The following is a 57,671-nucleotide window of genomic DNA, read 5'->3' as shown; positions in this document are numbered from 1 at the left end:
CCAACATAGTTTAATCCAGTTTGATTAGCCACCTTGCGAAGATACTTTGCGTTTTCTGGGTGAATTTTCTTGCCATGGGAAAATATATCACCACCTCGACCAGTATTTACTGTATAACAAAGTCTGATTGTTTTTCCTTTGGGGATAATGCTATCCACAGTTAACTGTTGCTCTTTAAGGCAACTTTCATACTCTTCATCAATCACTAATGGACGATGGGTTATGTGTCTTTGGGTTTGGATTTTTTTCGCCCTTTCTTCATTAGTTAAATCAATTAGTTCAGCGATGGTGTGCTGTCCATCGCCAATCACTCTAGCTGGGAAGCGTTCAACCACACCAATGACTTTCCCTCGGAATAGTAAAACACGGTATTCCTTCAGGTCCGTGTGGAATTCTTCCACCTGCATAGCACCATAATATTGAAAACATTTAGCCAGGTATTCAGACAGCGTCTTTATGTCCCTGATATTGCATAAAACATCTTTTCCACGGCCTGTATCCCTAAGTGGTTTGACCACTAACGGAAAATTAAGTCCATGAATTAGCTCATCCAACGAGCAATGAATAAATTGCTCCTTACTAATACCAACCGCTTTAGGTACAGGAAAACGGGCTTGTTCAAGCGTTCTATTTAGTAAATATTTGTTTTTTGCCAAAAAACTGCTGCCAACATCATTGAAAGGGGTGATGGTCGCCATGAAATAATAATTTCTTTTGCCTAGATAAATCCTAACTACCTCAAGATCAGAGGAATAGACTGCGGGTAAATGAAGATCACGTGCATTTTTATAATAAAGGTCAAGATTCTCTTTAGCAACCATGCTGCTCTCACTAGGGTTTGCTTACAATTGATTTAAGACAAACATAATACCTTACCCTCCCGCCATGTTTTGATTTTTTTCTGAAACGTAAGAATGAGGACGGGATGCGAACTACTAGAGTTAAATTTGCAGCTATAAAAGCAATTGTCAACAATCCCTATTCCTTATTGAGATACGTTCGGCGCTCCTGCATCGTTTCGATACTGTTGAGAACTGTCTGATGGCAAATTTCCTGCATAATGGGTATAGTGTTTAGAGGACGACCAGTGTAGATCGCATAGGCAATAAGGAAACTATCTTGCCAAATTTTTTCATTCTTATGTGCCTTAGACCGCGCCCATAATGCTGTCCACAAAAAATGGAGAAGCCACTTCTGACGCCTTACCTCAAACTCTTGCTCGAACACCGCCTTCATTGCATCTTCTAAAGCACACACTTTTACGCCATTAACAAAACTACAGCAGCGGTTCACCAATTTATCCACATGCGCATTTTCTACATACCACGATTCAGTAAAACGCTTAGTTTTTGCCCAGGTTTTGGAGCGCTTAAACGATGATTGCATTACCTCAGGCGTAAAAGGGACAATTTGGACACTTAAATCTTCCATGATATATGGGATATCCAGTTCTTTAGGCTGGAAGTGCAATCCAAGGAATTCTTGGATTTCCAATAAATGCAGATCGGGCATTGCGTTTTGGAGGATAGTTAAATTTAAAAAGTGCCCAACTGCCATGGTTAAATAAGTTACATCAACCTCGCGCAATGTTACGCTGTCATCAAACGCTTCATCATAATATTTAACCACATCTTTTGCTTTAATTTCAGGGGTTATCCACGCGTCTTTGATTCCTAGATCTTGCTTGAATAATAAACCGCATAGCCTATTTATTTTATCCTTTTTAATATGAATAAAGATTCCTTGCGCCCCACTTCCATCCACTTCGCTTGCCTTAATTCTCATGGTAGGCTTTTCACTTTCAACACTAAAAACCACGCCTTTTTTACGCTGGATTTTGATCCAGCGATCAAACTGGGCGTGATAGCTTGCTGGATACCAAGTTTTAATGGTCTGCAGCCGTGAAAGGGAAATGGAACTTAAAGTAATTTTGTCAATCAAATATTCAAAAGTAGCAACTACAATTTCACGAATTTCTTGTTTAGGGTGTAACAAAGTCAATAGCGCAATATCTTGTCCCTCTTCAATACTATATAAATCAAGAATTAAATCAGTAAAAAAATCAGGCGGCATTGCGTAACTTTGAGCAAAGAAATTTTCGGCGATATCAAACACGGATAAGTCAGATAATTCCCCAATCATTTCCCGGATGGCATTTAAGTGATCAATTTCTTCTTCAGCTGATAAATCGTCTTCGCTACCCACTAAAGCCAAATAAGCGTTTTTTAATTCAGGGGATAATTCGACATGCACCTCGTAAAACGCATTTAAAATAGGTAACCAGAAACTTAAGCTCTGTTTACCCTGGGTAATGGCGTGGGCAATGTTAGCCATTAATTGGTTTAATGTTTTACCAGCGAGTTTATTGCCACCTTCTTGTGCAGATTGTAATTGCGCAACACAAATATCCAGAGCGAATACACACGCTGAGTAATAAGCGCGTTCACTGTCCGCTTCGTCATCGCTTATCCCAGCAATTAATTCCACAAGGCGCAAAGCAAGATCAGGTTCCTGTAAAAAGGGGGTGTAATGGTGTGGTTCAGGTTCGGCATTTTGCTCGATTAAGTCAGCCATACTCTCGATCCACTGCTTCAAGCTTGTAAGATCAGCAGTCATTTTTTATCAAATACCCTTGGCCTACCTTTTTCATCGATAGCAACGAAAACAAAAGTCCCTTCAGTTACTTGATATTGCTCTCCACTATCTGAGCGCATTGCCCAAACTTCTACGGCAATGGTCATAGAAGTTTTACCGGACTTTATTAGCTCAACATAGCAACTCACCACATCACCAACATGGACGGGCCTTAAAAAGCTCATACTGTGAATAGAGACAGTCGCAGCACGGCCACGGGATATTCTTTTGGCCAATACCCCTGCGGCTAGATCCATTTGCGAAACCAGCCAACCACCAAAAATATCACCATTTGCGTTGGTATCAGCCGGCATTGCCAATGTTTGGATTGTTACTTCGCCACGCGGATTTGTACTCATCATGAGCCACGCTGCTTCAATTTAGCCAGTGCATCTGCCATAGCAGTATTAAATACTGTTTTCTTTGCCGAAAACGGCTTTTTATTTTGTTCGGATTTCTTATCCGTCTCTTTTTTCTTTACGGCTTGGGACTGTGCCTTTTTCGCCGATTGAGGCTGTTGTTTCGCAATTTTTTTCTGCACTACCGGAGCTTTTTCTTCTGTCAGCCTCATGCTTAATCCAATGCGGCGTCGCTCCTTATCCACTTCAACAACTTTAACCGTAACAATATCCCCTGCTTTCACGATTGCATGGGGATCGCTAATAAAACGATTAGTCATGGCAGAAATATGGACTAAACCATCCTGATGAACACCAATGTCAACAAACGCACCAAAATTGGTGACGTTTGAAACCACACCTTCTAGAATCATCCCTTCGTGGAGATGGCTGATATCCTCGACACCCTCTTTAAAACTAGCAGTCTTAAACTCGGGTCGTGGATCGCGACCTGGCTTCTCGAGTTCACGTAACACGTCACGGATTGTAGGCAGGCCATATTCATCGCTCACATAGCGTTCCGCATTCACACTTTGCAAGAGCTCACGATTACCAATGATTTGACGAATCGCGACATGTTGATCAGCGAGTATCCTCTCTACGAGCGGATAAGCTTCAGGGTGAACAGCAGACGCATCCAGAGGGTTATCGCCATTCATGATACGCAGGAAACCGGCAGCTTGCTGGAATGTCTTTTCTCCCATGCGCGCCACATTTTTTAATTGCTCACGATTTGAAAAAGCACCATGCTCATCACGGTATTGGACTAGATTTTTAGCGAGAGTTTCATTTAGACCAGACACTCGTGTGAGGAGGGCAACAGAAGCCGTGTTGACATCGACTCCAACCGCATTCACACAATCCTCGACTACACCATCGAGACTTCGAGCTAAGCGAGCCTGATTAACATCATGTTGATATTGGCCGACACCAATTGATTTCGGTTCAATTTTTACCAATTCAGCCAAAGGATCTTGCAGACGCCTTGCAATTGAAACAGCCCCTCGCAATGTCACGTCCAAATCAGGGAATTCATTAGCAGCTAATTCTGAGGCAGAATACACGGAAGCTCCAGCCTCACTCACCATAACCTTAGTCAACTTGAGATCAGGGTACATTTTTATCAGATCAGAGACCAATCGTTCAGTCTCCCTCGAACCAGTTCCATTACCTATACTGAATAGACTAACTTGGTGTTTGGCAGCTAGTTTAGCAAGTTCAGCAATCGCTTGGTGCCATTCATTCTGAGGTGCAAAAGGGAATACCGTTGTATAATCGAGCAATTTGCCGGTCGCATCAACGACAACGACTTTTACACCTGTACGAATTCCTGGATCCAAACCAATAGTCACTTGTGGACCGGCAGGGGCAGCTAAAAGCAAATCGCGCAAATTGCGTGTGAATACATTGATGGCTTCTTCATCTGCCGACTCACGCAAGCGAGCAAACAATTCGAGCTCAAGTTTTGTGAATAACTTAACCTTCCAAGTCATACGCACGGTTTCAAGCAACCAGCAATCTGCAGGTCGATTTTCATTTGTAATCTTAAAATAAGAAGCAATTCGTTTTTCACCGTACTCTTGATCATCCAGACTCAATGCGAGCTGCAAAACGCTTTCACGCCGTCCGCGAAACAAGGCTAGGGCCCGATGGGAAGGAATTTTTTTTATGGCTTCAGCATAGTCAAAATAATCAGCAAATTTATTACCGGCTCCCTTTTTATCATTGTTACCAGTTGATTTGAGTACACCATGATTCCACAGGTATTCACGCAGCTCATTGATAAGCTCTGCGTCCTCGGCAAAAAGCTCCATGAGAATTTGGCGTGCACCTTCGAGTGCAGCTTTAGAATCTTCAATACCAACCTCAGCATTAATATATTGCTGTGCATGGGTTTCCGGATCTTGGCTTGGATCTTGCCATAACATTTGAGCCAGTGGTTCCAACCCTGCTTCTCGGGCAATCTGCGCTTTGGTGCGGCGTTTTGGTTTATAGGGAAGGTATAAGTCTTCTAAACGAGTTTTACTATCAGCTGCTAGGATAGCTTTTTCAAGTTCCGGTGTTAATTTTTCTTGCTCGCGAATTGATTGCAATACTACAGCCCTACGCTCATCCAATTCCCGTATATAGTGCAACCGCTCAGCCAAGAATCTTAGTTGTGTATCGTCAAGCCCCCCAGTCGCCTCTTTACGGTAGCGGGCAATAAAAGGGATAGTAGCCCCCTCATCCAATAAGGTTATCGCTGTTTCCACCTGCGAAACCTTGACTTTAAGCTCCTGCGCAATAACTGTTGCTGCTTGTATCTCTTGAGCCATTCACATCCCCGTAAAACAAGTAAAAAAACCTGGTTATTATATACCCAAGATACTTCAAAATGCTATTTTTAAGCCCTCGCATTCAGGCAAAATCATATCTTAGGGATATAAAGAAAAATTAGAGCCTTTCCCGCCTAGGCGGGAATCCATTTCAGCCAGCAGCCCTGATAAGTGATCTTTATTCAACGGTCACAGACTTAGCTAAATTCCTTGGTTGATCCACATCAGTTCCTTTGGCAACAGCAACATGATAGGCCAATAGCTGCAATGGGATCGTATAAATGATTGGAGCTATCCATTGACCACAAGTAGGAACATGAATCATATGCGCACCATTCGGCGGCCAAGCTTTTGAATCATCAACAAAAACAATTAATTGGCCGCCGCGTGCACTCACTTCATGCAAATTTGATTTTAACTTGTCGAGGAGTTCATCATTGGGTGCAATTGCGATAACCGGCATTTTTTTATCGACTAAAGCAAGGGGGCCGTGCTTTAGTTCACCGGCTGGATAGGCCTCTGCATGAATATAGGAAATTTCTTTTAATTTTAATGCACCCTCTAAAGCCACAGGATACTGCACGCCTCGACCTAAAAAGAGCGCATGTTCTTTATTCACAAAGGTGGCTGCTAACGACTTAATTTCCTCGCTCATTTTTAAAACGCGCTCACAGCAAGCAGGTAATTCTTGTAACTGAGCCAAAACCTTTTCAGCGCGTTTGTCTTTACAAAGAGCCACTGCGAGCATAAGGAAAGCAGCAAGTTGGGTCGTAAACGCTTTTGTTGACGCAACCCCAATTTCAACCCCTGCACGGGTTAAAAATACACAATCTGCTTCCCGGACTAATGTACTGGTAGCCACATTACAAATCGCTAAACTAGCGAGATAATTCTTCTCTTTGGCTTTACGCAGGGCCGCGAGTGTATCTGCAGTCTCTCCTGATTGCGAGACAGTAATAAACAGCGTGTTATCAATAACAACCACGTCACGGTAGCGATATTCGCTGGCAATTTCCACAAAAGTGGGTAGGCCGGTCAATGATTCGAGCCAATACCGAGCAACTAAACCTGCGTGATAACTGGTACCGCATGCAACAATGTGGATCTGCTTTACTTGATTAAAAATAGAGGCAGCACGCTCACCAAAACTGGAGCGAAGTACCTCTTGGCTCTTGATCCGCCCTTCTAAGGTATCCGCCAGTACCTTACCTTGTTCGTAAATTTCTTTTAGCATGAAATGACGGTAAGGCCCTTTGCCTATGTCTTGGCTGTCGTTGTTAAGGGGATAAATTTTGCGTTCTACAGGTTGCCGCGCTGCATCGAACACGCGAATTTTTTTATTGTCAAGAAGTACACTATCGCCTTCCTCAAGGTAAAGGACGGATTGAGCGAATGATCGTAACGCTAGGGCATCTGAAGCAATGAATTGCTCATCGATTCCTAATCCAACAACTAAAGGGCTCCCTTTGCGCACAGCTACAATTTCCTGCAGCCGTTGTTGGTGAATCACCCCCAACGCAAAAGCACCATGCATTTCAAGCGCAGCATCTTGCACGGCACGTAACAAATCTTCATGCTGCTGATAATAGTAATGAATAAGATGAGCGGCAACTTCTGTATCGGTCTCGGAAGTAAACGTATAACCTGCCTGCTCTAATTTCAGGCGTAAGGCATCATGATTCTCAATAATACCATTATGAACTACAGCAATTTCGTTATGTGACATGTGTGGATGTGCGTTCTCTTCACATGGTTTTCCATGCGTAGCCCAACGGGTATGGGCAATGCCAACCGTACCCGCAATAGCAGTTTCTCGCATTGCATCAGCTAATGCTTGAACTTTACCCTGTATCCTAATGCGTTTTAAATGGCCTGTTGCATCAATGACTGCAATACCCGCCGAGTCGTAGCCTCGGTATTCCAGGCGTCTCAATCCTTCGAGTAAGATTTTAGAGATATCGCGTTGTGATGTTGCTCCTATGATCCCACACATGTTTACTCCTTTATATCACCTGATATTCACAGTGTAGAATACCGGTAATGAATTCGTAAAATTTGACAGATTATGCCACAACCAATAGAAACTAACACCCAATCAGAAAGGCAACAAACCTTAGCCCTGTTTTTTCATGATCCGCGCACGGTCACGCTGCCAATCCCTATCCTTAATTGTGTCCCGCTTATCGTGGGTTTTTTTACCCTTCGCTAAGGCGATTTTTGCTTTAACACGATTGTTCTTCCAATAAAGCGATAGCGGAACTAATGTGTAGCCTTGACGCTCTACACTCCCTATTAAATGGTTTAACTCGCGCCGATTAAGTAATAGCTTACGGGTTCGATTTGCATCTGGAAAAAGATGAGTCGCTGCAGTGGGCAACGGTTGAATTTGTGCCCCCAACAAAAAAGCCTCGCCATGCTTGATGATCACATGAGCATCGGATAAGTTTATTTTGCCTGCGCGCAAACTTTTTACTTCCCAACCCTCAAGAACTAAACCAGCCTCGTATTCATCTTCGATGAAATAGTCAAAGTGGGCCTTTTTATTGATGACAATGTTGGTATTTTGCTTATGCGTCATGACCACCCTGGAATCAATTTTTAAATCTAAAAGAGGGTAATTATACATGTAAGTTCCAGCATTGGCTAAATTCTCTATTTTCCTCTAGGATCACTCTATTAATCCTTAGGAGGCGACTATGAAACCTGGCGACCAAATCACTTCTCAAACCTTTAGCGCAACAAATAATTTGCAAGCTGATTTGAATGATTATAAAGGCAGGTGGTTAATCTTGTATTTTTACCCAAAGGATTCAACACCTGGATGTACTACTGAAGGTCAGGATTTTCGTGATGCTTACCAGCAAATTCAAAGACTTAATGCTGAGGTACTTGGCGTTTCCCGGGATAGTTTAAAATCGCACGAAAATTTTAAATGTAAACAGCAATTCCCTTTTGAATTAATCAGCGATCAAGAAGAGACGCTTTGCCAATTATTTGATGTCATTAAGATGAAATCAATGTATGGGAAGCAGGTGCGCGGAATTGAGCGCAGTACGTTTCTTATTGATCCAAAGGGTGTTTTGCGTCATGAATGGCGAAAGGTGAATGTTAAAGGACATGTGGCTGAGGTAATTCAGACCTTGAAAGATTTGCAGAAATAAAGGGCATAAAAGCACAGAATATTTAAGTCACCTTGGATTTCACTATTGCCTTTTTAGAATCATGAAATACTTCAAGGGAAGAAAAGCAGCTCAAACAAAGGGTTTTGCACACACTCGAGAAACCAAAAACTCAATTTACCCATTAATTCGATGAGTTCGATTGCTTACAATCCCTCGCCATGCTCGGGATGACATGGCGAGTCACTTTCCATTTTATTATCCGAATATCTGGCAGGAATAATGCTTGACGGAGTTTGCAGGCGTCATCACAATGATTAATTTGGCTTAAAGGTGAATGCATGGACAACAATAAAACAGGGGTTAAGCTTTTTGTACTGGATACTAATATCCTAATGCATGACCCTACTGCTATCTTTCGTTTTGAAGAGCACGATATTTATTTGCCAATGGTTGTCCTTGAGGAATTGGATGCCCACAAGACTGGACTTTCTGAAGTAGCCCGCAACGTGCGGCAAACCAACCGAATGCTGGTTGAATTAATGAGCAATGCAACCCATCAGGAAATTGTAGCGGGTTTACCCATCCCGAGTTTTTTAGCTTCTGAAAAAATAAAAAGTAGTGGCCGTTTGTTTTTTCAAACGGATGAATTTGAGCAGCTTCGTCCCACTTCTTTACCTGGGCATAAAGCGGATAACACCCTTCTTGCTACTGCGCTAGGGCTACAAAAAAAATACCCCGAGCGGCAAGTGATCATTATCTCCAAAGACATTAACTTGCGAATTAAAGCAGGTATCCTCGGCATTCCTGCGGAGGATTATTATAACGACAAAGTGTTAGATGATGTTAATCTCTTGCACAGCGGATTGCATCTTTTAGAGAATGATTTTTGGGATACGCATAGTAAAGACATGGAGGCCTGGAAAGAGAACGGTAAAACCTTCTACCGCATCAGTGGTCCATTGACCAACCAATGGAATTACAACGATTGCATTAGCACCCATGATAATCAATTCCAAGCCATTGTAAAGGAGATTGTCGAAGGCAGTGTTGTAGTACAACTGGCTCGCGATTATACCCACTCCAAACATTCTGTATGGGGCATTAATGCCCGTAATCGTGAACAAAATTTTGCGCTCAACCTCCTTCTTGATCCCGACATTGATTTTGTCACGCTCCAAGGTTCTGCAGGGACAGGTAAAACCCTTTTGACTATTGCTGCAGGATTAACACAGGTGTTGGATCAAAACCGTTATAGCGAAATTTTAATGACAAGAGTGACCATCCCTGTTGGTGAAGACATCGGTTTTCTACCGGGCACAGAAGAAGAGAAAATGACCCCTTGGATGGGTGCTTTAATGGATAATTTAGAAGTTCTCCATAGCTCACAAGAAGGAGGGAGCTTTGGTCGGGGAGCAACGCAAGACTTGTTGCAAAATAAAATTAAAATTCGCTCGTTAAATTTCATGCGCGGCCGAACTTTCTTAAACCGTTTTCTAATTATTGACGAAGCTCAGAATTTAACTTCCAAACAAATCAAAACGCTCGTTACGCGTGCTGGTCCTGGCAGCAAAATCATTTGCTTGGGCGACATAAAGCAAATTGACACACCTTACTTAACTGAAACAACCTCTGGTTTAACCTTTGCTGTGGATCGGTTTAAACATTGGCAACACAGCGCTCACATGACATTAACAAGGGGAGAACGCTCGCGATTGGCTTACTATGCTGCAGAGCATTTATAGTTAACTTATCTGGATGTTTTAGCTAATAACTATATAATACCTGCTCAATAACTGTGCTTTTTTAAAGAGGATCAACATGAACAACCATGCCATCACTTTCGATGATGTTTTGCTAGTTCCTGCTTATAATCATCATGAATCCAGGCGTGTAGTCGACATCAGCATGGCAGACCGGCTAGGTAAGCTTAAAGTTCAATTGCCCGTGATCAGTTCCAATATGGATACAATCACCGAGAGCAAAATGGCTAATTTCATGCATAGCAAAGGCGGTATCGGCGCTTTACACCGTTTTTTAAGCATCGAAGATAACATTAAGGAATTTAAACGCTGCATAGGCCAGGTCTTTGTCTCCGTTGGTTGTACCGATACAGAATTACAACGGGCAGAAGCACTTCGCGATGCCGGAGCAGATTTCTTTTGTGTGGATGTCGCTCACGGCCATGCAAAATACGTGGGTAAGACGTTAAAAAGTTTAAGAAAAATGCTCGGAAGCCGCTGTATTATGGCAGGAAATGTAGCCACTTATGCCGGTGCTGATTACCTTGCTTCTTGTGGCGCTGACATCATTAAAGCAGGCATTGGCGGGGGGTCGGTGTGTAGTACCCGCATCAAAACCGGGTTTGGAATCCCCATGCTGACTTGCATTCAAGATTGTGCCCGTTCCGATCGCTCAATTGTTGCGGATGGTGGTATTCGTACCTCCGGAGACATTGTTAAAGCACTCGCTTTTGGCGCTGATTTTGTCATGATTGGCGGGATGTTAGCGGGTACCGACCCCACCCCTGGCGAAGTGATTACTAAAGAAGATGGTCGCCAAGTCAAACGTTATCGAGGGATGGCATCACGCGAAGCACAAGAGGAATTTTTAGGGCAAATGCAAGAATGGAAAACAGCTGAAGGAGTGGCAACAGAGGTCTCTTACCGTGACACACAAGATGCAATTATTGCTGATATCATCGGTGGTTTGCGATCAGGTTTGACATACGCAGGGGCGGACACAATCAGCGAGCTACAGCGTAAATTGGATTATGTTATAGTTACGCAAGCTGGCCGATTGGAAAGTCTACCGCATAAGCTATTAGAAGGGAGATAAAGATTCTCGAACTAAAGGTTGAGTCTACCTTAGACTCCTCCTTTACTCTCCACCGCCCCCCATACTTGGCGCAGCTGAAGCACTGGCATCTGCAGTCGCTGTTTCTGTTGCCTCATTATTACTCTGGGCAGCCTGATCATAAGATGAATCATTCGCAGACTCTAAGCCCTCCATTGAATTTGTCTCTTCAGTGGAGTCTTCCAATTCAAAATCATCAGTATCCTCCTGAAACATCTCCTGAATCCCTTCGTATTCATTATCAGAAGATTCTTGGGTGTCAGGGGAGTCTTCTTGAAACATCTCCTGAATCCCCTCGTATTCATTATCAGAAGATTCTTGGCTGTCAGGGGAGTCTTCCTGAAACATCTCCTGAATCCCCTCATATTCATTATCAGAAGATTCTTGGCTGTCAGGGGAGTCTTCCTGAAACATCTCCTGAATCCCCTCGTATTCGTTATCAGAAGATTCTTGGCTCTCCTCAGTCTGCTCTTGGCTCCCCATTGTCTCCATCTTTCCAGAACTCATTTTCGGCTCTTTCTTAGTAGAACCGAGATTTAATGTCTGGGGATCTGGGCTTTTAAACGCATCATCTGTGTTATCTGATTTTGGAATAGCCTTTCGGTCATGTCCTTTCTTTTGTTCCGGTTCTTCTTTTTCATCCTTACCACTAATCTTTTCTTTAATTTTCTGGAAAGCCATTTTTCCTGCTGTATAAAAGATATTATCCATATCCTTTACAGCCTCATGCATTCTCATGAATGATTTGTACTGTGATACTGCCCAATCATCATTCTCACTAGCAGCATGCTCTGATTTTTTTTGCTGCTGTTGTTGCTGCTGGGGTTTGGGCTTAGGGCTTTCTTTTTTTGCCTTTTGTGGTTGTGCATCTTTTACCTGAGCTTGATTTGGCGCTGGCCCCTTCTGAGCCCCAGCACCCGGATTGGGTGCTGGATCTTTTTGCTTTTTATCACCGCCACCTTTTGAATCAACCATATGACCACCTTTATTACTGCATATTAATATAAAGATAGCACAATGAATGAGTGCTACTTTAATGAATTAAACGTTTTTCCTTTATTAAGCATTTAAATTATTATGATTTATGCTAGTCAATACTCATTAAAATACATACTAGACTATTGTTAATATTATGACTATTTTGTCTGCTTAGATCATTGTATTCTCATCATAGCAAACTAGCGACATTAGAAGTCGCCGATATGTTTTATTTACAGAAAATTTGCAAAATTTTTATTCAAAGGGAATTTATGAACATTGATGCTTTTCGTTGCATGCGCCAAGGTAAACAACTTTTTACTTTGAGCCAACAAGATGCTTTTCTTCTGGCCCCTATCGAACAGCGTAATGATAAAACTCATCGTGCTTTATTATTGCTCCATGGTTTTTCTTCTACGCCGGCTGTATTTCGTCTTTTACTGCCCTCCCTTGTCCTTTACTATGATGCAGTCCTATGTCCTGTTTTGGTAGGTCACGGCGAAAATCTTGATTCCTTTGCTAAAGTAAAAGCAAATGATTGGTTAGCGCAAACTGAAGAGACCTGTGAAATTTTACTCGACCAATTTGCCGAAGTAGATGTCATGGGGCTTTCATTGGGTGGGATTTTGGCTTGCCATTTAAGCGCAAAATTTAGCCTACATCATCTCTATTTATTAGCTCCCGCACTCGATTTACGCTTAGGCCTTAACCATGCGGTTAAGCTTGCAAAAACATTAAGCTGGCTTGGTTTCCGAAAAGTGCGTGCCGCAGCAGGTAATTTATACACTTCGGAAAATTGCGAAATTGCTTACAGGCAACTGCCACTTTCAACGATCATCGAAATGCTGACTTTAGTTCAGCAATTTCAATTCACTGTTCCCACCTGTCCAACTGATTTATTCCTTGGTTGTCATGACCTCGTCGTGTCTTCATGGCGAGTGGCCGATCGGTTTGCTGAGAAAGATCACATCAATATTCATTGGCTTCCTAATTCAGCGCACGTATTGCCTTTAGATGGGGATCAATCGATAATCCTTTCTTGTGTAAAACAAAATTCAGCAAGATAAGCAGCCGGGTAGGTGAAATGAGCTCTTGTTATTTCGAAAGACCGGCAATTAAGGGGATATCCCCTGGAGCTGAACTTGGGCTGTTATACCGAGTATAATCATTCAGATCGGGACGATTCCAATCGCGCATATCGAGTACGGAACCTGCATACGCCATAAAATCTGCTGCAGTCTGAGAAACTTTATAAAAATAGATATCACTGGCATCCGTAGCTAATGTGTGCTGATGTTTAGTCGCCGTTAAATCGGCGATGGAGCGATCATGTGTTTTGACAAAAGCACTTTTTGCGCGTAAATATCGGCCATTAAAATGGGCAGAATCCCATAACTCCACATCCAGTCTATCGACAACACCGGCTAACTGAATAAAAGACCGGCCTCGTTGGCAAACGGATAACACCGGGGCTTTTATCCAATACATGCTCAATAGAGCATCCCCTTCAAGATTTAATTTAGAAACATTAATGACACCAGCCAATTGGACTTTAGTTTTACCCGTGATATTCAATTGTAAATACTGAGTATGAATTCCACTAATCTGGATATTACCCCCACCACTGGCTTTTAGCTTACGCAGGACAATATAACCACCCAATGTAGTCTGGCCTGAATTATCGATATTTAAATCAAGAAGACTGGAATGGATATTACTCCCTCCGATAGTCCCTTCTCCTTTGTAAGTAAAAGAGTTTAGGAAATGAGCCCGAACTTCCGCGGTGACTTCACCATAGTGAGGATGGCCTTTAGGAATTTTAATGTTTAAACGACCATCCTTAACTTCAATCAAAACATCCACTAAATCTCGGGGATCGCCATGTAATATGACTTTTGGGTTTTTGTAGCCGGTATGCAAGCTCACATTGATTAACCCTTCGGCTCGAACTTGAGTAAAAGGCGGGACAACATATTCTTCTGTTCTTCCCTTTAATGTTGCAGGCAATATTTGTGGATGATGCGCACAGCTCGATAGCACTAGTACTAGAAGAAGCAATAAGAAACGCCGCATCAATTTAATCCACTTTATACGAATCCCTCTACATTAGATGAAGTTATTCCCATACGCAAGATTCACCTACGAAGTCGTTGTAAAATAGATAAAATATACTCTAATAGGGCTTAAATTAGACAATTATTGCAGTACAATGATCCTCCTTATTTGAATAGGTCAATCAGTTACTTTTGCAATCATCGAATACGTGGTGACTCAGTTATTGGAAAATTTTCGCTGGGAATCCACAGTTGGTGGACAAAAGGGATTAGAATTGATTTTCAACTTTTGCCCCTTGCGTCTCAACGAAATCGCGATTGCGGTCAGTCAATATCAGTATAGGGAATTACAATCATTAAAACGAGAAGGTAAACTAAGCAATTTTTTGATTAAACAATCAAGCGGATTTTTTAAGAGTATTAAGCTATGGTAATTTGGATTGATGGTGATGCCTGCCCAAAGGCAATTAAACAAATTTTATTTCGGGCCGCTGTAAAGCGACTTGTGAGGGTGATGATTGTTGCAAATCATTTTGCGACGATTCCTCCTTCACCTTTAATTAGGCGAGTGCAAGTAGAGTCAGGGTTTGACAAGGCAGATAAATATATAATCACCCACATAGAGCCCAAAGATTTAGTCATTACCACTGATATTGTTTTAGCCGATGAGGTTATTACAAAAGGCGCTCTTGCCCTTACTCCACGCGGCATGCTGTATACCCCTAACAATATTAAGCAAATTCTAACAATGCGGCATTTCAATGAATCACTAAGAGAAACGGGGCTCATTCGAGGAGGATTAGACACTTTAAGCGGAAAGGAAATTCAAAATTTTTCAAACCATTTAGATAGAATCATTACGTTATCGCAATCATAGTATCTATAATTGCCGTACTTCTTCCAGATCCTAATTTATTTCTAAAATACGTTCCAATAATCGTCGGCTTCGCTGATACAATCTTGCGTTTTTATTGCTCCAGGTTCCTGTTTTCACTGTAAAACCTATAGTGGCAATCGCTTTACTTAGAAGCAGACATGGCATCACTTTAAAATAATCAGGGACTTTACGAATGCTCTCGTAACCTTTAAGAAAGTTAATTTTAAGCTCTGGATTATTTGTCCATTCCCCAAGCTCAAGAGAGCAGAAATCCTCTTCGGCAAAACTCCCTCTGGCAGAAGACCAATCAATAATTCCCGATACTTTGCCTTTATTAACAAGGATATTGCCAGGCCGAAAATCTCGATGAGTGATACAAGGTCCATCAACAGAGCCCAACAAATGAACATGTTGATTATAAAAGTGGCAACATGAATTCAGTAATTTTCCTGGCATATTATTGCTGCACTCAGCAATACCTTCTTCAAATTTCAAAGTAAAATAAGACGTTGGGTTTAAACTTAAAAGATTAGATTGAGTTAGATTTCCATAACCTACGACTTTATTTGAATGAATTTTGGCAAGCAAAGCACCAATTTCAAACATTAACGCTCTTGTTAGATCAGTTTTTTTAGGCAAATTCCCAGGAAGATATTCCATTAAAATAGCCCCATAAGTGTCCTCGGTTTGATCTATCGTTTTGTATATATGCGGCACGGGTAATTTATTTACTAAATTATTTAAAAAATAAATTTCACACAAATAATCGGGGTAGCGTGGACATATCTTTAAAATATACTCTTTATGGTTTGCTTGATTTATTTTATAGACAATGGCGACAAGTGCATCCTTATGCTCAATTTTCAGAAAAGTCGCCTCCTGTAAATCAAATTTATCCTTATAAAATGCAATTGGATTATTCATATCAATTATTCGTTTGCTCTAAATAAGTCGACTGAGGGTATGGCGGGCTTTTTTCTAAAGTCGTGAAATAGTAGGTGCAATTTTACATCCTCTATGATTTATTAAAATCAGAAATCTTAATACTTGCCGGGCAAGCGTCATAACGCACGAATTCAGGGGCCTGTTGCACTAAGTTTTGCAACGATTCATTGGCTGGAATTAACGCAGGCAATTGGATGTAAAGATCAACGAGCAAATCCTTTTTGCAACGCAAATAAACTTTGCTCACAGTATTTTGACCAAATGATTGGCGAATCGCCTCTCTTAATTGGACGCGCAACACTGTAGCACCGACATGCTCATGCAAGAATTTCCCTAATGGTGTTGAATTTGCTTCTCGACTCAACCGGATTGCCAATGAAAAATAGTCATCTGGAGAAAGGGTTTGGCAACTTCCATGTTTACTCCACTCGTAGCGCTCAAGGCAACCGCCGTATGCATAACTCGGCATCATTTGACGTAAGTTACTGGCAACAATCGTACTTAAACGGACAGGTGGATAGTCACAATAATGAGTATGTATTCTCTCATTACAAAACCCATACTCTTGTCCACAAGTTTGCTGGTTTGGCCATAAACCATGTAATACCAGATGACTCGCTTGGAAGGAATTGGGCAGTGAATGCAAACACTCCGGTTTACTTTCTCGGTAACCACGCGTTTGACAAAAAGCGGGAAGCCAACTTAGAGCCAAGACATAAGAGTCAGCAAAACCTGGATTCGTTTGACATGACTTCTTGGCCATAGCCTGATAATCAAACACACCGCAATTGATCTCTACCCATCTTAATGGATTTTTAGTTATCGTATTGCTCCATTCTATTCTTATCCACTCAGGATTAGGATACCGATTGATTTCTTCAATAGGGTATTGTTGTCCTGGTTGAATGAATAAATTATCAGGATTGCTTTTTTTATTTTTAGAAACATAAGCCGGACACACTTTATTGACTTTGAAATGTCCTGTGACATTAATCGATGAGTGGCAAAAAAGAGGGAGCACAAGCAACAATAACGTGATCAATCTGGTCATTGGCTATCCTAGACAATGAAATTTGTCAGTCACTTTAATGTAAAAAAAAGCGATAACGCAAGCGAAGCAAAAGGGCTTTCTCACTTCGAAGAAGTCATCCCCTCTAGTAACCACACAGGTGTATTAATAGAGGGGAAGAAAGATGAGAGAAATAGAAAATTATATAGCAGTTACTTCTTCTGCTTGTAGACCTTTAGGTCCTTTGATCACTTTAAACTCTACCCGTTGACCTTCTTGTAATGTCTTACGATTAGCAGTGCTGTTGATTGAACGAAAATGAACAAACACATCGTCTTGACCATTGTCACGGCTGATAAAGCCATAACCTTTCTCATCATTAAACCACTTAACGTGGCCGGTTTCTATTGTACCAGACATTTCTACTTTCCAAGTTAAATTAAAAACACCTTGCGCTAGTTGTGATTCATGTAGAAGCATTTATTTTGCGACGACAAATTCGCTACTTTGAACTACAAAAGGAGGGACTTTCACGAAAAAAAATGTTTCGACTGAGAATACAAATAACACAAGTAACATAATTATATCCTAGTACTTACTAAATAGCGAGAAAACCTGATAAATATTTATCAATTTCTATCTCGGCAGCTTCGAAGCTCAATTACCGGCTGCGAAAAATCAGGAAATTCGGTTTGCAAGTGCATGGCCAACTCTAAAAGCAAACCGTCTTGACCTTTTGCTGCCACAAATTGGACTGAAAGGGGAATCCCATCATATGACATAACTGGCATAGTCATCGCTGGCAACCCAGCCTGATTAGACAAGGAGGTAAAAGGAGAGAATTCAGTATTTTTTTGCAGATAGTGCATAAAATCATCGTCTGTTGCTAAACTGCCGATTGGAAGGGGGAGCTGTGCCAAAGCGGGAGTTAAAATAAGATCGGCTTGAGCAAATAACTCATGGATTGGCCGCAACAATTGATACACTCGATTTTTTGCCATGATCAACTGCGAAGCGGTAATTTGCTTGCCTTGGAGCATAAACTCCCAAGTCACCGGCTCCAAGTCATCTTTTTTTACCTTACGCTTTAAAAATTCTTCTCCATTTTCTATTTCTGCACAGGTATTTGCGGCAATCATCAACATCACAGACTCACCAATAGCCTGCAAATCGAGATTTACTTTTCGCTCAACAATACGATGACCCAGTGATTTTAGTACCTCGATTGCTCGTCCCATTGCCTCTATGCAAGGTTTTGCTACTGGAACAGCTGGAAAAGCACCATCGAGCAACATAATAGTAAGCGGGTGTTGGTGTTGCCTCTGGGATAATCGGTTTAATAATTGCCCTGGCTTGCCATAAGGTGTCGTGAATAATTCAAATAACAACGCAGAATCGCGTACTGTACGGGTTATAACATGGCCAGTCGCTAACCCAGACCAAGCTTCACCGACTAAAGGACCAGTCGGAATTAAACCTGGTGTTGGTTTAAATCCAAACAAACCACAGCAGGCTGCAGGAATACGGATTGAGCCACCGCCATCATTTCCGGTAGCTAAAGGCGCTATCCCAGCGGCAACTGCTGCAGCAGAACCTCCAGAAGATCCACCAGGAGTTCGACTTAAATCATAAGGATTTCTGCAAGGTCCATGTAAAGCTGATTCAGTCACATAAGACAACCCCAACTCAGGAACATTTGTTTTTGCAAAAGGCAACATACCAAAGTCAAGCAAGCGTTCGATAAAATCACTCGTTACTGGCGAAACTGCTGAGGCATAAAAACGGGATCCCGCGGTGTAGGGTATCCCTTTAATCATAAATCCCAAATCTTTGATTAAGACTGGAACACCATAAAAAGGCTCATCCCCCCGCATCAGCTTAATCCGTTGATACGCCCATTCGCTGCAATCTGTGATCACTGCGTTGAGTGCGGGATTAACCTCATGCATACGCTGTATTGCACAATCGAGTGCTTCTGTCGGGCTTATCTGCTTAGTCTTTATTAGATCAGCTAAGTCATATGCGTCATACTTATAATATTCACTTAACAGCATGCCGCCCTCCAAAATTAAATGCGGTGAATAGGAGGCAAACTATTCGCTTTGTTTTTGCCCGCAGAACTAGGCTGGAAATTCGATACAGCTTGCCACAACAACTTGCCTTGCCATCCTTTATGAGCTTCCTCATTATACAAAGCTTCAGAGAGTGCTTTAATTTGCTCTTTTAATATGGGATCTTCGACCATCTTCTCTAAGTCGATTAAGTTTAATAGAGTAACGCCCGGCCAAAGCAAGCGCCCCCATTTAAGTATGGCATCGCGTGCCAATTTAGGGTTGTTACTCAAACATGCCTCTTGCAATTCCTTTAATACTTTAGTTTTACCTTGTTTAACAGAAGGTTCTTTGGGACGTTGCCAACGCCATGCAACCATTGTAAGTAACCATGCTAGAGCAAAGCCGGCAGCAACCCACCAAGCAAGATTGCTTTGTGACTTACTCTCCGGCTTTGTTTTTTCCAACACTTTGTTTTCATTGCGCGGGGAAGCAGTTGGTTGTGTAGCAGGGGGGGTCGCCGCCGGCTTTAAAAGAGATGGTTGCTTAGCCTGGCCTGCAGCAGGAAATACATTGAGGGTAAACCCTGGCAGGGAGCTTACCTCTTCTTTTCCGGTCACTGTATTAAACCAGGGCACGGTCACAGGTGGAATAGTGATTTTACCTGGTTTATTAAGCAAATAGGTGACTTTAACGGTTGAAGTTCCTACTAAATCTTGTTGCTGAAAGCTATTACTCACCGTTGGTTTTTCTGGATAAATGCTATATTGATCCGAGCTGCCAAAATTAATGGGTGGTAATAACTGTGCGGGAACAGCGACGGCCTGTAGCGTTACCGTGCGTTCCAGCGTACTGCCTTCAGGTAAGTTAATCGTATTTTTGTCATAACTTACACTCAGTGTAACCTTTTTTGCAGGAAACCAATTTTTACCTTGGAATTGAGCAGGAATAGGTTGCACTTTAAGCACAGTTGGTTGTGCTTGTACACTCACCCGTCTTGGGCCAGCAAGATCATAAACTAAGGCATTAAAAATTGGAGGTTTGATATTTAAATCGCCACTTTTTTGCGGAAAAATAGCAAATTGCTGCTCTTCTACTGCATAGAGTCGACCATTGTGAGTCACTTGGTAACGTCGGCCATCACCAAAAGGGACAAACAAAGCGTCCTCAACTTGCGGAGGTACATAGTTAGCATCCAGTAACCTGCTGCTATTAAACAACTTGACTGTGTAAATCACTTGCTGATTGACAAAAGGCTGGTTCGTATCCACTTCAGCGGTAAGCATGACATCTTGCTGCTGAGACTGTTGCGTGTTCCCTGAGTTTGTCGGTGTCGATTGGCTACTGTTGCTGTTAGGTGGTAGCTGAGTAATTTCAATGCTGAGGGGGGATGTTTTTTCCTGGCCAATACTCAAAGAAGGTATGGGTAATACCCCGCTGCGTTTTGGAGTTAATAGTATTGTCCACTCACTTACTGCGCGAACCTTACCACTGATGATGCTATAGCTGATGTTACTTTCCGTACCAACAATTGTAAAATCCTTTTGCAGAGGAGTCAGATCTGGCACTGTATTAATTTGGGTGCCTTCAATTCTTAAATGTAATGAAAAGTTCTCCCCCATTTGCACCTGTGGAGCCTCAAGCTGTAAGGTCACAATAGCAGAGGCTATACTGCTACAACATAACAAAAGTAAACTGAGTACTATTCGCTTCATTGATACCACCCGCCTTCTCTGCGTAGATGATCGCGCAAAAATTTTTCCCGCATTAATCCGCCTGGATCATCTGGAATTAACCGTAACCATTGCTCTTTGGCCTGTTGTTTTTCTAATTCTTCAGCTGATTGCGTATTGTTCATCCCTTCCTTTTGATCCCCTTGTTTTGCTTGTTGGTTTTGGCCCTGCTGGTTTTGACCTTGCTGGTCCTTGTTTTGTTGGTTTTGACTTTGCTGGTTTTGACCTTGCTGGTCCTTGTTTTGTTGGTTTTGACTTTGCTGGTTTTGGCCTTGCTGGTCCTTATTTTGTTGGTTTTGACTTTGCTGGTTTTGGCCTTGCTGGTCCTTATTTTGTTGGTTTTGACTTTGCTGGTTTTGGCCTTGCTGGTCCTTATTTTGTTGGTTTTGACTTTGCTGGTTTTGACCTTGCTGGTCCTTATTTTGTTGGTTTTGACTTTGCTGGTTTTGACCTTGCTGGTCCTTATTTTGTTGGTTTTGACTTTGCTGATCTTTATTTTGATTTTGCTTTTGATCCTGCTGATTTTGTTGGTTTTGATTTTGCTTCAACAAATCCTCTAACAACTTACGATTGAATAAGGCATCTTTATTGTTCGGATTAATTGCTAATGCTTGGCTATAAGCTTTAATTGCTTCTTTGTATTGGCCTAGATGAGCCAAGGCATTACCCTGGTTATAATAACCCTGCTCGCTCCGAAGTAATTGATACTCTTTTGCAGCTTGTTCGTAATCACCTGCGCGATAAGCCGCAGCAGCACGCCAATCGGCTTGCTGAAAAGTTGTCTCTGCTTGTTTAAATTGCCCTTTTTTCATCAAATGTTGTGCCTGTTGATCCTTGGTGGACCATAAGTCTACCCAGCTGAATGCATAGGTGTGACACGCAAAAATGGATAATAAAAAAAGCCAAAAAATTTTCATAGAGTTATCCTCTGCAGCCAACCTCGTCTAAAGACCGGCAGCAAAAAGATTAACGCTGGCAATAAAAACCAGCGGCCTTCGTCTCGCCATAAAGGCACATCATCATTCTCGCTCAAACTAAATTGCTTTTGCTTTCCCGACGCTGTTAACCACTGTTCAAGATCATCGGAAGTATCGGTAAAGTGAATGAGTTGACCTTGCCCCGCAAGAGCTAAATCTTCATACAAGGGACTTAATGTCTTATTAGCAATTATGGGCATGATTGAAGTATAAATTTGTTTAGCAGCAAGGTTTTTTGCCACAATCATAGCAGTTGGGTTTGGCGTTTCGCCGGTGAGCACCAATATCTGACCATGTTTATATCCCGCATTGCTTATTAATTGCCCTGCTTCTTCTAAAGCGGTATCCAGTTGCTGCCCTTCTACCGGCATAATGTCTGGGCTAAGTGAGGATAACAGCGAGTCGATCGTTTGCGCGTCGTCAGTCAGAGGTGAAACGACAAAAGGTTCGCTCGTATAAACCACTAAACCAAACTGCCCTACATCACGGCGTTTAAATAAATCATGCAACTTAAATTTAGCCCGAGTAAGGCGATCTGGAGTCAAATCATTATTAAGCATCGCGTTTGACATATCCAAAACCAGTACCCTAGGTTGAATTTGTTTAAAAGAGGGTACAGGTAATCGGGACCAAGTAGGACCAGCCAAGCTGACGCACATAAACAATCCACTTAAGAATAAGGTAAATAAGGCAAGATGCCGTTGTCCTTGTCCTTTTGCTTGTATTAAATGCTCAAGCAAATGTTTGTCACAAACTGCAGTCCAAGCTTCAGATTGAGTGCGTTGCCGCCATAAAGACCAGCACAATCCAAGCAGAGGTAAAATTGCGAGAAGCCACCAGGGGCGGAGAAAATGAAATTCACTCATAATGTGGAACCTCCCGACGAGAAATAACAGCCTTAAAATTTGCTTTTTCGCCGAGCCAATAGAGCAATAAGAGAAGCGCCAGCCCAAGAGGCCAAGGGTAATAATCATGTTGGGGACGGATTGTGGCCTGATCCTGGCTCACTGTCTCGAGTTGGTTAATGCTCTGGTAAATTTCCTGCAGGGATTGCATATCCGTTGCCCGGAAATAACGGCCACTCGTTATTTTAGCCATCTCTTGTAAAGTTTCCTCATCCAAATCTGATGAGGGATTGGGATTAAAAAAGATTCCCCCCGTAGCCCGAGGATCAGACTCCGCCCCTAAACCAATTGTATAGATTTTAATGTTATCGAGTTTCGCTAACTCAGCTGCTTTTAAAGGGGGCAGCATACCGGAATTATTTGCACCATCAGTCAGTAAAATAATGATCCGCCCTTTTGCTGGCACATCTTGAAGACGCTTCACTGCCAAACCAATTGCATCGCCGATGGAGGTCGTTTGACCGGCCAAACCCACCGTTGCATCCTCTAACCTCAATAACACATTTTGTCGGTCGTAAGTGAGTGGCGTTTGCAAATATGCACGGGTACCAAAAAGAATCAGACCTATGCGATCACCTGTTCGAGCTTGCACAAATTGCTCTGCGGCACGTTTGACTACAGCCAGGCGGCTGGCTGGCCGGCCATTTACCAACATGTCTGCCAACTCCATACTTCCGGATAAATCAAGCGCAAGCATAATATTACGACCTTCACGTGTTAAGGGCTGAGGTTCTCCAACCCAACGAGGGCCTGCAACAGCGAATACTAAAAGACACCAAATAATAACTAATAAGCTTATTTGGGCTTTCCCAATAAGCGCTGTTTTCTTGTTATCCATGGCAGAGAGCATGGCCTGATAAAAAGGAACCTTCAGCGCGGAAGGCAATCGCAGTACAGCACGAGGAACTAAAAGCCAAATTAATAAAGGGAGTGGCAAGGCTAATAAAACCCAAGGTGTTGCTAACTCAAACATGGTGCACCTCGTTGTTTTATCCATGCCTTTGCACAATGGAATAAGGGCTGTAAATCAATATCGGTTGCGGGTTGATAAGGAATTTCCAATAAGTAGTTGCGTAACTTATTAAATTCAATACCTTTTGACGTCTTGTTCAAAAACTCAAGCCAAGCCTCACCCTGCAGACTAGCTACCTCTTCTCTGGGAAAATAAACTAAAGCAACCCGGCGAAGTAATTCAGAGACTTTCATACTGCTCGCCTGGCTATCCTGTTCACGCCGATATTCTTGCTCATAGACTTCAAGCAATTGTAAAGCCTGACGCTTCGCTTGCCCATTGGCATAAGTGCGTCGGGCTAAATAAATTAAAAATACAATAAGGATTAAACATAAAAATAGCAAAAGATACCAACCTGGCGCCAAAGGCCACCAACCTATGGGAGCAGGGAGATGGATATCATGCAGTTTAGCCAATACCGCGCTTGACTCAGCCACGCGACCTCCTAGGAAAAGTCTGACGTACTATTTGAGGTAAACTCGTTTCTGCTGTTAATTGCACGTATTGTATTTGCAACCGCTTAAACTGGGTTTGTAAGTTGGCAATTCGTTCCTCACAAAAATTTTTATACGCGTTTGTCACGTCATCCATTGTGGTATCAAGTAAAAATTCTTGTTCTCCATCAGTAATCGCATAATACTGCGGTTTTGGAGGGGATAGTTCTAATGGATCACAAATATGGTAAACCAAGATATCATTATGGGAACGTAAACGGCTTAAATGTTGCTCGCTGTCAGGGTCAAGATTATAAAAATCGCTGATAAGAACCAAAATGCTTCCAGGGCGGGTCACACGGCGAACGCGCATTAGGACTTCGCTCAAGGGCTTAGATTTATCACTATTCAGTGTTCCGTCATTGGTGTATTGACTTAAAGAAGCTAATAAGGGCAATACCCCCGTTTCGCGACTACGTGGTGTAAATTCATTATGTTCTTTTGCTGAAAATAACAATCCGCCAACACGATCGCCTTGCTTTATTGCAGTCCAGGCGATCATGGCAGCTAAACGGGCAGCAATCACCGATTTAAATGCCAGGCGCGTACCGAAAAACATCGATGGATTGAAATCACTCAAAATGACAACAGGACGCTCTCTTTCCTCCTGGTAGAGTTTGACGTGCGGTCGGCCCGTGCGCGCTGTAACCCGCCATTCCATGTGGCGAATTTCATCACCCGCTTGATAGTTGCGCGCTTCAGCAAAGTCCATCCCCCGGCCACGCAACTTAGAAAGATGATTACCGGCGCGGACCGTATTACCGGCAGGCTTATAATTCACTCTCTGGGCATAACGCCGCAGAGCGATTAATTCATCAAGTTGGACAGTAACCCCTTCAGTCATGGCAAACCCTAAGGAACAGCAATTAATTTTAATAAGGAATTGATAAAATCGTCACTATCCACACCCTCAGCTTCAGCTTCAAAGCTTAACAGAATACGATGGCGTAGAACGTCATGAGCAATCACATGGATATCTTCTGGTGTCACATAATTGCGGCCAGCTAACCATGCATGGGCCCTGGCACAACGATCAAGGGCGATCGTAGCGCGAGGGCTTGCCCCAAATCGTAACCAACCCGCTAATTCATCACTATAAACAGCTGGTTTTCGTGTCGCAACAACCAATTGCACTAAATAATTTTCCAAAGCCTCGCTGGTATGAACCTGCAGCACTTGACGTCTTGCCTCAAACAGCGTTACCTGGCTTAAAGGTTTAATGGTTGCTGATTCTTTGCTTACCTCTCCTGCCGCTTCTCGTCTTGCCAAAGTTAAAATATCATGTTCAACCTGTGCGTCTGGGTAACTAATGCGCACATACATCAAAAATCGATCAAGCTGGGCTTCGGGTAAGGGATAAGTGCCTTCTTGCTCAATCGGGTTCTGAGTTGCCATGACTAAAAAAAGTTCCGGCAGAGGATAGGTCTTACCCCCGATTGTCACTTGCCGTTCCGCCATTGCTTCCAGTAAGGCAGATTGTACTTTCGCAGGGGCGCGATTAATTTCATCGGCAAGAATAAGGTGATGAAAAATAGGACCAGGCTGAAAAACAAAAGAACTGTTTTCTGGATGAAATACGTCTGTACCTGTCAAATCACCAGGCAATAAGTCTGGTGTGAATTGAATCCGATGAAAATCTCCTTCAATTACCGAAGATAATTCTTTGACGGCACGGGTTTTTGCAAGGCCTGGTGCACCTTCAACCAACAGATGGCCATCGGCGAGCAAAGCAATGAGCAGCCGAGAAATCAATCCATTTTGGCCAAGGATTCGGCTATTAAGATAATCGCTTAATTGCAAAAATTGCTGTTGAACTGTCTGCGTTGAACCAAGATCTAACTGCTCCATTAATCATACCTTGTGCAAAAAAATATTATCCTAGCGTGAAACCAGAGGAATGCCAAGCAACCGGACAATATCATCTTGAGCAATTATTGATGATAATCCTTCTGCAGTTCCAAAGGCATCAACTCTTGTAAGCGTTCATAAAGCCCAATGATTTCTGCGCAAAAAACTTGTAATTGTTGCCTGTCATCCCATAATTCATAGTCTATCCCTTTGCGAAACGCATATTGTCGAGATAATTTTTTTAATAATTGGATATCTTGGTTCGACAGTCCCAATTCCGGGCTTAAGGCAAGCAATTCAAGTAAATTTTTGTGTTGATTATTGGTCTTATAGTCATGTAGTAAATAAGCCTTCAGGGTCAATTCAAAAGCTAAATGCATAAGTGAGATAAAGGGGGTTAAAGTATCAACTACACCGCGGCCAGTAAGGATTATTTCCGCATTATCCAGCAATAAGTGCTCAGCACAATAAGCATGTTGGGTCGCAATTTTAATCAATTCTAAAGGAGTGAAATATTTTTTATCCATTGTTAACCTAAAAGTAAAAACAGCGGGGCATAGCGAAGATACTTCAAGATGCTAGATTTTAGGCGATAGGTTAAAAATAGCATTTTGAAGTATCTTGGGTATATGATACTACAATCTTGGCCTATTTCATCTTGTTCTTATTTAGTAAATGCAGTCTTTCCTCAATAGCCAATGGACCCTTGGTTCATTAACCCTCACTCATCGTCTTATTCAAGGACCGCTTGCTGGGTTCAGCTGCTCTCCCTTTCGGGAGCTATTTTACCAATTCACCCCCCCGGCATACTGTGTTTCGGAAATGATTTCAGCCCATGATGTTGTCCATAAACATACTCTGCATTCACGTTACTTGCATCGTACAAATAATGAAAAGGTGCTTTGCTATCAGATTGCCGGTACTGACCCTTTAATTATGGCACAAGCTGCAACCCGCCTTGAGGGAATAGGGGCTGATTTAATCGACATTAATTGCGGTTGTCCTAAAGGAAAAATCCGTAAGAAAGGGGCAGGTAGCGCTTTACTTGAAAAACCGCAACAGCTTGCGGAAATAGTCAATACAGTTCGCAAGGCGATTAAAATTCCCTTGACAGTTAAACTTCGCATATTGGGTAATCCTTCGGATTTCGAGCTTGCTAAGAGAGTTGCTGACGTCGGTGCAGACGCGTTAATTATCCATGGCAGACGTTGGGATGACGATTATGATAAAGCGAACAACCTGAATCAAATAGCCAAGATAAAACAGCAAGTCAATATTCCAGTGATTGCTAATGGCGACTTTTCTGATCACGCAAGTTTATATGAAGCCATCCAACAAACTCAGTGTGATGCCTTTATGATAGCTCGTGCAGGAACCGGCAAACCCTGGTTATATCAAACTTTACTTACTGACAAACACATTCAACCTAATCCGGCTCAGCAAATTGGGCTTTTTATGCAGCACTTGCAAGGATTAGCCGCCTTAGAAAATGAATATCGGGCGTTGTTACAAAGCAAGTCCTTGATTCGTTATTATTTTAAGAATCAGCTCAGCACAAAGCAATTGCATGCCTTTTACCAACTGAATGAATTTGATCAAATAGAGGGATGGTTAAAGAATTCATTGACTAACTTGAGTGAAAAGGCATAATGCCTATATTATGCTCTTTATGAAATAAATGTGCGCACAATAGGACAATAAATGATTAAATTTAAAGCAATTATCGGTCATGGCTTTTTTATGGGACGCTGGTTACAGTTGCCTCTCTATGTCGGCCTTTTAATTATCCTCGCGGCCTATGTCTATCGTTATGTCATCGAATTATTTCATCTGGTTGTCAATATCAATGGTTTCGATGATACCCATATCATGCTCGGTGTCCTGGACTTAATTGACGTGGTAATGATTGCTAATTTGCTCATCATGGTAGTCCTCGGCGGCTATGAGACTTTTGTTTCCCGCCTTGAGTTAGACACACATCCTGATCAACCCGAATGGTTGGATCATTTGGATGCAGGTGCTATGAAAATTAAACTTGCCCTTGCCCTGATTGGTATTTCATCCATTCATTTATTGCGAACATTTATCGATCCCACAAAGCAAACTAACTTCACGGTGATGTGGCAAGTGATCATTCACTTAACGCTCCTTCTTTCTGTGCTTGCTATTGCCTTTACTAACCGGTTACTGACAAAAGATTAATCTAAAAAACTGTAAGACCATAGGTAGGTCATCCTGAACACGTCTTTTTGCGCAGCGGACATACTTGGGAGCTACAAAAAACAATAAATCGATAGGTTGTTTTGTCTAAGTAACCCAAGAAAATAAGCGATTGTCAGCATTGCCGACCATTAAACACTTCGCCCCCCATCCACGTTCAAAATTTGTCCTGTTATAAATGGGTTTTCTATCAAAGCTAATACTGCCTGGGCAATAAAAAGAGGGCTCCCATGGCGTTTTAAAGGAGTTTTGTTAATGATTTCATTTTTTTGTTCAAGGGAAAGCACATTGCCCTGTTCAGGCCAAGCGATTGCGCCAGGAGCAATCGCGTTAACACGGATTTGCGGTGCAAATTCGCGTGCCAGGGCTTTGGTTTGCATAACGAGAGCGGCTTTAGTTTGGCAATAGACTGCATAACCTTTAAGAGGCTTATCCGCATGAATATCAGTTATATTAATGATTGCTCCTTGCTGCAGGGCTAGATAAGGGCGGGCAGCAAGACTTAATTGAAATGGTATTTTGACATTAGTTTCAAATAACTCAGACCAACCCTTGTCATCAAAATCAGCCAAGTCAGTGCGACTGAAAATGGAAGCATTATTAACAAGCACATCTAATCGGCCGACCCAAGCGGTTGCTGAGGAAATTAACTCTTCGATTGCTTGATGTGTGCAGAGATCACAGGGTAAGACTAACGCAGAGTTTGGACGCTTCTGATTTAAATTCTGTGCTAAACTTTGTGCCTCAGCTAAGGAACTCCGACAATGAATAATCACACTGTAGCCTGCCTGATGAAGCTGTTCTGTGATAGCTGCACCTATGCGTCTGGCAGCACCGGTAACTAACGCTACTTTTAGCGCTTGTGTGTTAGCTTGATTCAAGGTATGTTCCTCGTTTTATAGTTTAACCAGAAGTTTCCGAGGAAAAGTAAACCAAACGTTTTTTCCCGGTACACTTGATATTTTAAGCAATGATGAATTTACTCCAACTACTTCGCACCCAGATAGCACAACAAGGCGATATGCCTTTTGTGGAATTTATGCAGCAAGCACTCTATGCACCCTATTTTGGCTATTATAGTGCGGGATTGCAAAAATTTGGCGCCCATGGCGATTTTGTAACTGCACCGGAATTAACTCCTTTGTTCGGCAAAACACTTGCACGGCAATGCAAGGAGGTACTAGACAGTCTGAACTCACCCGCTTTATTTGAATTCGGTGCAGGTTCAGGCCGCTTATGCGTTGATCTTTTAACCGAGCTCGAATACTTAACTTGCTTACCCGATATTTATTATATTCTTGAAGTCAGCCCTGATTTACGCCAACGACAATCTGAATTAATCCAGCAAGAAATTCCCCACCTTTTTTCCCGCGTTATATGGCTTGACCGCTGGCCTAAACAGGCTTTCAATGGGGTTATTATCGCTAACGAAGTGCTTGACGCCATGCCAGTACATCGTTTTTTGCAAACAACAGATGGGATTCAAGAAAGCTTTGTTAGCCTTAATGCTCAAGATGAATTAATTGAAGTATTTAAACCCTGTACTAATCAGCGGTTACTCACTTACATTATCCAAAATATACCAAAAGGGCAGATACCTTACCTCTCTGAAGTCAATTTATTTCTCGACGATTGGATTAAGCAATGCTACAGCCTGTTAACCCAGGGGATAGTGCTCCTCATCGACTATGGGTTTCCACGGCATGAATATTATCATCCTGATCGCAACACCGGCACCTTAATGTGCCATTACCGTCATCACGCACACCCTAATCCCCTCATTCACGTGGGGGAGCAGGACATCACCGCCCATGTTGATTTTACCCACGTCGCTGAAGCCGCCCATACCGCCGGTTTTCATATTGCGGGGTACTGCAACCAAGCCTCTTTTTTGCTGGCAAACGGTTTGTTAAGCTTATTGGAAAATGTAAACAACGAACGTGAGCGATTAAAAACCCATCAGGCAGTCAAACAGCTTATTCAACCTAGCGAAATGGGCGAATTGTTCAAGGTCATTGCCTTAACCAAAAACATACAAACTCCATTAACTGGTTTTCAACTGCACGATAAACGAGCGAGTTTATGATGAAAAAATACTTAACTACCGTGGAATTACAAAAAGAATCGATGAAATTTTCGGCAGGCCATACCACTATTTTCTCAGCTACCGAGCGAGAACCTTTACACGGCCATATGTATGCTGTTTATTTGGCGCTCACCACATGGGTTGAAGAAAATGGTATGACTTTTGACTACCGTTATTACAAAGAGCGGATACATAATTTATGTCGATCTTTAAATCAAACCTTCTTAATGCCGCAATTTTCGCCCTTCTTAGAATTTGCCGAAGATGGGGAGTATTACTATTTCACTTTTAATCATAAAAAAATCCCCTTTTTAAAAGAAGATGTGACACTAATGCCGTTGACGAACATTACTGTTGAAGAATTATCACGCTGGTTTGTCAATGAACTTATTAAAAATAAAACCGAATTAGACCGGCATCGTATTGAAAAAGTGGTTGTCAAAGTCTTTTCAGCGCCGGGCCAATCGGCAAGCCACGAATGGCAACGCAGTTGAGAATACGCTATAAAGTTTGTATTCCGCACACTAATCGCGATTATTTTGATTACGTTGCGGATGATCTGAAACCTTGTGCTGGTGCCCGAGTGTGGGTTCCCTTCCGCACTAAGACTCGATTAGGCTTAGTAATAGGCCATCACACTTTAGAAGATGACGATACCACCCTCAAATCGATTACCTCAGTCATTGATGAACAACCTTTGCTAAGCGAAGATCTACTTACTTTGTGCCGATGGGTAAGCAGTTACTATCAGTCGCCATTGTCTGAAGTCATTCCCCTTGCTTTACCAAAAAAATACCGCCAGGGTTTGAAAAAGGAATTACCTACCTGCAACTATTATGAGCTTGCTGTCCCTCGAGAATCAGCACAACAATTTTTATCGGCAAGAGCGCGTAAGCAACTTGCCCTGATTGAGTTTTTAAGCCAACAGCAAAATCCAGTGAGTAAATCAGTACTGCAAAAAGAAGGATTTAATCAAGCCCAAATCGAAGCCCTATTAGCATTAAACATCATTTCAGTAACGCAAAAAATTGCCCTCCCCACCCACCCCAACCAAAATACCGAGCAGCCACTTGCACTGAATGAGGAACAAGCCGCTGCTTTAAACAAACTCACTGAGTATATGAACACTTATCACTGCTTCTTGTTGCAGGGGGTCACAGGGAGCGGTAAAACCGAAGTTTACTTGCAACTGATTGCTAAAATCTTAGGGCAGGGTAGGCAAGTCCTGATTTTAGTTCCTGAGATCGGCCTTACCCCTCAATTACTCGCGCGATTTACAGCGCGTTTTAACCAGCCGATGGGGGTGATTCATTCGAATTTAAATGAAACAGAGAGGCAAGTCGCTTGGCAGTTAGCCAATGATAACTTGATTAAATTGGTCATCGGCACGCGAACCGCCGTTTTCACGCCAATGCCTTCATTGGGTCTGATCATCATTGATGAAGAACACGACGCCTCTTTGAAACAAATGGATGGAGTGCGCTATTCTGCCCGTGATACCGCATTAATGCGGGCCTATTTAGCTAAAATCCCCATTATTTTAGGCTCAGCTACACCTAGCCTTGAAAGTTTGTATAATTGTGTATCAAACAAATACACCTTATTACGCCTTCAGCAAAGGGCACTCGCCACCTCGCCCTTGCACTTTCGCCTTCTCGATATTCGTAATACCCAACTGCAAAACGGACTGGCTCCCGGTAGTCTGGCTTTGATTGCCGAACATTTAGCACAGGGGAATCAAGTGCTAGTCTTTATAAACCGACGTGGTTTTGCTCCCGTACTACTTTGTCATCAATGTGGTTGGATGGCTGATTGCCATGCCTGTGATAGCCACCTCACCTTGCATCGTCAATTGGGGCGCCTCATTTGCCACCACTGCGGTGCGACAAAAAAAATTCCCACTCAATGCGGCTCTTGCAGCGGCACTGAGTTACTCCCTATTGGTGCAGGCACACAGCGGATCCACGAGTTTCTGCAAACCCAGTTTCCAGATACCAATCTCCTGCGCATTGATCGCGATGAAGTAAGGAAAAAAAACGAACTGAATACTCAGCTTGAACGTATCAATAAAGGCGAAGCCCAGTTAATTGTTGGGACGCAAATGCTAGCGAAGGGCCATCATTTTCCCCGTTTAACTTTAGTGGTTGTTCTTGATACTGATGCTGGTTTTTATAATCAAGATTTTCGTGCTTTAGAGCGGCTAGGGCAACTTTTAACCCAGGTTTCTGGACGGGCAGGACGAGCGCAATTTGCAGGCCAAGTGCTTATCCAAACCCACATTCCACAACACCCATTACTTAATCTGCTTATTCAGCAGGGCTATGAAGTTTTTGCCAAAGCGTTGCTCGTGATGCGGCAACACGCTGAATTGCCTCCCTACCACTACCTTGCTGTCATTCGTGCCCAAGATAAGATTCCTTCTGAAGTACTTCATTTTTTACATACCGCAAAAGAACAATTAGAGACAGCCGGCATCAGAGTCCTAGGTCCAGCACCTGCACCTTTAGCGCGCAAGGCCAAACAACATCGAATGCAGTTATTAATCAAATCCCCGTCACGCAAAATTCTGCATAATGCATTGACGAAGCTAAGAGCCTGGTTAACAATGAACAAATTAAACAACGCTGTTCGCTGGAATGTGGACATTGATCCAATGGATTTATCATGACGAATCAAAAATTAGCCATCCACCAAAAAGTGTTTTCGATTGAATGGGGTGATATGGATGCCTTAGGTCATGTCAATAATGGCCGCTACTTCGATTATTTTCAGCAAGCGCGCATTGAATGGTTAGAGAGCCTCAAATTAGACATGAAACAAGGGACAGGGCCGGTGGTGATCCACGTCGCCTGCACTTTTTTAAAGCCCATTGTCTATCCAGCCACGCTAAGGTTAACCAGCACCTTACACAGCCCTGGCCGCTCTAGCATCATCATTGATCATGATATTTATCAAGGCGAGGAATTAATGACCCAAGGTACCAGCAAAGTGGTTTGGGTAGACTATCAGAAGAACTGCTCCATTCCTTTGCCAGAAAGTATCATGAACTTATTTGGCAGCGCATCACGATAGCGCCCCCATTGGCGCGGGGGCCTAACTACCCAAGAGCTGCCTGAGTATCTTGGCCCAATACCTAATCTACTCAATGTTTTCTTTCTCTATTTCTGTCTTGCGAGATAAGCCTAACTTCTCTTTCAGCCGTGCAACTGCATTAGGATCAAATTGCCGAGCACTCTTATGTTTTACAATCACGGAAGGGGAACGCGTCGTTTGCACAGAAGCATTTTGCATGCTGTAAGCAGGAGCGCGCTCTGGAAAAGGGGGGATAATTTCTTGGCTTGGTTGAAAACCCGGTTGGCTTAACCTACTGGATTGGTTTGGCACCTTACTGAGCAGATTTTTGCGTGCATTACGTGCACTTTTCTCAACTCGTTTTTTAATTTTAACCGCCGCCCTCTCCGCTTCTTCTTCAGTCACCATGGCAACAGGATTACCATCTAAATCAATTCGCATTTCACGCGCTTTAAGGCAGGTTAAATAATCAATGCGACGGGTAAATAGAACTACTGCCTCACGAAGCTTGCTCTTCGATATCCCTGCTTCTTGTGCTTTATCTGCGTAAGCTAAGATATCATGCATAATTCCTGTTTTGAGCGGTCGAATTCGTAAACTATTATCAAATACTTGCGGAAAAGTAACTGCTAGCCATGATAAAGCTTCATTACGAGCTTTCTTTGATTTATTTTTTTGTGTTTTATTAATTACAGCTGTCCGCGGATGAAGCTCTTGTCTTCTCATTCTTCTACTACCCTTATTAGACCTTATTAGATAACCCTCTACTAAACGTCAATAGCAAAGACAACACCGCTTAAAGGATTATTCAGGAAGTGTGCGGGGATGTAGATTGCTATATTGGAAAAAGTTTCCATTTAAAATGCGCATACAATGTACAGCGTTTACCCTTGATTTGCAAGCCCTCCACCCTGCGTAATTAAGGGTTTATTGACAGTCATCCTCAGCAAAAAAAAGTTAAGAACGTGACCGCGGTTCGCAAATTTAAAATTAATCAGTGTATACTTTAGTTAGGTTAATCTGAGAGGGTAATTAGCAGATGATCAAGAGTTTCTTCATGGGCTTTCTAGCAATCTTTTTCCCGTGGCTAGCCTTATTAATAGAAGATAACCCAGGAGGCGCGTTAGTAGCCTTGATTCTACAAGCCTCAGTCATTGGTTGGCTTCCTGCAACTGTATGGGCATGGCGCACTGTTCGTGAAACTCGTAAACTCGAATTAGCTGAAAAAAGAAAAATAAAGCAAGCTGCAAAAGAAGCAAGAAAAAGGGCAAAAGCAGAAGCCCAAGAGGAAGCTACGGCAGAAGAGGTTCAAACAGAAATTAAAAAGGGAACAGAATAATCGGCACTTCTAATTGGAGAAAGCATGCAAACGCGAGTTATTGTAAATGGTGCAAAAGGCAAAATGGGTGCGCTTGCTTGCCAGACCATTCAAAATCATCCCGACTTTGAATTCGTAGGAGGTTTAAGTAAGCAAGATGATTTACGCCGCTCCATATTTGATACCAAAGCAGAAATTGTGATTGATCTTACCCGCGCAGATTGTGTCTTTGATAACAGCTTGGCAATCATTGAGAGTGGTGCACATCCAGTTATAGGAACCAGTGGTCTGGTGGATGAGCAAATTGAAATCCTTAAAGACAAGTGCGCAACGAAGAAATTAGGAGGAATAATTGCACCGAATTTTTCAATTAGTGCAATTTTAATGATGCGTTTTGCCGCTCAAGCGGCACGCCTTTTGCCGGAAGTCGAAATCATAGAAGCGCATCATCAACAAAAATTAGATGCACCTTCAGGCACTGCAATGAAAACAGCCGAAATGATAGCCAAGTCAAGAACGTCTAAAAAAAACGAGCTCGCTTTGCATGAACTTCTGCCGGGCTCGAGAGGAGGCACGCATCATGGCATTAACATCCATTCGCTTCGTCTACCTGGTGTGATTGCCAAGCAAGAAGTTATTTTTGGCTCGCTTGGCGAAACCCTGACCATCACCCACAATAGCATCGATAGGGCCTCTTTTATGCCTGGGATTGTTATTGCATGCCAGCGAGTATTAGCGCTTAACCAGCTTTATTATGGACTAGAAAATGTATTGGATTTCTGAGTAGATTAAATCGTTTGACCCGACATAGATTACAATTAAGATCCGAATCTTGGGTCAAACGACTCAACTGACTCATCACGATATACTTATCTTTATATTATTTGCATTGAACTCGTAAGCCTCAATTTTAATTCGATCCAGTGTCTTAAGAGTCTCTTCCATAAGGGCTTCCGGGTCTATAGCCTCATTTAACTTCCAGATACAATCATAAACCGTTTGGGTAGCAAGGCTCCTACTGTCGCTTACTTTGGGGCGCTTCGTAATATCTGAAAAGATTTCCGCTAAAATAAGGGCCCGCTTTGCATTCTCGCTGTCACTCCGAGGCGCAATATGCGTTTGAATTTGCCCAATTCCCTCTGGTCCTGATTTAAAAAAACTCTTCCAATAAGGCAAATTATGTTGCCAGAATTTCTTCTCTTGCAGTATCGCATTTAAGCGGCTAAGTAATGCGAGCTGACTTTCATCCGATAATTTTAAGACTTGCATGATAAAATTTGAGAAGCCTGGCTTAAGCAAATAAGCTTCATTGACAATCGCAGAAACCTCATTATTCGAGGCCAAAATATCACTTATCTCCAAAGCACGAGGATCTTTTAACCTTTTTTTAATTTCTTCGGCAATATCGGCTGGCCAATAAGATTCTGGTGTTTTTGTTCCTGGACAACCATTCGCACTTTTATCCGCGCCGGCATAACCATGCCCCCAAACAAAAATCTCTGCCGCAATTTTAACAAAATTTTCCCTATCTTTGCCTTTATCAAAATAACTTGGCCATTTTCCATAGGTTGAACGATAGAGGATTGCTGCAAGGGTGTGGCATATTTCGATCCATTTTCTGTCTTTACCGCTTACGCAAGATCCATAGCTTTTTACCCCTGTTTTAATACTCAACAAATGCTCATAGGTGCTTAAGAACAACTCTCTTCCATTGTAATCCAGGAAAGTAGCGGTACCATATCCAGAGTTTAATAAGGCTTTATAGTCTGCAGCAAGATGGGCCACATCAGCCAAATTTTCTCTATATGCGAAATATTCTTTCTCGTTAGTTTCCTTTCGGCTAGTCATGTATAAGTGATTGATACAAGCCTGCCGCCAATTCGGCCAGCGCCTCAATTGTTCAGCGTTCGCGTGAAAAAAGGCAATCAATTTCCCTTTTATCTGTGTCTCATCAGCACTCACCACGTGCTGGGATTCAGTAAACGCTTCCTCCATTAATTTTTCTATTTTCGGCACATCCCAGTCTTGAGGGTTCTCTAACTCAGGTAACCCATCCAATAGGGCAAACGACTCCGCAAGTCGCCAAATGGCAAGGCACTCTGGATTACTCGAACTGGTGTAATCAATGTATTTTGCACAATTATAAGGATGATTCGTTGGGTAAATGGTTGCTTTTTTAGTTTCTGCTACCCAAGCCACAACACGTTGGCGTTCCTGCTCAAGCTCATAATCAGGTGCAACGAAAAATTCAGGGCTAATTAACGTCTGAAACAAAAACATATCGCCGTATTTAAGTATTGTTTCCATATTACGATGCGTGTGCACATCCAAAACCTGACGTGGTTTCTTCAACTCATCGCGAGGCACTAGATGGCTAGAACAGTACCTAGGTTCATGCTCTTCAAGAATTTTTCCATCCGCATCGAGAATGAAAGAGCGAAACCGACGGAAATTACGTACCCCAGGAATCGTGCACAAACGACTCGGTATAAAGGCAACCGCATCAACCACTCTACCTTTTGGCTTTGTGGTTGCCCTTCGCAAACTTTCTTTTAAAAACCGCTGTTCGTAGCCTTCCAAGGTTAAAAACCAATAGGGCAACTTTCTTAGGCCTTCTATATCCGACGTAAAATGCTCTAACCCTGCTGACCCAATTTTGATAAGAGTTTTTTCTAGCTCATTGACCCGGGTCTCGAAGGCACTTGGAACGCCTTGTGGAGATGCAAGTGAGTTAAGCAGTTTCTGTTGATCGGGAGGCAATAAATGATACCAAGCAGGCAAATTATGACCATTTGCGATAGCAGCTAAATCTTGTTGCAGGGTCTTTGTGGAGGCCAACTCCCTCAGATCGACTGCAGAGACCATTTCTTTTACGAATCGTTGCTGCTCTAGCGCTAAAGAAGTGTACCAACTAGGTAAATTCTTATCCTCTTTGATCGCTTGAAGAGACTGCTGGAAAACGACTGAATGCTGCCTTTTCGCTTCATACAAAGCTTTTATTGCAGGCCAAGCCGTTAACTTAAACTTATTAAGTTGAAATTTTAGACCAACCGCGACATCTTGATTGTCAATAGAGTGGAAATACAATTGTTGATCACTCGGTAACCTGCGAAACCAATCCGGTGTAGTCTGCACTGAACTAGCATTGATGGTTTCTAACTCAGCAAGCGTTTCCTCAGAACAAGGTGGAAGTTGTTCATCCCACAGTAATACGAAGTCATTGGGGTTATAAATGTTCATCTGCATGAGCGTGGCGAGATCATGCCCTCCTTTTTGCATGATCACATACTGCTCAGCTTTATTTAATAACTCGGTAGCCACTGCCTCGTCCGTTACTTCATCGCCAAGATCGCAATGATCAAGTAAGCCGCCAATTAATTGTGCTGTGTACTGTGAAAGCATTTTTTGATACGCCTCGATTGGCTCCTTGGCAGGAAAAGCACACTGCGTTTTGCACCAGGTAAGGTACTTTCTAAGCTGTTGGTCATCTGAACCAGGTTTAAGTGGAACTGTATCAAGAATAAACTTAAACGCATCAGCCAATATATCGGCCCGCCTCCTGTATATTTGTTGCAAGTTGGGCTCATCACTGCAGCGCTCTACCGCAATATTGTCGCCAAAAATGTTTTTTAAACTTTCGATTAATGCTTCGGTAATCTGAATTCGTTCAGCAATACGGATTATTTTTTTCTTTGCCATGACCACATTCCTTGCCTTCATAGGTGATTTATTATTCAATAAATCTTACTTCGAAACAATTCCACTTGATACTACTCAATTTTCATCTACCATCCTTTCAAAAGAAAGGGTTCGTGCTACACTAATAATTCCCAAGTTCCTACGGATGGTATAAGGATGGCAACAACAAAAAAGGGAGATTATATAGGATACTCCGACGCCGGCATTAACGAAGCGATTCAAAATGCCTTGAAAAAAGCAGGCGAACACAGCTATTTTGAAGTGATTGAAACGCGTGGCTCTCAAATAGGCGAAGATAAAAGGCAATACGAAGCCACTATTACCGCATTTCTCGACTAAACATTAACTAGGGAATAAAGGAGTATAGAATGGGTTATGTAGTTCCGCATTATATTGGAGGCGAAAAACTTACCATTTCCACTGCAAATCCACATACGATATACAATCCGGCACTTGGCGAAGCAATTGGACAGGTTTTTTTCGCAGATAAGGCAATTTGTGATAAAGCTGTTGCTGCCGCTAAAGCGGCCTTCCCCTCCTGGTCTGCCACAGCACCAATTAAGCGGGCACGTATCCTATTTAAATTCAGGGAACTTTTAGAAAAATACCAATCTGATTTGGCGCAACTTATCACTAGAGAGCACGGTAAAACATTAGAAGACGCCAAAGGATCTGTCGCGCGTGGAATTGAAGTCGTTGAATTTCATTGTGGCCTTGTGAACCAACTGCAAGGCAATTTTTCGGCAGACGTGACGACTCACATCGATTGCCATACTATCCGTCAACCTTTAGGTGTCTGCGCGGGTGTGTCCCCATTTAACTTCCCAGTAATGGTCCCTGTATGGATGCTTATCCCCGCAGTGGCCTGCGGTAATACATTTATATTAAAACCTTCTGAGCAAGATCCCTCAGCACCCATCCGCTTGCTTGAATTACTCACCGAAGCAGGGCTGCCTGCCGGGGTTGCGAATTGCGTGCAGGGTGATAAAGCAACTGTCGAGTATTTATTAACTCATCCCGATATCAGTGCGTTTACAGCTGTTGCCTCAACTCCTGTTGCTAAGGCAATTTACACCAGTGCTACTGCACATGGAAAACGGGCACACACTTTTGGCGGTGCAAAAAATCATTGTGTCGTGATGCCTGATGCGGATTTAGATCAAGCCGCCAATGCAATTGTTGGCGCCGCTTTTGGTTCTGCAGGTGAACGTTGTATGGCCATTTCCGCTGTTGTGGCAGTAGGCGAACAAACAGCCGAGAAGTTATTAGAAAAATTAACTCCTCTTGTAAAAGCCATCCGTGTTGATGCTGGAGATGTCCCTGGCAGTGATATGGGTCCCTTAATTAGCCGCCCCCATCGAGAGCGGGTTCTCGCTGCAATCGACAAGGGAGAAGCCGAGGGTGCTAAATTAGTAGTGGATGGGCGGTCTTTTAAGCATCCAAAATATCCCCAAGGCTACTTTGTTGGGCCAACCTTATTTGATCAGGTCACCGAACCCATGTCGATCTATCAAAACGAGATTTTTGGTCCGGTGTTAGTTGTACTTCGCGTTAGCAGTTTTGATGAAGCCTTAAGTTTAGTCAATCGCCATCAGTATGGTAATGGCACCGCTATTTTTACGCGTGACGGTTATAGTGCCCGTGAATACACTCAGCGCGTCCAGGTTGGAATGGTGGGGGTGAATATCCCAATTCCAGTGCCGATTGCCAGCCATCCATTTGGCGGTTGGAAAAATTCCGCTTTTGGCGATACCAATATGCATGGTTCAGAAAGCATCAACTTTTACACAAAGCGTAAGACAATAACCAGCAAATGGCCTGTTACTGATTTAAGTAAAGGTGCTTTTGCTATGCCAACTCACGAATAAATCAGAATCCAGATAAGGAGAGCAAGGATGGTGCGCATAGGGTTCGTAGGCCTTGGACACATGGGCTTGCCTATGGCTATTAATTTAGTGAAAGCAGGATACCAAGTTACTGGTTTCGATTTACAAAAAGAAGCCGTTGATTCCTTTACCAACTCAGGCGGTATAAAGGCTTTAAGTTTGGCAGATGCTGCAAAAAATCAAGATGTCATCATTACGATGCTGCAAACAGGAGAGCAAGTCAGTCAAGTTTGTTTAAATGACAACGGCCTATTTGCCAATGCTGCGGCCAATAGCTTATATATCGATTGTTCTTCCATCGATGTAACAACCAGTAGAGAATTACATCGGCAAGCAGCCATGAAGGATCTTTTGGTCGTGGATGCACCAGTTTCTGGAGGTGTCGCCGGTGCCCAAGCAGCTACGTTGACTTTTATGGTCGGTGGAGAAGAACAAGCGTTTGCTCAAGCCAAACCAATTCTTTCCGCGATAGGCAAAACAATCATCCATACCGGTGCAGCAGGAAGCGGACAAGCGGCAAAAATTTGCAATAACATGATTTTGGGAATCTCGATGATTGCTATTTCAGAAGCATTTGTTTTAGCTAAACACCTTGGATTATCAGAGAAAAGTTTATTTGAGGTAGTTAATAGCTCATCGGGCCAATGCTGGGCTATTAGTAAATATGTACCAGTACCCGGGATTCTTCCTAATGTCCCTGCCAATAACAATTATCAGCCAGGGTTTACATCAGCCATGATGCTAAAAGATCTAAATTTAAGTCAAAATTCCGCTGCCGCGGCTGGCATTGAAACCCCCATGGGTGCGCTAGCCACAGCCACCTACCGTCAATTTAACGAAGCGGGACAAGGCCAATTGGATTTTTCAGCCATTATTAAAGCCATTGCTAATGAATAGGTAGAGTATGAACAGGGAAAGATTTGCTCAAGAAATTAATCCTGAAGCAATAGAACAATTCTGGGCTAAGATCGCAGCACAATATGTCAGTTGGTTTAAACCCTGGAAAACCGTTTTGCGGGGAAGTTTAGCAACAGCTGACGTTCGATGGTTTAGTGAGGGTAAGCTCAATGTCAGTGTCAATTGCATTGATAAGCATCTTCCCCATAAAGCTAACCATCCAGCCATTCTGTGGGAAGGTGATGAAGAAAATCAGCAAACGCAGCTGACTTTTGCAGAACTACACCAAGAAGTTTGTCGCATCGCTAATGGCTTAAAGTCGCTCGGGATTCGTAAGGGGGATCGTGTTGGTATTTATCTGCCTATGATTCCAGAGGCGGCAATTGCCATGCTTGCTTGCGCACGTATTGGCGCTGTACATACAGTGGTTTTTGCTGGTTTTTCCGCTAAGGCTTTGCGACAACGCCTGGAGGCTGCGGCTTGCAAACTGCTGATTACTGCGGATGGCTATCATCGTGGCGGTAAGTTTTTTTCACTCAAGCCACAAGCGGATGAAGCGTGCAAGAACTTGAATATACATTGTTTAGTGGTGAAAAATAGCGATACTTTTACCCCTTTCGATCCCAAGTCCGATTATTGGTGGCACGAAATAAAAGATCAAGCTAGCCCAGATTGCCCGCCTGAACCGATGGATGCAGAAGATCCCTTTTTTGTGCTCTACACTTCAGGCAGTACTGGCCAACCGAAGGGGCTTGTACACACCACGGGGGGCTATTTAGTTCAAGTTGCTTTTAGCCATGACCATATTTTTCGCTGCACTGGGGATGAGGTATTTTGGTGTACTGCTGATATTGGCTGGATAACTGGCCACAGTTATGTTGTTTATGGCCCTTTATGCAATGGAATTACGACTTTAATGTTTGCTGGCATTCCAACCTGGCCAAATCCATCACGCTGTTGGAAAGTTATCGATAAACACGAAGTAAGTGTTTTCTACACAGCACCAACCGCAATTCGCGCCCTCAAACGCGAAGGGGATGATTGGTTAGCAACCACTTCCCGTAAATCGCTGCGCCTGCTAGGCACAGTAGGTGAGCCAATTAATCCTGAAGTGTGGCAATGGTATCATGATCAAGTTGGTTTAAACCGCAGCCCTATTGTTGATACTTGGTGGCAAACTGAAACAGGCGCCATCATGATTTGTCCACAGGAAAATTTAGAATTTGCTAAACCGGGAGCTGCCAGCAAACCATTGCCTGGCATTTATCCAGTGCTTCTCGATGGGCAAGGTAATGAAATAAAAGGGGCAGGAGAAGGCGCACTAGCGATTAAATACCCTTGGCCATCAATGGCAAGAACCGTGGCCGGCGATCATCAACGTTATCGGGCAACCTATTTAATCAATGGATACTACATAACTGGTGATGGCGCACGCCGAGATCAGGATGGTGACTACTGGATTACTGGCCGTATTGATGATGTCATCAACGTTTCAGGACATCGCTTAGGAACGGCAGAAATTGAAAGTGCACTCATTCTTCATCCTCAAGTTGCTGAAGCAGCTGTTGTTGGGATCCCTCATGCGCTGAAAGGGCAAGGAATTCATGCCTTTGTTAGTTTGAAGGCCGAAAGTAGCCCAAATCCGCGTTTGGAAGAGGAATTAATCGATATCGTCAAAACAACCATTGGAAGCATCGCCAAACCTGATGTCATTCAATGTGTGACTGATTTACCTAAAACGCGTTCAGGTAAAATCATGCGGCGGGTTTTGCGTAAAATCGCTGAGAATGAGGATATTCAACTTAGCGAGCTTGGGGACTTATCTACCCTAGCTAATCCACAAGCAGTTGATAAATTAATTGCAGAGAATAAAATGACGCCATCTAAATTAGAGGATTAGTACACAGTGGCAATTCAGAGAAAACCCCGTATTATTATTGGCATCAGCGGTGCCTCTGGCATCATATACGGGATTCGCCTACTGGAATGCTTAAAAGAATGCGAGGTTGAAACGCATTTAATCGTATCTAAAGCTGCCCAACAAACGCGCGCTTTTGAAACAACTCTTTCAGCGTCACAGCTTAATCATTTGGCTGATAAGCACTACAATATTAACGATATTGCTGCCTGCCTCTCAAGCGGCTCCTATCAAACATTAGGGATGATCATCGCCCCTTGTTCGATGCGAACCTTAGGCAATATTGCTTCTGGTAATTCGGATACGTTATTAACCCGTGCAGCAGATGTCATATTAAAAGAAAGGAAACGCCTCATTTTAATGGTTAGAGAATCACCGCTTCATCTCGGCCATTTAAAAAACATGCTCGCAGTCACTGAAATGGGGGCAATCATTGCTCCTCCGGTTCCGGCATTTTATAACCATCCTCAAACCATAGATGATATAATTAATCATACGGTGGGCAGAATTTTAGATTTACTTGATCTTGATCTCGGCCTTGTTCGCCGCTGGGGCGAAGATTCTTAAACCTAGGCAACTTGCCTAATATTCTCGATAATTCAAAACATATGAATTTTATAAATCCCCCTAATTTGGTTACTGATAACCAATTTAATACCCAACAAGCAATTCACTATCAGAATGAATGGGCCAATCTAATTCGCACGGAAGAAATTAAACAACGCATAAAAACGGTTGCCGGACTTGATATAGCTTACGACTTAGAAAGCAACCGGGCATTTGCAATCGCGGTGGTTCTCGATGCAGAATCTCTTGCTATTCTTGAAGTCAAAAAAGCAATGAGTGCAATCGAAGTTCCCTATCGCTCAGGTTTCCTCTCTTTTAGAGAACTTCCCTCTCTCGTTAAAGCGATTAATCAATTGGCCATCAAACCGGATCTGATCGTTTGCGATGGGCAAGGTATGGCTCATCCTAGGCGTTTCGGTTTAGCTTGCCATTTGGGGTTAACTTATGACACCCCAACTATCGGTTGTGGGAAAACAAAACTTTATGGACGTCACGAACAGCCTGGCAAAAACCGAGGTGATTTTTCCTATCTTTATGATAATAAGGAAAATATCATCGGTTGCGTTTTACGAACCCGCACGCAAGTTAATCCTGTTTACATCTCAGTTGGCCACAAAATTACTTTAGCCGCAGCGCGCGAGTGGATTTTAAGATTATCACCCAAATACCGTATACCTGAAACAACCCGGATAGCGGATCGATTGGCTGATGAATTTAAACTAGCTGTCAAGTGTTAAGGCAAACCACTCATTTAGCTTACTAATCAACCCGTCAATGCCTTCTTTTTTCAAGGATGAGAAACTTTGCACAGTAATCAGACCACCCATGGATTGGTAAAACTGCTTTACTTTCAGTACCGTACTTTTCGTCTCGCCACGGCTCAATTTATCCGACTTTGTGAGAAGAATATGCACCGGCAATTGTCTCCTGATCGCCCAATCAACCATCATTTGATCGAGTTCTTTCAAAGGATGGCGGCAATCCATCAACAAGATTAAACCCCGCAGGCATTGCCTCACTTCCAAATAATGCGCTAAATTTTGCTGCCAATCTTCTTTTATGTGCTGGGCAACTTTCGCGTAGCCATAACCAGGCAAATCAACAAGGCGACGGGACTCATCAATACCAAATAGATTGATGAGCTGTGTTCGGCCAGGTGTTTTACTGGTGCGAGCCAATTGCTTAATCCCTGTTAAGCAATTCAATGCACTTGATTTTCCAGCATTCGAACGCCCTGCAAAAGCCACTTCAAAACCTTCATCGGGAGGTAATTGACTAACGCGCGCAGCACTTTTCAAGAATACAGCTCGAGTATAAGGATTTATTAACATTTACTTTAAATTCATTTTGGGATTTTTACACAAGCAGTGTACCATTAAATCAGATAAAACCGCGGGAAGAGAATGAAAAAAATCTTGTGTGCCATTTTTTTGCTCGGCACAGTTTTAACTTGTATCGCTGATACACTAGAAGCAGAAGCGCTAAAATCAGCTGTATGTGCAGCCTGCCATGGGCCGCAAGGTGTGAGCAGTAATCCACAATGGCCTAATCTCGCAGGGCAGCATGCGAGCTATCTTATCAAGCAGATGCATGATTTTAAAAAAGGTACTACGCGCAATGCTGCAACAATGGCGGCAGTATTAACCGATTTAAGCGATCAAGATATCGTTGAATTAGCAAATTATTATTCTAATCAATCGATCGCAGAAGGGGAAACGCCAGAAAAATTTTTGAAACGGGGTGAACTCTTGTATCGGGGTGGTGATTTTTCTAAACACATCACAGCCTGTATTGCCTGCCACGGTCCTAAAGGTACCGGAAATGCACAAGCAGGGTTCCCTGTGTTAACTGGGCAGCATGCTGAATATACTATTCAGCAATTACAGGCATTTAAAGACAGGAAACGAACAAATGACTTAAATTCCATTATGCGTGATATCAGTGAACGCATGAGTAAGGAAGATATGGAAGCAGTGGCTTATTACATTCAAGGCTTACATTAATACGGCCGCGTGGTTAAACCCAAAACGGAGAACCCAGAGTTTTGCCGAGTTAGCATCAGGACTTAATTATATTCCTGGTTGGAAGTATTTAAATTAAAAAGAGAGACAAAATGATGTTGAAACAGGTGATATCTATTATTTTTTTATTCCTACCTTTATTGGGCTTTGCCGAAGAGTTTGTTGCTGGCAAAGATTACGAGTTAATTAGTGGGGTGAATGAGACACCGGCTCCCAGTAATCATAAGACTCCTGTCACTGAGTTTTTTAGTTACGGTTGCCCCTGGTGTTACCGAATCGAACCAGCGCTTGAAAGTTGGGTAAAACAGAAAGGCGAGACCATTCAATTTTCACGCGTTCCTGTAATATTTCATAAAGATTGGGCTTATTATGCTAAAGCGTACTACACCGCCCATCTCCTAAATTTAGAAAGTAAACTCAATCCTCTTTTATTTAAAACGATCCAAGAGAAAGACAATTCAATGAATTCTAATCAAGCGATGGTCGATTTTTTCACTGCTCAAGGCGTAGACCCGACTACAGCAAAAAGTGCTTTTGAGAACTCAACGACAATCGATATGCAAATCAATGAAGGCACAGCGTTAATGGCTCGCTACCGTGTTAATGGGGTACCTGCTTTTGTTATTGCCAATCAATATAAAACCGATTTGCAAATGGCTAAAGGGCAAGAAAGGTTACTTAAGATTCTTGATTTCTTAATTACTAAAGCAAATAAAAATGAGATTAAATCTGGGGTAAGACAATCATGAGTCAAGAAGATACTTACTGGCTTAAACTGATTTCAGAAATTCAAGCCCTCGCTCAAAATGGGCTTGCTTATTCCAGTAGTGAATTTGATACCCAAAGGTACTTACGATTTCGTGAAATTGCTGCCGAGTTTGCCAGTCGTTTTTCAACCCATTCCTATGAGGAAATCAACCAGCTGTTTTCATTAGAGGAAAGCTATGCAACCCCGAAACTTGATGTGCGTTCATTTGTTCTCCAAAACAACAAATTGTTATTGGTAAAAGAACGCTCGGATGGTTTATGGACTTTACCAGGAGGCTTTGCAGACGTGAATGAATCCCCCTCAGAGGCAGTCGTGAGAGAAACAAAGGAGGAATCAGGTTTCGATGTTTCGCCATTAAGATTACTTGCATTATGGGATAAGCTCAAACACGCTCACCCCCCTCAATGGCCACATGTGTATAAGTGCTTTTTTCATTGCGAAATCATTTCTGGAGAAAAAATGGAAAATCTAGAAATTGCCGAGATCGATTTTTTTAGACTTGATGAATTACCCCCGTTATCCACCCATCGGGTAACAAAAAAACAACTGCTCCGTTTATATGACATGGTATTTAAGGAAAATAGAACCCTGTTTGATTAGTCAACCAATTGGCCTTTTTAAGAAACTTAGTCTTGGCTGAGGAGGCTTTATCTCTCCTCACATACAGTATAAAAGCCATGACGATAAGGGTTGCTTCGGGCTCTAAAAATATAGTCACGGCATTCTTGACCCCGATCATCCACGTAACGTTTTTCCAAGCGAAATGAAAAGTCGCCAAAATTCATGTCTTGTTGCCATTCACGTTGTTCGCGGGCTCTATTTTCTTCGTCCATTTTATGGAGAAATTTGCTTAACTTACTCGCATGCCCGGTTGTCATGAGCAGGGAAATAAAAACAAGAAAGATTAATTTTTTCATAATTAGACACCAAAGAAATCACAGCGTGCAATATTAAAACATATTTCCTCTGAAAAACAAATACTAAGTAAAGCACAAGCAGTGTATACTCAATGGCTTATGCGGTAATAACTCCCGACGACATCGAAACAATGAGGAACCTGAACGGTAATTTAGGTTAGAAGCAGGAACATAATGTCAAGCCAATATTCAAAAATAAATCTGGCGCTTGCCGTATTGAGTATGCTCATCTACCTTCTGTCTTTATCCTATATCGACTATCCAGCAACAACCATCTTAAAACCACTGCCAATTGTCTTTCTCATCCTATTTAGCTTAAAAAATCATAATCCAGAGGTAAAAAGTTTACTGCTTGCGGCACTCAGCTTCTCCTTACTTGGCGATATCGCCCTCACTTTGCCTCTCGATCTAGCCTTGCAACTGGCCATTTTGTCATTTATTTTGGCCCAATATGCTTACATTTTGCTGTTTTTAAGAATTGCCGATTTTCAACATAAACGTTTACCCACCTTCCTTGCCATCCTAATCTTTCTAACCATCGGTTTTTACACCATTTATCCCTATTTGGGAGAAATGAAAGTACCGGTCATTGTCTATACGTGCTGGCTAATCCCTATGATATTTTGTGCTTTGCATGTAAAGCAACACACCTCGATAGTCAGTCTCGGAGCCTTTTTATTCCTCTTTTCCGATCTAGCTTTTGCAGTGAACCAATTTATTTTTGCAAATGATCGATTGATCTCCATTTTAGTGATGTACCTTTATTATTCCGCCCAATTTTTATTAGTTCTAGGTACATCAGTGATCAAAAACATAACCATAGCCAATCTTGAACTTAATCGATCACCAGGCTGAGTACGTTCCAGAAGTTGAATTGATTTTGATTAAATCCCCCTCCCCCAAACTTCGTGCAGGGAAGAGGGGAAGGTGTAGTATTGATGCAATAACGCCTAAACTGCAATCGGCGCTTTAATCGCGGGGTGGGATTGATAATTAATGAATTCAAAATCCTCATATCGATATTCGAATAACGACACAGGCTTGCGTTTTATAATCAACTGCGGCGGGGGGAAAGGAGTGCGCTGTAATTGAGTACGGGCTTGCTCCAAGTGGTTTAGATACAGATGGCAATCCCCACCCGTCCAAATGAAATCCCCAACCTCAAGATCACATTGTTGCGCCACCATGTGGGTGAGTAAAGCATAAGAAGCAATATTAAACGGTACCCCTAAAAAAACATCCGCTGAGCGCTGATAAAGCTGACAGGAGAGACGATTTTCGGCGACATAAAATTGAAATAAAGCATGGCACGGCATCAATGCCATCTTGTCTAGTTCCCCCACATTCCAAGCACTAACAATTAACCGCCTTGAATCAGGATTGTTCTTAATTTGTTGCAATACTTCTGATAATTGATCAATTATTCGTCCATCTGCAGCAGGCCAAGCCCGCCATTGTTGCCCATAGATGGGGCCTAAATCACCTTTACTGTCTGCCCATTCATCCCAAATTGTCACCCCATTCTCGTTTAGGTACGCAATGTTTGTATCGCCTTTTAAAAACCATAACAACTCATGGATAATGCTGCGGGTATGCAGCTTTTTTGTAGTGACTAAAGGAAAACCCTGGGAGAGGTCAAAACGCATTTGATAGCCGAAAACAGAAAGGGTGCCTGTTCCAGTCCGATCCGTCTTTTCCACACCTTGTTCTAGAATGTGCTCTAGAAGCTGTAAATACGTTCTCATTGTTTGTTTCCCCGGTTTAAACAATACAACCCGATCAATAGCATCGGGATGGATAATAATTGCCCCATAGTCAGCCAATTAAATGCGATATAACCTAACTGCACATCGGGCTCACGAAAACATTCAGCAAGTAAACGGCAAATCGCATAACCGACTAAAAACATGGCAGATACCCGGCCCACGGGTCGTGGCTTTGCCGCATACCACCACAGGAAAACAAATAAAACAACGCCTTCCAAACCTAACTCATACAGTTGCGAGGGATGACGTGGTTGGCCATCGGAATGAGGAAAAATCATTGCCCAAGGCACATCTGTTACCCGACCCCACAATTCGCCATTAATAAAATTACCCAATCTTCCCGCGCCCAATCCTAAAGGAACAAGTGGTGCTAGGAAGTCAGTAACTTGTAAAAACGGTTTTTTAAATTTGCGCGAGAATAACCACATCGCAATGGCCACCCCAAGCAATCCCCCATGAAAAGACATCCCACCTTCCCATAATTTAAAGAGAGTCCAGGGTTGAGTGAAAAATTGATAGGTATTGTAAAACAGCATGTAGCCCAATCGCCCGCCGATAATGACACCTAAAGCCCCATAAAAAATTAAATCGCTAATTTGTTCAGAAGTCCAATCCAACTTATAGTGTCGAGCCCGCCATTGCGCCAAACCCCAACCACCAATAAAACCAAGCAAGTACATCAGGCCATACCAATGGACTTTGATAGGGCCTAACGAAAAAGCAACCGGGTCAATTTGCGGAAATGCTAACATGGATATACCTTAAAAAAGTGTTCGTATAACAAGTAAATCAATAGCAGTTACGATCAGTAACGCAATAAAACCATACTTCAATTGCTTGACCGGTACAACATAAGTTAATTTTGCACCGAGAGGCGCAAAAAAACTACTAGGAATTGCAATGCACAAAACAGCTGGCCAATAAACAAAACCGGTACTATAGGCTGGTAATCCGGGTTCGTTTGCCCCCGTAATGATAAAAACAACCGTACCCACTGCTGCCACAGTTAATGTCGATAAAGCAGAAATCGGCGCAATTTTTATTATTTCTAAATTACAATAACTAAGATACGGAACTGTCAAAGCACCCCCACCTACTCCCAGTAAACCCGCTATACAGCCTATGAAAAAATTAATTAGCCAATTAACCCAAGTGGGAGGGAAATGGTAGGGTTTAATTTCCTTTTTACTCATATCAGCAAGCATTTTAATGGATACAAACAGCAAGAAAAAGCCAAATAGCATTCTCAGCCAAAAAGTCGATAATTGATGGGAAAGTAAAGCACCACTGATAGCACCGACCACGATCCCTGGCCATAAGCGTTGATACACGCTCCACAAAATACCACCTTGTTTATAATGCGTGCGTATGGATGATTGAGAAGTAAAAAGCATCACAGCTAAAGAGGTAGCTGCAGCCATTTGCATCACTAATTCTTGGGGGAAATTCGCCTTATGATTAAAAATAAAAGCCAAAGCAGGTACAACTACGATACCGCCGCCTATTCCCATAATGCCGGACACCAACCCTGCCGCTATGCCTGCTAAAATATAGAGGCTGCCATGAGAAAGAATTTCAATTAGACTCATGCTCGTAATAGCTCGGATCTCCTTAACTTAATGGCACAAGGCGGGATTACTTAGCTCACGCTCGGCCTGCCCGAACCAAGGTGCCTAATCCCTCTTCCTCCAAAGCTCGTTGCAAATGCAACCTGATTTCAGCAGGGTGCTCCAACTCAAGTACATCTGCGAGCACTTTGCGCGCATGCGCTAAGGTGATATTGCGAATAACCCATTTGACACGCGGCAAGCTGGTTGAGTTCATGCTTAAAGTATCAAACCCCATAGCGAGCAATAACATTACTGCTAATGGATCAGAAGCCATCTCACCACAAATACTGACCTCCACACCCGCAGCATGGCCACCCTCGACTACCTTCATAAGCGTACGTAACATGGCAGGATGGAAGGAATCATAAATGCCAGCAACGCGGGCATTGTTTCGATCGACAGCAAGGAGATATTGGGTTAGATCGTTGCTGCCCACGGAAAGAAAATCGACTCGTTTTGCCAATTCTTTCGCGAGGTACACAGCAGCGGGCACTTCAACCATGACTCCAAGTTTGGGTTTTTCAATAAGGCAACCTTCTTCTAATAATTCTTCAAAAGCTTGTTCCACAAGAAATACAGCCTCTTCCACTTCGCTCAGGTTAGTGACCATTGGCAACATAATGCGCAAATTATTTAGCTCTTCACTTGCACGCATCATCGCGCGAACCTGCATTAAGAAAACATCGGGGTGATCGAGAGTCACCCGGATACCACGCCAACCTAAATAAGGGTTATCTTCTGTAACAGGAAAATAGGGAAGGATTTTGTCACCACCGATATCCAACGTACGCATCGTGACGTACCGCGGCGCGAAAGCCTTGAGAATTTGACGATAAATAATGTATTGCTCATCTTCTGAGGGGAAGCGATCCCGACTCATGAAAGGGACTTCCGAACGGTATAGACCTACGCCCTCAGCACCCACGCTCATTGACAATCCCGCATCCATCGCAAGACCGGTATTAACCTGCAAAGAAACACGGTAGTTATCCAACGTTTCAGCGGGCTTGTCACGCAAACTCACTAAACTTTGGTTCAGTTCCTGCTCTTCCCGCGCTAATTTTTTAAACTCAGAAAAGATAGCTCTGGATGGAGAAACATAAACGTGGCCAAAATAACCATCGACTACAACAGCCCTCCGCGACAGATGTTCAACCTTAAGCCCGCGAACCCCCATTACAGTGGGAACTCCCAGAGCACGGGCCAAAATTGCCACATGGGAATTATTCGCTCCCTTCGCTGACACGACGCCAACTAATTGCCCCTCAGGCACCTCCGCTAGGGCGGAAGCGGTAATTTCCTCACCAATTAAGATTGTACGGCGGGGGTAGGCAATTTCTTCACGCTGAGCACGCTGTAACTCAGCAAGTACCCGGCGGCCTAAATCACGAAAATCGCTGGCTCGCTCCCGAAGATAATCATCTTCCATACTTTCAAATTGCTGCACGTGTTTTTTGATAACGACGGACAAAGCGGCTTGTGCACTGATTCTCTCTTCACGGATAACCTGTTCAACTTCTGCGCCTAGACTATCCTTATCAAGGATACGTAAATAAACATCAAATAAGGCATGCTCGTCTTCAGCAACGGTGGCTTTCATGCGCCGGCTTAGGCGTTGCATGTCTTCACGCGCAGCTTGTAGCGCTTCAAAAAAGGCTTCAACTTCTTCATCAACCCCATCGACAGTATGGCGCGGGACAGAATCAATATCCGCTGCAGGATAGACCACTACCGCAGTTCCAATCCCGATCCCAGGTACTGAACCAACCCCAGTCAGGGCAACAGAAACTGCTTCCCCTTTAGTTGTCCCGGCCGGTTTAGGCTGTGTGAGCTGGGCTAATTCCCCTGTTGCCTCAGCATGGGCAATCACGCCGCCAAGTTGGGCAGCCAAGGTAATTAGGAAAGCCTCTTCAGCATCATCAAAGCAGCGGTTTTCCGCACGTTGAACGGACAATACACCGTAGAGCTTCCTGTGTTGGATAATAGGGACGCCTAAGAAGGAGAGCAGATGCTCTTCACCAAGCAAGGGATTATGATGAAAATCGGGGTGAGAAGGCGCATCTTCGATATTAATGGGTTCTTCACGCCTGCCAACCAGACCAATAAGACCGCTCTCTAAGCCTACACGCACTCTGGATTCAGCTTGTTTATTCAAGCCATCGGTGGCAATCAGTACGTATTCGGCGTGTTTATTGTCTATCAGAAATACAGAAACGGCGTCAGCATCAACTGCTTTGCGTACCCGCTGCACAAGAATAGATAGTGCTTCAGTTAAATGGCTTGCTGTAGTTACATCCTGGACGATTCGTTTCAGTATTTTTAACATTATCGACTATGATTACCTCGCCTACGTCGTGCACCAAAAGGAGTGCGGCGTTTCTTTAACAGATACTCTAATTCTTTCATAGCTTGAGCATAAACTTGCCGTTTGAAAAAAATAACCTGCTCGGGAGGCTCGTGATAATCAATCCAGCGCCAACTGTCGAATTCTGGTGAATCGCTTAAATCCAAACGAACTTTTTGCTCACAAGTGACTAGTTTTAGTAAATACCATTTCTGTTTCTGGCCGATCACTAAAGGCTCACTGCCATGACGAAGATACTGCTTTGGCAAACGATATTTTAACCATCGTTTTGTAACGCCTAACACCTCTACATCTTCTCTATCTAAACCGACTTCTTCGCGTAACTCTCGATACATTGCTTCAAGCGCTGTTTCCCCAGTGGCTAATCCGCCTTGCGGGAATTGCCAAGCATCATGGCCGTTACGTCTACCCCAAAAAACACGACCGGATGAGTTGGTAAGAATAATACCAACATTCAACCGGTATCCGGCACGATCAATAACCATTTTTCACTGCTTACACTAAACCGTTAATACCTTGATTTTTCCACAAAGTACAAGAGGTTGGCAAATAAATCTGCGTTTTTTAGCCGATTTATCTTGAAAAATTTGCGTAAACCTGTTTGACCTTGCTTTCTTCGAGTACTGCAAAATTAAGTCAGGGTTATGACCCTTGCTATTTGCAAAAAAAATTATCATTCCTGCGAAAAATCATTACCTTAAATAATTATAATCTAAATTCCTAATAAACATTCCTCTTAACCCATCAGGGGGCTGCAAAGATTCTTCCCAAAGCGTATAATCGCCGCAAAAATTTGAAATTTTTTTATGAAAAAACGTATTCTCATTCTTAATACCGGCGGTACGATTAGTTCCATTAAAGCAAGCCACGGCTATGAACCTGCGTTAGGTTATGTACAAACCGCCCTAGCAGAAATTCCCGCGTTAAAGCATGCGGAAATGCCCGATTACACGATTAAGGAATATCAACCGTTACTTGATTCTTCGAATATGACAGTTAGCGATTGGAACCGTATTGCCAGTGACATTGATGCTGAATATAACAATTTTGATGGCTTCGTGATATTTCACGGCACTGACACTATGGCCTATACAGCTTCGGCATTGTCTTTCATGCTGGAACATCTATCTAAACCTGTCATCGTCACAGGATCGCAAATTCCATTATCTGAAGTGCGCAATGATGCAATGGACAATGTGATTACTTCCTTATGGCTTTGCGCACATCAGCCCATTAATGAAGTCTGCATCTATTTCAACCAGCAGTTGATGCGTGGTAATCGAGCGCAAAAAGTCAGTTCCGAACGTTTCAATGCGTTTGATTCTCCCAATTTCCCGCATTTAGCAACCGTTGGTATTAGTATTGAGCTTCATAAAGAGCTTCTGCTCCCCCCTCCGCAACAAGGGTTTCACTTACAAACCATAAGCCCGCAATTCATTGCTAATTTTCGCTTATTCCCTGGCTTCTCTGCAAAAGTTTTAGATTATATTTTGCAACAACCCATTCGCGGATTAATACTCGAGACCTACGGCAGCGGAAATGCCCAAAATAATGACCCGCACTTCTTAAAAATTCTGCAAGAAGCGTGTGAACGGGGTGTGGTCATCGTCAATTGCAGCCAATGCCAACAAGGAAGGGTTGAGATGAGTCAATATGCCACTGGCTACACCTTAAAACAGGCTGGCTTAATCAGCGGCCACGATATGACTCCAGAGGCCGCCCATTGCAAACTTTTGTATTTGTTCAGTAAAAATTTAGATAATCAGCACGTTAAAGATCTTATGGAAAAAAACTTATGCGGCGAGCTAAGTTTGTCATCCTAAACTGATTCTAAACTACTTTAGATAAGCTGCCTTCTTTTTCTTTTTGTAACCGCTCATCTTCTGAGTCGAGTTGCTCATCCTCTTCTTCAAATCCGTCATCCAACTCTCGAGTTTGCTCTCTGGCAAACATGGCTGATCCCTTACTCAGGGAAATTGTCTTGCTTTGCCTTTTACTTTTGCTATGAACCAGCTCCTCTGAAAGCCCATCTTTTTCCGTTTGTTTGCTTGCAGAAGGACCTCCCTTGTCCACCGTAACTCTTTTCTTACCTTTCTTGTCCTCTGTGGGAGAGGATGGCTGGTCTTCGGCAGAAGAACTACTCATATCAATCGAATCTTCTTCAGTTTCCTTCCTTCCATCTATAGGCTCTTCCTCACTGAGGGCAATTATGACTTCAGGAATGCCCATAGCTAGAATTTCATTTCGGGCACCCTCCATAATCTCTTTCAGGTCGCCAGGAGCACATTCCCATTGGAGTTTCAAATCTAGCCACCCTCCTATCGTTGCCCCGAAAGGAGAAAGTGTCGAACGAAATGGGTGAGTTTGACATACTCGTGTGTTTTCACCCAAAATCGCCCCTAAGCACATCAACGTGGTTTCTTTCCTACTCTCTCGATGAAGAACTCTATTTCTTTCCGTTCCTTTTAAAGCAACTTTCAATGCCGCGATAGTATTTTGCACTAAATCAGCTTTTTCTTTACTGACTTGTGTAGTCGAAAAGATACTCCGCATAGTCGCTCCGAACCAAGTTAAACTTTTCGGTTCTTGGTATTTTTTTACATAATAAAAAACGGCATAGTAAAGGATCTTATCTAGAGGATCGGCGTATCTTGTACTTGGACTTTGAATTAATATATCGAAGACGGGGTCTGCGCTTGGATCAAGCTGCGGTTGCACATTATAGGCAAATTGATTCGTCTTAAAAATATGATGAATACCCATCACCAAGGAAACAGCCCCCTCCATAGCTGCATTAAATTCGCCCAAGCTATGTCCTGTCTGATCACATAATTTCTTCGCCAACTCTTGATATTCACGAATGAGATCAACAATAGCATCTAACGTTTCTTTATCATTAGCCTTGTCTGTAAGCTTAAAGATCGCTTTATACAGCTCGATACCATAATTAATTTTAGTTTTTGAATGCTGTACATCCCGTGTTTTTGACCAAAGCCAACTCTTATTCAGGCCCTCAGCACGCTCCTTTTCCTTCTTAATGTGGTCAATCAAGAAATATTTTGCTATATCAAGAAAAATGGTCATTGCACTACTCCTTTTGTCGCAATTTTTTTATCATATCTATTAATCGATGGATTAGCAACATACATACAATTTGTTTATTTCAGCGTCTATTAATTAAAAAGATGCACTAACTTTAGGAAGCGATAACACTCATGTCACTGCAAATAGTCATTTTAGCTGCCGGCCAAGGCAAACGAATGTATTCTAAGACCCCCAAAGTGCTTCACTGTTTGGCTGGCAAGCCAATGCTGCAATGGGTCATAGAAACTGCACAGCAATTAAATCCAGATGCTATCCATGTTGTTTATGGCCATGGAGGTGAAGAAATAAAATCAGCGTTAAACCATTCACCTGTAAATTGGATTCTTCAAGCTGAACAATTAGGTACTGGCCACGCCGTAAAACAGGCACTTACCCATATCCCTACCCAATCCCAGGTATTAATCCTTTCAGGCGATGTACCGCTAATCCGCGCAGAAACCCTTCGCGGGCTAATTAAAGGCAGCCTCCCTAATGAAAAAAAACCAGCACCGCTTAGTCTGCTCGTTGCGATTCTTGATAATCCAACAGGGCTTGGACGCATTATTCGCAATGAATCAGGTGAAATTCAGGCCATTATTGAAGAAAAAGATGCCACTGCTGAGCAAAAACAGATTAAAGAAATTTACAGCGGCATTTGTTGCGCACCGGCCGCAGACTTAGCGCGTTGGTTACCTAAATTGAATGCTCATAATGCTCAAGGCGAATATTATCTTACTGATATTATCGCAATGGCGGTCGCAGAGAATTTGCCAATTACTTCAATCCAAGCCAAGGACATCATGGAGATTCAAGGTGTCAACAATCGCCTGCAACTTCAGCAGCTAGAACGTGTTTGGCAGAAACAGGTTGCCGAGCAATTGATGCTTTCTGGCGTGAGCATCAGCGATGCGAACCGCTTGGATATCCGAGGTGAGCTTCAGTGCGGCCAAGATGTGTTCATCGATGTAAACGTGATTTTAAGCGGCAAAGTGAGCTTGGGCAAAGGTTGTCGTATTGGCCCTAATTGTGTATTAACGAATGTGGTCTTGGGCGAAAACTGCGAAATTTTTGCTAATTCCGTGTTAGAAGATTGTGTACTCGATAACAATTGCCATATTGGTCCTTTCGCACGCATTAGACCGGGAACTAAGCTCGCTGCCGGTTGCAAAATCGGCAATTTTGTGGAAACTAAAAATGCTGTTTTTGCTGAAGGAACGAAAGCGAGCCACTTAAGTTATTTGGGCGATGTTACGATTGGAAAGGAAGTCAAC

The 57,671-nt window shown here is 42.8% G+C and carries 56 protein-coding genes (2 of these 56 cut by a window edge); 25 read left to right on the top strand and 31 right to left on the bottom strand.

All coding sequences use genetic code 11. The features are described from left to right. The 6 genes from LMI_RS00825 to smpB all read right to left on the bottom strand — a co-directional run. Positions 1-821 carry the 5' portion of a hypothetical protein gene (locus tag LMI_RS00825; RefSeq protein WP_052679402.1) on the bottom strand. It extends 277 nt beyond the left edge of the window, so 821 of the gene's 1,098 nt are visible here — the first part of the coding sequence; its start codon is at positions 819-821; the stop codon falls past the left edge of the window. Between the two features lie 157 nt (positions 822-978). Then, complete coding sequence (locus tag LMI_RS00820) at positions 979-2,616, bottom strand: hypothetical protein (RefSeq protein ID WP_045098110.1); 1,638 nt, start codon at positions 2,614-2,616, stop codon at positions 979-981. Continuing rightward, positions 2,613-2,993, bottom strand: coding sequence for an acyl-CoA thioesterase (locus LMI_RS00815; RefSeq protein WP_045100482.1), 381 nt, complete (start codon positions 2,991-2,993; stop codon positions 2,613-2,615). Before LMI_RS00815 ends, LMI_RS00820 begins: the two co-directional genes overlap by 4 nt. Further along, positions 2,993-5,347 carry a Tex family protein gene (locus LMI_RS00810; protein WP_045098109.1) on the bottom strand — a complete coding sequence of 785 codons (2,355 nt, stop codon included), beginning with the start codon at positions 5,345-5,347 and terminating at the stop codon, positions 2,993-2,995. Before LMI_RS00810 ends, LMI_RS00815 begins: the two co-directional genes overlap by 1 nt. Before the next feature lie 178 nt (positions 5,348-5,525). Further along, positions 5,526-7,340 (bottom strand): glutamine--fructose-6-phosphate transaminase (isomerizing), encoded by a 1,815-nt coding sequence (gene glmS, locus LMI_RS00805; RefSeq protein WP_045098108.1) that lies wholly within the window; start codon positions 7,338-7,340, stop codon positions 5,526-5,528. A gap of 120 nt (positions 7,341-7,460) precedes the next feature. Continuing rightward, positions 7,461-7,925: an SsrA-binding protein SmpB gene (gene smpB, locus LMI_RS00800; RefSeq protein ID WP_045100481.1), complete on the bottom strand. Its 465-nt coding sequence runs from the start codon at positions 7,923-7,925 to the stop codon at positions 7,461-7,463. 118 nt (positions 7,926-8,043) lie between these two features. Here smpB and LMI_RS00795 point away from each other — a divergent pair, with 118 nt between their 5' ends. The 3 genes from LMI_RS00795 to LMI_RS00785 all read left to right on the top strand — a co-directional run bounded on the left by LMI_RS00795 (position 8,044) and on the right by LMI_RS00785 (position 11,304). Then, positions 8,044-8,508: a peroxiredoxin gene (locus tag LMI_RS00795; RefSeq protein WP_045098107.1), complete on the top strand. Its 465-nt coding sequence runs from the start codon at positions 8,044-8,046 to the stop codon at positions 8,506-8,508. Between the two features lie 299 nt (positions 8,509-8,807). Beyond that, a complete protein-coding gene (locus tag LMI_RS00790; RefSeq protein WP_045098106.1) occupies positions 8,808-10,211 on the top strand; it encodes a PhoH family protein in 1,404 nt (467 codons plus the stop codon). Positions 10,212-10,287: 76 nt separating this feature from the next. Then, positions 10,288-11,304, top strand: a complete 1,017-nt coding sequence (locus tag LMI_RS00785; protein WP_045098105.1) for a guanosine monophosphate reductase — start codon at positions 10,288-10,290, stop codon at positions 11,302-11,304. A gap of 42 nt (positions 11,305-11,346) precedes the next feature. Here LMI_RS00785 and LMI_RS00780 read toward each other — a convergent pair whose 3' ends face one another. Then, a complete protein-coding gene (locus tag LMI_RS00780; protein WP_045098104.1) occupies positions 11,347-12,297 on the bottom strand; it encodes a hypothetical protein in 951 nt (316 codons plus the stop codon). A gap of 275 nt (positions 12,298-12,572) precedes the next feature. Here LMI_RS00780 and LMI_RS00775 point away from each other — a divergent pair, with 275 nt between their 5' ends. Then, positions 12,573-13,367 (top strand): alpha/beta hydrolase, encoded by a 795-nt coding sequence (locus tag LMI_RS00775; RefSeq protein WP_045100480.1) that lies wholly within the window; start codon positions 12,573-12,575, stop codon positions 13,365-13,367. 28 nt (positions 13,368-13,395) lie between these two features. On the opposite strand, the gene LMI_RS00770 is transcribed toward LMI_RS00775, so the two are convergent. After that, the gene (locus LMI_RS00770; protein ID WP_045098103.1) at positions 13,396-14,373 is read right to left on the bottom strand and encodes a GIN domain-containing protein; all 978 of its coding nucleotides are present in this window, start codon (positions 14,371-14,373) and stop codon (positions 13,396-13,398) included. Between the two features lie 408 nt (positions 14,374-14,781). Between LMI_RS00770 and LMI_RS00760 the strand changes: the two genes are divergently transcribed. After that, positions 14,782-15,231 (top strand): YaiI/YqxD family protein, encoded by a 450-nt coding sequence (locus LMI_RS00760; RefSeq protein WP_045098101.1) that lies wholly within the window; start codon positions 14,782-14,784, stop codon positions 15,229-15,231. 30 nt (positions 15,232-15,261) lie between these two features. On the opposite strand, the gene LMI_RS14730 is transcribed toward LMI_RS00760, so the two are convergent. From LMI_RS14730 to LMI_RS00700, 12 genes are all read right to left on the bottom strand, one after another. Beyond that, a complete protein-coding gene (locus tag LMI_RS14730; protein ID WP_052679401.1) occupies positions 15,262-16,155 on the bottom strand; it encodes a phosphotransferase in 894 nt (297 codons plus the stop codon). Between the two features lie 91 nt (positions 16,156-16,246). Next, entirely contained in the window at positions 16,247-17,227 is a 981-nt protein-coding gene (locus LMI_RS00750) for a ribonuclease T2 family protein (RefSeq protein WP_052679400.1), read from the bottom strand. A gap of 159 nt (positions 17,228-17,386) precedes the next feature. Further along, a complete protein-coding gene (locus LMI_RS00745; protein ID WP_045100477.1) occupies positions 17,387-17,605 on the bottom strand; it encodes a cold-shock protein in 219 nt (72 codons plus the stop codon). 209 nt (positions 17,606-17,814) lie between these two features. Next, on the bottom strand, positions 17,815-19,239 hold the full coding sequence (locus tag LMI_RS00740) for an amidase (RefSeq protein ID WP_045098100.1): 1,425 nt from the start codon (positions 19,237-19,239) through the stop codon (positions 17,815-17,817). 14 nt (positions 19,240-19,253) lie between these two features. Then, complete coding sequence (locus tag LMI_RS00735) at positions 19,254-20,951, bottom strand: BatD family protein (protein ID WP_045098099.1); 1,698 nt, start codon at positions 20,949-20,951, stop codon at positions 19,254-19,256. After that, the gene (locus tag LMI_RS00730) at positions 20,948-21,886 is read right to left on the bottom strand and encodes a tetratricopeptide repeat protein (protein ID WP_045098098.1); all 939 of its coding nucleotides are present in this window, start codon (positions 21,884-21,886) and stop codon (positions 20,948-20,950) included. The genes LMI_RS00735 and LMI_RS00730 overlap by 4 nt, the downstream gene beginning before the upstream one ends. Continuing rightward, the gene (locus LMI_RS00725; RefSeq protein WP_045100476.1) at positions 21,883-22,815 is read right to left on the bottom strand and encodes a VWA domain-containing protein; all 933 of its coding nucleotides are present in this window, start codon (positions 22,813-22,815) and stop codon (positions 21,883-21,885) included. The genes LMI_RS00730 and LMI_RS00725 overlap by 4 nt, the downstream gene beginning before the upstream one ends. Continuing rightward, entirely contained in the window at positions 22,805-23,824 is a 1,020-nt protein-coding gene (locus LMI_RS00720; RefSeq protein ID WP_045098097.1) for a vWA domain-containing protein, read from the bottom strand. Before LMI_RS00720 ends, LMI_RS00725 begins: the two co-directional genes overlap by 11 nt. Continuing rightward, positions 23,812-24,300 carry a DUF4381 domain-containing protein gene (locus LMI_RS00715; protein ID WP_045098096.1) on the bottom strand — a complete coding sequence of 163 codons (489 nt, stop codon included), beginning with the start codon at positions 24,298-24,300 and terminating at the stop codon, positions 23,812-23,814. The genes LMI_RS00720 and LMI_RS00715 overlap by 13 nt, the downstream gene beginning before the upstream one ends. Next, positions 24,293-25,201, bottom strand: coding sequence for a DUF58 domain-containing protein (locus tag LMI_RS00710; protein WP_045098095.1), 909 nt, complete (start codon positions 25,199-25,201; stop codon positions 24,293-24,295). The genes LMI_RS00715 and LMI_RS00710 overlap by 8 nt, the downstream gene beginning before the upstream one ends. 8 nt (positions 25,202-25,209) lie before the next feature. Continuing rightward, the gene (locus LMI_RS00705; RefSeq protein WP_045098094.1) at positions 25,210-26,205 is read right to left on the bottom strand and encodes an AAA family ATPase; all 996 of its coding nucleotides are present in this window, start codon (positions 26,203-26,205) and stop codon (positions 25,210-25,212) included. 83 nt (positions 26,206-26,288) lie between these two features. Further along, positions 26,289-26,732 carry a hypothetical protein gene (locus LMI_RS00700; RefSeq protein ID WP_045098093.1) on the bottom strand — a complete coding sequence of 148 codons (444 nt, stop codon included), beginning with the start codon at positions 26,730-26,732 and terminating at the stop codon, positions 26,289-26,291. A gap of 148 nt (positions 26,733-26,880) precedes the next feature. On the opposite strand from LMI_RS00700, the gene LMI_RS00695 reads away from it, so the two are divergent. Further along, complete coding sequence (locus LMI_RS00695) at positions 26,881-27,855, top strand: tRNA dihydrouridine synthase (RefSeq protein ID WP_045098092.1); 975 nt, start codon at positions 26,881-26,883, stop codon at positions 27,853-27,855. 51 nt (positions 27,856-27,906) lie between these two features. Further along, complete coding sequence (locus tag LMI_RS00690; protein WP_045098091.1) at positions 27,907-28,407, top strand: TIGR00645 family protein; 501 nt, start codon at positions 27,907-27,909, stop codon at positions 28,405-28,407. 149 nt (positions 28,408-28,556) lie between these two features. Here LMI_RS00690 and LMI_RS00685 read toward each other — a convergent pair whose 3' ends face one another. Further along, the gene (locus tag LMI_RS00685; protein WP_045098090.1) at positions 28,557-29,306 is read right to left on the bottom strand and encodes a pteridine reductase; all 750 of its coding nucleotides are present in this window, start codon (positions 29,304-29,306) and stop codon (positions 28,557-28,559) included. Between the two features lie 92 nt (positions 29,307-29,398). Between LMI_RS00685 and LMI_RS00680 the strand changes: the two genes are divergently transcribed. From LMI_RS00680 to LMI_RS00665, 4 genes are read left to right on the top strand one after another with little or no spacing between them, the layout of a single operon-like run. Then, positions 29,399-30,511 (top strand): class I SAM-dependent methyltransferase, encoded by a 1,113-nt coding sequence (locus tag LMI_RS00680; RefSeq protein WP_045100475.1) that lies wholly within the window; start codon positions 29,399-29,401, stop codon positions 30,509-30,511. Next, entirely contained in the window at positions 30,511-31,005 is a 495-nt protein-coding gene (locus LMI_RS00675) for a 6-pyruvoyl trahydropterin synthase family protein (protein ID WP_045100474.1), read from the top strand. The genes LMI_RS00680 and LMI_RS00675 overlap by 1 nt, the downstream gene beginning before the upstream one ends. After that, a complete protein-coding gene (locus tag LMI_RS00670) occupies positions 30,990-33,179 on the top strand; it encodes a primosomal protein N' (RefSeq protein WP_045098089.1) in 2,190 nt (729 codons plus the stop codon). Before LMI_RS00675 ends, LMI_RS00670 begins: the two co-directional genes overlap by 16 nt. Further along, a complete protein-coding gene (locus tag LMI_RS00665) occupies positions 33,176-33,583 on the top strand; it encodes an acyl-CoA thioesterase (RefSeq protein WP_045098088.1) in 408 nt (135 codons plus the stop codon). The genes LMI_RS00670 and LMI_RS00665 overlap by 4 nt, the downstream gene beginning before the upstream one ends. A gap of 66 nt (positions 33,584-33,649) precedes the next feature. Here the strand turns inward: LMI_RS00665 and LMI_RS00660 are convergent, their stop codons facing one another. Next, positions 33,650-34,309, bottom strand: a complete 660-nt coding sequence (locus LMI_RS00660) for a ProQ/FinO family protein (RefSeq protein WP_045098087.1) — start codon at positions 34,307-34,309, stop codon at positions 33,650-33,652. Between the two features lie 331 nt (positions 34,310-34,640). On the opposite strand from LMI_RS00660, the gene LMI_RS15780 reads away from it, so the two are divergent. Further along, positions 34,641-34,922 (top strand): YqaE/Pmp3 family membrane protein, encoded by a 282-nt coding sequence (locus LMI_RS15780; protein WP_064102967.1) that lies wholly within the window; start codon positions 34,641-34,643, stop codon positions 34,920-34,922. 24 nt (positions 34,923-34,946) lie between these two features. Continuing rightward, the gene (gene dapB, locus LMI_RS00650) at positions 34,947-35,684 is read left to right on the top strand and encodes a 4-hydroxy-tetrahydrodipicolinate reductase (RefSeq protein WP_045098085.1); all 738 of its coding nucleotides are present in this window, start codon (positions 34,947-34,949) and stop codon (positions 35,682-35,684) included. Between the two features lie 75 nt (positions 35,685-35,759). On the opposite strand, the gene LMI_RS00645 is transcribed toward dapB, so the two are convergent. Continuing rightward, positions 35,760-38,600, bottom strand: a complete 2,841-nt coding sequence (locus tag LMI_RS00645; RefSeq protein ID WP_045098084.1) for a hypothetical protein — start codon at positions 38,598-38,600, stop codon at positions 35,760-35,762. A 156-nt stretch (positions 38,601-38,756) separates the two neighbouring features. Between LMI_RS00645 and LMI_RS00640 the strand changes: the two genes are divergently transcribed. From LMI_RS00640 to nfi, 6 genes are read left to right on the top strand one after another with little or no spacing between them, the layout of a single operon-like run. Further along, entirely contained in the window at positions 38,757-38,939 is a 183-nt protein-coding gene (locus LMI_RS00640) for a hypothetical protein (RefSeq protein ID WP_045098083.1), read from the top strand. A 29-nt stretch (positions 38,940-38,968) separates the two neighbouring features. Next, the gene (locus LMI_RS00635) at positions 38,969-40,468 is read left to right on the top strand and encodes a CoA-acylating methylmalonate-semialdehyde dehydrogenase (protein ID WP_045098082.1); all 1,500 of its coding nucleotides are present in this window, start codon (positions 38,969-38,971) and stop codon (positions 40,466-40,468) included. A 27-nt stretch (positions 40,469-40,495) separates the two neighbouring features. Then, positions 40,496-41,383: a 3-hydroxyisobutyrate dehydrogenase gene (gene mmsB, locus LMI_RS00630; protein ID WP_045098081.1), complete on the top strand. Its 888-nt coding sequence runs from the start codon at positions 40,496-40,498 to the stop codon at positions 41,381-41,383. A 7-nt stretch (positions 41,384-41,390) separates the two neighbouring features. Continuing rightward, positions 41,391-43,283, top strand: a complete 1,893-nt coding sequence (gene acs / locus LMI_RS00625; protein WP_045098080.1) for an acetate--CoA ligase — start codon at positions 41,391-41,393, stop codon at positions 43,281-43,283. 6 nt (positions 43,284-43,289) lie between these two features. Further along, the gene (locus tag LMI_RS00620) at positions 43,290-43,868 is read left to right on the top strand and encodes a UbiX family flavin prenyltransferase (RefSeq protein ID WP_416419569.1); all 579 of its coding nucleotides are present in this window, start codon (positions 43,290-43,292) and stop codon (positions 43,866-43,868) included. Between the two features lie 41 nt (positions 43,869-43,909). Further along, on the top strand, positions 43,910-44,605 hold the full coding sequence (gene nfi, locus LMI_RS00615; RefSeq protein ID WP_045098079.1) for a deoxyribonuclease V: 696 nt from the start codon (positions 43,910-43,912) through the stop codon (positions 44,603-44,605). Here the strand turns inward: nfi and yihA are convergent. Then, complete coding sequence (yihA, locus tag LMI_RS00610; RefSeq protein WP_045098078.1) at positions 44,588-45,199, bottom strand: ribosome biogenesis GTP-binding protein YihA/YsxC; 612 nt, start codon at positions 45,197-45,199, stop codon at positions 44,588-44,590. The two genes, nfi and yihA, sit on opposite strands and share 18 nt — an antisense overlap. 72 nt (positions 45,200-45,271) lie before the next feature. On the opposite strand from yihA, the gene LMI_RS00605 reads away from it, so the two are divergent. The 3 genes from LMI_RS00605 to LMI_RS00595 all read left to right on the top strand — a co-directional run bounded on the left by LMI_RS00605 (position 45,272) and on the right by LMI_RS00595 (position 47,258). Continuing rightward, a complete protein-coding gene (locus tag LMI_RS00605) occupies positions 45,272-45,871 on the top strand; it encodes a c-type cytochrome (RefSeq protein ID WP_045098077.1) in 600 nt (199 codons plus the stop codon). 113 nt (positions 45,872-45,984) lie between these two features. Beyond that, on the top strand, positions 45,985-46,638 hold the full coding sequence (locus LMI_RS00600; RefSeq protein WP_045100472.1) for a thiol:disulfide interchange protein DsbA/DsbL: 654 nt from the start codon (positions 45,985-45,987) through the stop codon (positions 46,636-46,638). Beyond that, entirely contained in the window at positions 46,635-47,258 is a 624-nt protein-coding gene (locus LMI_RS00595; RefSeq protein ID WP_045098076.1) for an NUDIX hydrolase, read from the top strand. The genes LMI_RS00600 and LMI_RS00595 overlap by 4 nt, the downstream gene beginning before the upstream one ends. A 47-nt stretch (positions 47,259-47,305) precedes the next feature. On the opposite strand, the gene LMI_RS00590 is transcribed toward LMI_RS00595, so the two are convergent. Further along, positions 47,306-47,575: a hypothetical protein gene (locus tag LMI_RS00590; RefSeq protein ID WP_045098075.1), complete on the bottom strand. Its 270-nt coding sequence runs from the start codon at positions 47,573-47,575 to the stop codon at positions 47,306-47,308. A 174-nt stretch (positions 47,576-47,749) separates the two neighbouring features. Between LMI_RS00590 and LMI_RS00585 the strand changes: the two genes are divergently transcribed. Beyond that, entirely contained in the window at positions 47,750-48,430 is a 681-nt protein-coding gene (locus tag LMI_RS00585; protein WP_045098074.1) for a lysoplasmalogenase, read from the top strand. A gap of 95 nt (positions 48,431-48,525) precedes the next feature. Here the strand turns inward: LMI_RS00585 and thyA are convergent, their stop codons facing one another. Genes thyA through LMI_RS00560 form a run of 5 tightly spaced genes read right to left on the bottom strand, consistent with a single transcriptional unit; the run spans position 48,526 to position 53,801 of the window. Continuing rightward, positions 48,526-49,320, bottom strand: a complete 795-nt coding sequence (gene thyA, locus LMI_RS00580) for a thymidylate synthase (RefSeq protein ID WP_045098073.1) — start codon at positions 49,318-49,320, stop codon at positions 48,526-48,528. Next, complete coding sequence (gene lgt / locus LMI_RS00575; protein ID WP_045098072.1) at positions 49,317-50,093, bottom strand: prolipoprotein diacylglyceryl transferase; 777 nt, start codon at positions 50,091-50,093, stop codon at positions 49,317-49,319. Before lgt ends, thyA begins: the two co-directional genes overlap by 4 nt. A gap of 9 nt (positions 50,094-50,102) precedes the next feature. Beyond that, positions 50,103-50,930 (bottom strand): sulfite exporter TauE/SafE family protein, encoded by an 828-nt coding sequence (locus LMI_RS00570; RefSeq protein WP_045098071.1) that lies wholly within the window; start codon positions 50,928-50,930, stop codon positions 50,103-50,105. Positions 50,931-50,985: 55 nt separating this feature from the next. After that, positions 50,986-53,277: a phosphoenolpyruvate--protein phosphotransferase gene (ptsP, locus tag LMI_RS00565; RefSeq protein ID WP_045098070.1), complete on the bottom strand. Its 2,292-nt coding sequence runs from the start codon at positions 53,275-53,277 to the stop codon at positions 50,986-50,988. Continuing rightward, a complete protein-coding gene (locus LMI_RS00560) occupies positions 53,277-53,801 on the bottom strand; it encodes an RNA pyrophosphohydrolase (protein WP_045098069.1) in 525 nt (174 codons plus the stop codon). Before LMI_RS00560 ends, ptsP begins: the two co-directional genes overlap by 1 nt. Positions 53,802-54,122: 321 nt before the next feature. Between LMI_RS00560 and ansA the strand changes: the two genes are divergently transcribed. After that, positions 54,123-55,139 carry an asparaginase gene (gene ansA / locus LMI_RS00555; RefSeq protein WP_045098068.1) on the top strand — a complete coding sequence of 339 codons (1,017 nt, stop codon included), beginning with the start codon at positions 54,123-54,125 and terminating at the stop codon, positions 55,137-55,139. Between the two features lie 7 nt (positions 55,140-55,146). Here the strand turns inward: ansA and LMI_RS00550 are convergent, their stop codons facing one another. Next, positions 55,147-56,400: a hypothetical protein gene (locus LMI_RS00550; protein ID WP_045098067.1), complete on the bottom strand. Its 1,254-nt coding sequence runs from the start codon at positions 56,398-56,400 to the stop codon at positions 55,147-55,149. A 131-nt stretch (positions 56,401-56,531) separates the two neighbouring features. On the opposite strand from LMI_RS00550, the gene glmU reads away from it, so the two are divergent. Beyond that, a protein-coding gene (gene glmU / locus LMI_RS00545; protein ID WP_045098066.1) for a bifunctional UDP-N-acetylglucosamine diphosphorylase/glucosamine-1-phosphate N-acetyltransferase GlmU crosses the window boundary here: on the top strand, positions 56,532-57,671 show its 5' portion. 237 nt of this gene lie beyond the right edge of the window; 1,140 of the gene's 1,377 nt are visible here — the first part of the coding sequence; it begins with the start codon at positions 56,532-56,534; its stop codon lies beyond the right edge, outside the window.

It is taken from the genome of Legionella micdadei (assembly GCF_000953635.1).
Classification (GTDB): Bacteria; Pseudomonadota; Gammaproteobacteria; order Legionellales; family Legionellaceae; genus Tatlockia; species Tatlockia micdadei.
Note: the sequence above shows the minus strand (reverse complement) of the source record. Positions and strands in the feature narration are given on the sequence as shown.

Excerpts from the sequence above, each read along its gene's own strand:
- LMI_RS00820 (WP_045098110.1), bottom strand. The coding sequence starts at position 2,616 with ATGACTGCTGATCTTACAAGCTTGAAGCAGTGGATCGAGAGTATGGCT.
- LMI_RS00815 (WP_045100482.1), bottom strand. The coding sequence starts at position 2,993 with ATGAGTACAAATCCGCGTGGCGAAGTAACAATCCAAACATTGGCAATG.
- LMI_RS00810 (WP_045098109.1), bottom strand. The coding sequence starts at position 5,347 with ATGGCTCAAGAGATACAAGCAGCAACAGTTATTGCGCAGGAGCTTAAA.
- glmS (WP_045098108.1), bottom strand. The coding sequence starts at position 7,340 with ATGTGTGGGATCATAGGAGCAACATCACAACGCGATATCTCTAAAATC.
- smpB (WP_045100481.1), bottom strand. The coding sequence starts at position 7,925 with ATGACGCATAAGCAAAATACCAACATTGTCATCAATAAAAAGGCCCAC.
- LMI_RS00795 (WP_045098107.1), top strand. The coding sequence starts at position 8,044 with ATGAAACCTGGCGACCAAATCACTTCTCAAACCTTTAGCGCAACAAAT.
- LMI_RS00790 (WP_045098106.1), top strand. The coding sequence starts at position 8,808 with ATGGACAACAATAAAACAGGGGTTAAGCTTTTTGTACTGGATACTAAT.
- LMI_RS00785 (WP_045098105.1), top strand. The coding sequence starts at position 10,288 with ATGAACAACCATGCCATCACTTTCGATGATGTTTTGCTAGTTCCTGCT.
- LMI_RS00780 (WP_045098104.1), bottom strand. The coding sequence starts at position 12,297 with ATGGTTGATTCAAAAGGTGGCGGTGATAAAAAGCAAAAAGATCCAGCA.
- LMI_RS00775 (WP_045100480.1), top strand. The coding sequence starts at position 12,573 with ATGAACATTGATGCTTTTCGTTGCATGCGCCAAGGTAAACAACTTTTT.
- LMI_RS00770 (WP_045098103.1), bottom strand. The coding sequence starts at position 14,373 with ATGCGGCGTTTCTTATTGCTTCTTCTAGTACTAGTGCTATCGAGCTGT.
- LMI_RS00760 (WP_045098101.1), top strand. The coding sequence starts at position 14,782 with ATGGTAATTTGGATTGATGGTGATGCCTGCCCAAAGGCAATTAAACAA.
- LMI_RS14730 (WP_052679401.1), bottom strand. The coding sequence starts at position 16,155 with ATGAATAATCCAATTGCATTTTATAAGGATAAATTTGATTTACAGGAG.
- LMI_RS00750 (WP_052679400.1), bottom strand. The coding sequence starts at position 17,227 with ATGACCAGATTGATCACGTTATTGTTGCTTGTGCTCCCTCTTTTTTGC.
- LMI_RS00745 (WP_045100477.1), bottom strand. The coding sequence starts at position 17,605 with ATGTCTGGTACAATAGAAACCGGCCACGTTAAGTGGTTTAATGATGAG.
- LMI_RS00740 (WP_045098100.1), bottom strand. The coding sequence starts at position 19,239 with ATGCTGTTAAGTGAATATTATAAGTATGACGCATATGACTTAGCTGAT.
- LMI_RS00735 (WP_045098099.1), bottom strand. The coding sequence starts at position 20,951 with ATGAAGCGAATAGTACTCAGTTTACTTTTGTTATGTTGTAGCAGTATA.
- LMI_RS00730 (WP_045098098.1), bottom strand. The coding sequence starts at position 21,886 with ATGAAAATTTTTTGGCTTTTTTTATTATCCATTTTTGCGTGTCACACC.
- LMI_RS00720 (WP_045098097.1), bottom strand. The coding sequence starts at position 23,824 with ATGTTTGAGTTAGCAACACCTTGGGTTTTATTAGCCTTGCCACTCCCT.
- LMI_RS00710 (WP_045098095.1), bottom strand. The coding sequence starts at position 25,201 with ATGACTGAAGGGGTTACTGTCCAACTTGATGAATTAATCGCTCTGCGG.
- LMI_RS00705 (WP_045098094.1), bottom strand. The coding sequence starts at position 26,205 with ATGGAGCAGTTAGATCTTGGTTCAACGCAGACAGTTCAACAGCAATTT.
- LMI_RS00700 (WP_045098093.1), bottom strand. The coding sequence starts at position 26,732 with ATGGATAAAAAATATTTCACTCCTTTAGAATTGATTAAAATTGCGACC.
- LMI_RS00695 (WP_045098092.1), top strand. The coding sequence starts at position 26,881 with ATGCAGTCTTTCCTCAATAGCCAATGGACCCTTGGTTCATTAACCCTC.
- LMI_RS00690 (WP_045098091.1), top strand. The coding sequence starts at position 27,907 with ATGATTAAATTTAAAGCAATTATCGGTCATGGCTTTTTTATGGGACGC.
- LMI_RS00680 (WP_045100475.1), top strand. The coding sequence starts at position 29,399 with ATGAATTTACTCCAACTACTTCGCACCCAGATAGCACAACAAGGCGAT.
- LMI_RS00675 (WP_045100474.1), top strand. The coding sequence starts at position 30,511 with ATGAAAAAATACTTAACTACCGTGGAATTACAAAAAGAATCGATGAAA.
- LMI_RS00670 (WP_045098089.1), top strand. The coding sequence starts at position 30,990 with ATGGCAACGCAGTTGAGAATACGCTATAAAGTTTGTATTCCGCACACT.
- LMI_RS00665 (WP_045098088.1), top strand. The coding sequence starts at position 33,176 with ATGACGAATCAAAAATTAGCCATCCACCAAAAAGTGTTTTCGATTGAA.
- LMI_RS00660 (WP_045098087.1), bottom strand. The coding sequence starts at position 34,309 with ATGAGAAGACAAGAGCTTCATCCGCGGACAGCTGTAATTAATAAAACA.
- LMI_RS15780 (WP_064102967.1), top strand. The coding sequence starts at position 34,641 with ATGGGCTTTCTAGCAATCTTTTTCCCGTGGCTAGCCTTATTAATAGAA.
- dapB (WP_045098085.1), top strand. The coding sequence starts at position 34,947 with ATGCAAACGCGAGTTATTGTAAATGGTGCAAAAGGCAAAATGGGTGCG.
- LMI_RS00645 (WP_045098084.1), bottom strand. The coding sequence starts at position 38,600 with ATGGCAAAGAAAAAAATAATCCGTATTGCTGAACGAATTCAGATTACC.
- LMI_RS00640 (WP_045098083.1), top strand. The coding sequence starts at position 38,757 with ATGGCAACAACAAAAAAGGGAGATTATATAGGATACTCCGACGCCGGC.
- LMI_RS00635 (WP_045098082.1), top strand. The coding sequence starts at position 38,969 with ATGGGTTATGTAGTTCCGCATTATATTGGAGGCGAAAAACTTACCATT.
- mmsB (WP_045098081.1), top strand. The coding sequence starts at position 40,496 with ATGGTGCGCATAGGGTTCGTAGGCCTTGGACACATGGGCTTGCCTATG.
- acs (WP_045098080.1), top strand. The coding sequence starts at position 41,391 with ATGAACAGGGAAAGATTTGCTCAAGAAATTAATCCTGAAGCAATAGAA.
- nfi (WP_045098079.1), top strand. The coding sequence starts at position 43,910 with ATGAATTTTATAAATCCCCCTAATTTGGTTACTGATAACCAATTTAAT.
- yihA (WP_045098078.1), bottom strand. The coding sequence starts at position 45,199 with ATGTTAATAAATCCTTATACTCGAGCTGTATTCTTGAAAAGTGCTGCG.
- LMI_RS00605 (WP_045098077.1), top strand. The coding sequence starts at position 45,272 with ATGAAAAAAATCTTGTGTGCCATTTTTTTGCTCGGCACAGTTTTAACT.
- LMI_RS00600 (WP_045100472.1), top strand. The coding sequence starts at position 45,985 with ATGTTGAAACAGGTGATATCTATTATTTTTTTATTCCTACCTTTATTG.
- LMI_RS00595 (WP_045098076.1), top strand. The coding sequence starts at position 46,635 with ATGAGTCAAGAAGATACTTACTGGCTTAAACTGATTTCAGAAATTCAA.
- LMI_RS00590 (WP_045098075.1), bottom strand. The coding sequence starts at position 47,575 with ATGAAAAAATTAATCTTTCTTGTTTTTATTTCCCTGCTCATGACAACC.
- LMI_RS00585 (WP_045098074.1), top strand. The coding sequence starts at position 47,750 with ATGTCAAGCCAATATTCAAAAATAAATCTGGCGCTTGCCGTATTGAGT.
- thyA (WP_045098073.1), bottom strand. The coding sequence starts at position 49,320 with ATGAGAACGTATTTACAGCTTCTAGAGCACATTCTAGAACAAGGTGTG.
- lgt (WP_045098072.1), bottom strand. The coding sequence starts at position 50,093 with ATGTTAGCATTTCCGCAAATTGACCCGGTTGCTTTTTCGTTAGGCCCT.
- LMI_RS00570 (WP_045098071.1), bottom strand. The coding sequence starts at position 50,930 with ATGAGTCTAATTGAAATTCTTTCTCATGGCAGCCTCTATATTTTAGCA.
- ptsP (WP_045098070.1), bottom strand. The coding sequence starts at position 53,277 with ATGTTAAAAATACTGAAACGAATCGTCCAGGATGTAACTACAGCAAGC.
- LMI_RS00560 (WP_045098069.1), bottom strand. The coding sequence starts at position 53,801 with ATGGTTATTGATCGTGCCGGATACCGGTTGAATGTTGGTATTATTCTT.
- ansA (WP_045098068.1), top strand. The coding sequence starts at position 54,123 with ATGAAAAAACGTATTCTCATTCTTAATACCGGCGGTACGATTAGTTCC.
- LMI_RS00550 (WP_045098067.1), bottom strand. The coding sequence starts at position 56,400 with ATGACCATTTTTCTTGATATAGCAAAATATTTCTTGATTGACCACATT.